Below are 57671 nucleotides of genomic sequence, written 5' to 3'. Positions count from 1 at the left end.
TACGGCTGCGTAAACAATCGAACGAATCCATCCCATGATCTCTTTCACTGTGCAATGCCACTCCTCTCTTGCTTCTTCGTTCCCCCTTCTCTACCCTTCATCATACCATAAAATTCGGCCAATCCAAAAAGCCGGTTCCGTCCCTTCCTGCCTCGTTCACTTTCTCCCAACTAGAACCGTAAATTCGACAGAAATCTCTCTGCCCATAAGCTCGTACGCCTTTGCCAACTGCTGCGGTTCAGCCCCCCACGTCAGCGGCGTCATCCGGATCAGCGCCGCCAGGTTCGGCTGATCCAGCCGGAACGAATACGCCACCTGCTCACAGTCAAGCAGCGAAAAGCTGGCGGCGAAGCGCTCGATTGTCGCTGCATTGGAATACGTCCGGTTGCCCGGCTGCACATAAAGGCGCTCGCGCAGTTCCTGCAAGTATCGCTCGCCGGGAACGACCTTGATGACAAGCCCGCCAGCTTTGAGCATTCGCGCAAACTCCCGCGTGTTGGATGGCGACAGCACGTTCAGGATGACCGCAAAGCTCCTGTCGGCAAACGGAGCATTCGCCAGGTCGCCGACGCACCAAAGCAAATCGGGATGCGCTTTGGCTGCGAGCGCAATGCCCGCTTTGGACAGATCGACACCCGCGCCGACGAACTCGACTGGCCGCCGCTTGCTTACCTCTTCGCGAATGCGCGCCAGGTGCGAGCCTTCGCCACACCCGGCATCCAGCACGCAAAACGGCTCGTCGCCGATCGCCGCATACTCCGCGAGCTTTTGGCTGACAGCGTCGTATAGCGGAGAGAAAAAGCCGTTTGCGGCCATTGTTCTTCTCGCGTCAAACATTTCTCGCTCGTACTTCGAGCGGTAGCCCGCATTCGCCAGGTGCACATAGCCGTGTCGCGACACGTCAAAGCAATGGCGGCTGGCGCATACAAGGCTGGCTGTACTGTTTGTATGGATGAGCGCAAGCGCCCCGTGGCAAACCGGGCATCTAAGCATTCCGCTATGCCGGGCCAACAGTTCGGCCTGTCGCTCTTTTCTGGTTGGAAACATAAAAAAAGCACCCCATTCATTCGGTATCGGTGAATGAAAAAAGGCACAGTCAAATAAACCCCGGCTCTCCTTTTGCAAAAACGAGCGGGATCAGGCCAGACTGTACCTTTTCTTACCGATAGCGAATGAATTGAGGGCTCATAGTCATAGTGGGCGACACTCCTGTCAACATGTTCACGGGGGCTTTTCCCCTCGCGTTCATTATACAACAGACCAGTCAAGACCGCCGCTCTTTTTTACATGCCCTCCCCCGTCAGCCGACTGCTGTTGATGAGCATGACCTGATCGTATTTCAGCATGATCGTTCCTGCTTCGTAATCTCCCACATTCGGCTTGCCAGGCTCTTTGCGCAAGTTGCGAAACAGCGCAGCGACAACGTTCACACCGCTTTCATGCGCGTGGGGATAGCCGCCGCCAAACCGCGGATTGATTTCGGAGATCACGTACTGGTCCCCGAGCAAAAAGCAGTCGATGTCAAACGGCCCGCGAAGCGGCAAGACGGAGACGAGCGACCTCACCAGCGACGTCAGCCGCTCGTCTAAAATCGCCAGCGAGCGGTCTGTCTCGCCCGCCCGCATGCGGATTTTTTTGCGCGTAAACAGAGCCGTCAGTTCTCCTGTAACGAGATCGACATAGCCATCCACGCCGTATTCCCCTCCCTGCAAAAACGGCTGGACAATCAGTTCCTCTGCCTTTTGCGCGAGCGCGGCAAGCTCCGTCTCTTTTTCCATACGGACAAGCCCCAGGCTGGCGCTGCCCTTGCGCGGCTTGGCCAACAACGGATAGGCAAGCTCTCCTGCGGTGAGCGCAGCTTGCGCCTCTTCCAGCGTGTAGGTAGGAACGCACGGAAGCTCGTGGGCGCGCAAAAAATCGTGGGTCGCCTTTTTGTCGAGACACAGATTGACCACGTCCAGACCTGAGACGACCGCCTGCACACCGAGCCGCGAAAACCGCTCGGCATGGGCGGCAAGCAGCCCAAGCTCGGGGTCGATCAGGGAGAGCACCGCCTTGATGTCATAGCGCAGGCAAATTTCCTCCAGCGCCCGCACATACGCCGGGTCGTCAATGCGTGGGACGATCTGCCTGTGATGGGCGGCGAACAGCGCAGGGGCGGTCGGTTCGCAATCGGCCGCGATAATTTTTCCGGCACCGCCCCACTCCCGGACGAAATACTCGATCAGTTTGACCCTGCGGCCTACACTCGTCAGCAGCACATTCATCTACGCGTACCCTCCTGCTTGCCAGCCTGGAATTGAAAATTCATAGAGCGACTCCGGTAAAAACTCCGCCAGCGTCTCTTTGCGCCTCGCGACGACGACATCGCGGCCCGCCTTGACCAGTACAGGCGGCCGTTCGCGAATAAACGGCGGGTTGAACACGAGCGTATACGCTCCCGTATGCCCGAACACGAGAAAATCTCCCGGCTCCGGCACGATTCCGTGAAAGCCCTGCAGCAAGTAGTCTTTTTCCATGCACGTATATCCCACAACATGATACGTTCCTTCCCACGCTTTGCGGTTACGGGTCACGACGCTGGCCGGAAGCTGGTGCGCGTGCATGGTTGGCTTGATATTGTGGACACTGCCGTCTACGAGCACAAAACGCTCGCCACGGTTTTCCTTGACATCCACGACCTGGCAGATGAACTCGACCGCATCGGCGACAAGCGAGATGCCCGGCTCCAGGATGAGCAGCGGCAGGCTGCTTTCTCCCAGTTCTTCCTTGAGTGTGGAAGTAATGGCAGAAGCGTAATCGTCAAAGCTCGGGACGCCGACCATCCCGAACGTGGCAGGCAACTCGCCGTAAAACCCGCCCCCGATGTCAAGGAATTCAAGCTGCTCTCCGAGATGCGCTTTCGCCAGACGGCACAGCTTGCGGGCAATTTGCCGGTACACTCCCACACTGCGATTCGTGGAAAAATGCCCGTGCAAGCCCGTAACCCGCACATTTGGCACGGCAGCCAGACACTCCAGCGCCTGCGCAAAGCTGCCGTTTTCCACACAAAAGCCGAAGCGGCTCACCTGATAGCCGTTTTGCAGCGGACTGACGCCGCCGCGCGTCAAATCGAAATTGACGCGCAGGCCGACGCGGACCGTCTGTTCGGGATGCTGTCTGGCGTAGGCGAGCACAGGGGCAATTTCTGAAAGCGAGTCGAGATTGACCAGGCTGCCCAGCTCCAAAGCGAGGCGGATGTCTTCGGCCGTCTTCAGCGGCCCGTTGAAAATGATCGCGGTCGGCTCGACGCCCAGTTTCAGCGCAAGATCGTATTCCAGCCTGGAGACGACCTCCGCCCGTGCTCCCATTCGATGCAGGCATTGGCACACATACGGCAAGTAGTTCGTCTTGTACGAGTAGCCGACACTCACCTTTTCATACCGACTGGAAAAAGCGCGGAAGAACCGCTCGTAATTGTCGCGAAGTCTGTCTGGATCGAGCAAAAAGAACGACGACTGGCAACGCTCTCTCCACGCGGCAAGCTGCTCATAACTGTACATGGCCCAGCTCCTTTGCACGTCTTCTGCCTGTCAGGCACTGTCTGATGGTGGAAATGACCCGCTCCTGCTGCTGCTCGCTGAGGCTGGAGCCGGAAGGAAGGCAGACTCCCCTCGCGAACAGCTCGTCAGAGACGCTCTGCTCCGGCAAATGCGGGTAATAGCGGTAGCGGGCAAACAGCGGCTGGCGATGCATCGGCTTCCAGACCGGGCGCGCCTCGATGTTTGCCTGCTCCAGCGCGTCAATCAGCTGCCCTGCCGTAACCCCGGCTTGCTCTGGATCAATCGTCAGCGCCGTCAGCCAGCGCGTCGCCCTCCCTGTCGGCGAATTTGGCATGAACGAGATGCCGGGAAGCTGCTGCAGCTCCGCTTCATAGCGCTGATAGACGCGCTGCCGTGCTGCGATGCGCTCCTCCAGCACCCGCAGCTGCCCTCTGCCGACCGCCGCCAGCAAATTGCTCAGGCGATAGTTGTAGCCCATCTGCTCATGCTCGTAGTGACGCACCCGCTCGCGGGCCTGCGTCGCCCAAAACCGCGCCCGCTCCAGTGCCTCCAAATCATCCGTGACGAGCATCCCCCCGCCGGAGGTCGTAATAATTTTATTGCCATTGAACGAAAACGCAGCAAACTGCCCGAGTGAGCCGCTCATTCGCCCTTTGTAATCGGCGCCGAGCGATTCCGCAGCATCCTCCACCACCGTCACCCCGTATTGCTCGCACAGCGAAAGCAGCGGGCCCATGTCGGCAGTTTGTCCGTACAAGTGGACGATGACGACCGCTTTGGGCAGCTTCTCCTGCCGTGCCGCATCCTGCAAGGCTCGTTCCAGCGCGACAGGCGACATGTTCCAGGTCGCTTCCTCCGAGTCGATAAAAACCGGGGTCGCCCCCAGGTACAAAATCGGGTTGGCACTCGCCACAAACGTCAGGCTGGAACAAAAAACGGTATCGCCCGGCCCAACTCCCGCAAGCCTCAGACCGAGATGAAGCGCCGCCGTACCGGAGGAGACGGCAAGCGCCCCCTTCACCCCTACATAGCGGGCCAGTTCCTGCTCAAACGCATCGACATGTTCTCCGAGCGGCGCAATCCAGTTGGACGCAAAAGCGCTCGCGAGCAGTTCCTGCTCTTCTGTCCCCATGTGCGGCGGCGACAAATAAATGCGCGATTTTTCTCCCATCGTTACCCTCCCTACGCCCGGTAGGCCGGAAAAAAAGACCCGTCCCCCGCACGATCTGCCTTTGTTTTTTCGCATAGCACCCGGTAAGCCTGTTCGTCGTGAATCTTTTTGCCCATCCAGTACGGAACATGATTGGTTTTGGAAAACGACGCCTTGAAGCGGAACAAGCCGTCCCCGTCGCGATTGCCGCCGCCGAGCAGCAAATACGCAAGCCCGTCCTCCTTGGCCCGCTGAATCATGGCGTCGAAAAGCAGATGGTTGATCCCGAGCGGCATGTCCGCCTTGTGCGAAGCCCCGAGCTGGTAGTGGGCATAGCGCCTTCCGCAGAGCATGATTGCGCCTGCCACAGCCATGCCCTCGTGCATGGCGAGCAGGAGACGCGGTTTGCACAACGCGGTTTCTTTCATGAGTCCGGCAAAAAATTCAAGGTCATAGTAATAGGCTGGTCCGGCAAAGTTTCGCTCCATCGTCTCCCGGTACAGTTGCATGAACGCCCGCAAGCCGTCTTCGCCGCTCTCTTCCACGATGCTCACCTCGTTGGCGATCGCTTTTTTCATGTTGCGCCTGACGTTTTCGCTGTATTTCGCACGGATTTGCGGAAGCGGCGGCCGGACATCGACAGCAACGGTCGTCCGCACCAGATCCAGCCGTATCAGCCCGCGAAACAGCTCGGCGTTTTTCTCCAGCGGATGAAAGCGCACCGTTTCCGTCACGTAGTTTTTGCTGCGGCAATAAGCGGAAAACTGTGCGGAAAACGCCTCTACGCCTGTCGTCGCAGGAGAGAGGCACGGACCGCCGTACCCGATGGAGACAATATCCGCATACCCCGGAAGGAGAGCGTCAAGGGAGCGGACCAGGTAGGGATAAAAAATCCGGCTGTCCCCTTGGGAAAAAAACACCGCCTCCGGCACGCCCCCCTCCCTTTCGGCGTAAAGGCTTACGTATTCTTTTGCATAGGAAATGTCTGCATGCGCGAAATGCCGCAAGCAAGCAGTCCAGTCATCCTGATTCGCAAGCACGATCAAACTCACGCATTTCCCTCCTGGCAAGCTCCGCCTGTTTTGCTCCCGGTGAATTTTTCCATCGTGACGCATCCTTCGTGACTGATTCCCGTTTTTTGCAAAACTCGTTTGATCGTCAGCAGCAAAATTTTCAGGTCGAGCCAAAAGTTGTGATTTTCCACGTACCAGATGTCCAGCTCGAATTTTTGCTCCCAGGTGAGCGCGTTTCTTCCGTTGACCTGCGCCCAGCCCGTAATGCCCGGCAGCACCTCGTGCCGCTTCATCTGCCGGGGCGTGTAGAGCGGCAAGTATTCCATGAGCAGCGGCCGGGGGCCAACCAGGCTCAAATCGCCTCGCAGCACATTCCACAGTTGCGGCAACTCATCCAGGCTGTACTTTCTCAGCATCATGCCAAACGGAGTCAGCCTTTGCTCATCCGGCAGCAGTTGTCCCGATGCGTCGCACTGATTGGTCATCGTCCGAAATTTATAAATGAAAAAAGGTTTTCCGTACCGTCCCGGCCGCTCCTGGACGAACAAGACAGGGGCGCCCAGCTTGCAGCGAATGAGAATCGACAGCAGGAGTAATAGAGGCGATAAGACGATTAACAGGATAAAAGCGACCAGGCGATCAAACAGACACTTCATGCCGTCCCTCCATTTGCTTGGTCCAATGCACAGCCGCTTCCTCCATGCTCAGACTCTGCATCCCGTACCGGCTGCGCAACTCTGCATAATATTGAAGCAACTGCTCCAGAACCCGAAGATTTTCCGCGAGGTGGCTGCCGAAGTTTTCCGGGTGCCACCACAGATGGTACAATCGGCGGTTTTTGGCTGCATAAAGCAGATCGCGCCGCAGCCTGCTAAGCCGGATGCTTTCCAGCCAGCGCAGCCGCGGCGAATACGGCCGCAAAAATCGGCTCGCCGGGACATCGACCAGCCCTTCCCGGCTTGTGGAAAGCGTCTCGTACGCGTGATGCCCGCTCAGATTGACGTAGGCGTCGACAAGGCGCAACGCCCGTTTGAGCAAGGTGTTTTGCGCGGATGAACCCGCCTTGTACATCCACGACCGCTCGTTCCCGCGATACGCGGTGAACCCGTGCTTTTTGCAGACAGCCAGATAGGAGGGGGTAAACTGATTGCGCGGAAAGACGATGCTGGTCGGAGCGTACCCTTTCTTGCGCGCCACTTTTTTGAAAGCGGCCAAATCTTCGGAAAACGTTCGGGCGGTTTGCCCCGGCTCCAGGCAGTAGTAGTGGGAGTGAGTGTGGCTGCCGATGTACTGGTGCGGGCAGGAGGAAATCAGCCGGATCAGAGAAAGGGCGTAGTGATACGGGTCCACCTGCTCGCGCGCGCCAAGCGCTCCCGACTGCACGTAGCGATACGGCGACAGGTTCGGATCGGCGTAGTCCGGCAGCTCGTTCGGCAGCGTGCCGATCAGCTCCTCGCGCGTCTCGCAGAACAAAAAGCCTACCGTCGCCCAGGTGGCGTGAATCTCGTACTTGTGAAACAGCTCCAGTATGGCCGGGATCACCTGACGAGCCCCCTGCAAGTTTTGTTCGCAGTCGGAGAGCGTCCTTTTGTCGCGAACGCCCCAATACAGCTCGAAATCAAGGGATATGACCAATGCTCCTGTTTTGCCCAAGCCGTTCGTCAACCTCCTTTTCCGTGCAGAGCGGCTCTGTCTTGGCAGCGAAAAGCGTCGCAAACAGCTCGGCCTGCCTTGCGAGTACGTGTTGCTCGTTAAAATGCTCTTCCGCCAAATAGCGGCTGTTTTGTCCGTACGCTTCCCTCAGCCGCGCGTCGCAGGCCAGCTTTTTCAGCGCCTTGTACAAATGTTCGGACTGCTTTGGCTCCACCAAAATCCCGTTTACCCCGTCCGTCACCTCTTCGCGGCAGCCGCGAATGTTCGTGGCGACAATCGGTTTGCCCATCGCCATCGCTTCGATAATCGAGCGGGGCAAGCCCTCGCGATGCGAAGGCAGGACGAAGATGTCGCTTGCGGCGAGCAGTTGCGGGATGTCGCGGCGAAAGCCTGTCAGGACGATCTGCGGATGTTCCCGGCATTGCTGCTGCAGCATCTGGCCGCGCTGATCCCGTTCACTGGCCGATACGTCCCCCACCAGCAAAAGCCGCACGCGGGCCGACTCTCGCGCCAGCCTGGAAAAAGCCTCTACCAGCTCGAAAATCCCTTTTTCGCCAACCATCCGCCCCACGTAGACAATGACGAGATCGTCTGCGCCGATGCCAAGCGCCGCACGTACCTCCATCGCTTCCTCCGGCGACACCGCCTGCGGATGAAACCGCTGCTCGACATCCACCCCGTTGCCAAGGTGCATGATGCGCTCCGGGGGCAAAAAGCCGTCCTGCACGCTCAGCTCGTAGTCCTCCCTGCTCTGCAAGAGCAAATAGTCCGTCAAATGCTTCGCAAACCACTTTTCCAGGGTGTAGTACAGCCGGTATTCGCCTGGGCTCATGCCATCGTGAAAATAATAGCCGTGCGCCGTGTAGACGACCGGGCTGACCCCTGCGAGTCTCGCTGCCACCCGGCCCAGCACAGCCGCAACCGGAGTGTGGACATGCACTGCGTCGTAGCGCTCGCGTTTCATCAGCCGATACAGAGCCCATATCGAGCACAGATTGGAGAACGGCTCGATTTTTCGCTTGATCGCAATCGGCCAGAGGATGAGCCCCTTGGCCCGCAGCGCCTGAAAACGCCCGGTGTCCGTGCACGCCGTATGCACTTCATGGCCTTCCTCCGCCAGCTTTTGGATGAGCGGCAAGAGCAGACTTTCCACCGTTTGGTCGATTGCGCAGATTTGCAAAATTTTTCCCATGCAAGTCACCGCCATTTTTGATTGAGTCAGCACTCATCCCGGCTGTCACACAATAGAGCGCCAGCAAGATCCAGAAAAACGTCTCGCGGATTCCGTTGTGCGTCAAACCGTACACGATTTGAAAAAAGAGCGGATACCAGGAGTAGAACCGATGCCCGCGCACCCCGGCGTACAAGAGCAGAAAAAACAACAGCGTACCCACAATGCCATACGAGAAAAACAGATTGGCGACCGTAGAGTGCAATTCGAGGGCGATGCTGCTGTCAAACCGTTCGTACTGCCCCTCGCCTGCCCCGAAAAACATGTACTCGGGGTGGTTGACGATCCGGTCGTAGCCCCTCGACGCCAGATTGTCGTCAGAGTCCTCTCCCAGCGTTTCCAGCCGTTCCTTGACTTGCGTGTAAATCGTCGCATTGTGCAGCACGTTTTCATTCGTGTACAAAGAGATGCAAAAGAGCAGAAAAAAGCAGGCCAGCACGCAGACGACGTTTTTCCAGAACAGCCCTGTCCGCTCCTTCCATGAAACGAACAGAAAGACCGCATACATCAAGAGCGCACTCACAATCGCTGCCTTGGACAGGGACGCGGCGATCACGCTTAGTGAGCAGCCGATTACCACGAACAAATAGATGGCTCGGACGGGAAAGAACCGCGCACCAAAAAGGCAAATCCCCAGGCAGAGCAGGCCGAAATACCCGAGCTGGTTCGGATTGTTGAAAAACAGCGACTGGCGGAAATCATGCTCCCCAGGCGCCAGCCCGAGCAGGAGCGCAAGCGTCTGCACCGCGAGCGAGCAGGCGACAGACCAGAACAGCCACTGCACATATTCGCGCGGCTCGCTCTGGCACAGGACGACGACAGTCAGCAGGACGGCTCCGTTGTACCAGTACCATTTCGTGGACTCAAACACTTCCATGACACCGCCGAGCGCAATCGCCCACAGGCCGTTGACCAGCAAAATATCGTACAAAAACGCCAGGGTCAGCAGGACGAAAAACAAATATTTGCGCTGCAACTGGTTGACGCGAAACAAAAAGGTGTAGGCAATCAAAAGCAGCATGATGAAATCCGCGATTTGCGGGTTTCCGCTCGGGAAGAGGTAGAAGGGCTTCAGGAGTACGTAGAGAAACAGCAGTACCTTGTCCAGCGAAAGCTTCACGTTGCCCATCCTCACATGTGGGCCAGATGATTCGTGAAATGAAGAATCCGCCTGTAATCCTCCCATGTATCTACCTCTGCCCAAAACAGCCCCGGCGGAATTTGCGCCACGTGCACGTCTCTTTCGCCCAAAAAGGAGTACAACACGTTTTCCCACCATAAATCGTGCTGCCGCTCATGGATCAGCCTTTGCAGACGCTCCTGGAAAATCGGCAGAAACCCCTCGTGCAGCCGGGCGATGCCGATGTATTCGCCTGTCGTTTCTTCCAGAGACAGTTCTTTTCCGTGCTTGTGCAGCAGGCCGTGTGCAAAGCCGAATTTGTAATCGCCCTCTGCCCTGCGCGAAGGGTCCGCGAACATGACCGGACTTCTCGTTTCCTGGAGTACGACGTCCAGCACTTTTTCCTCAAAATACACATCCGCGTTGAACAACAGGCAGTCGCTGCCCGTGAGAAATTCGCGGGCGAACCAGAGCGAGGCGATGCTGTTCGTGCGGTCGTAAAACGGATTGTGGAAAAAGCGAATGTTTTCCCTGCCAAGCAAACTGGTGATGACTTGAGCGCGATACCCGACCACAATCGCGATCTCGTCGATGCCTTTTCGCTTCAACTCCGCAATCGTATTCTCGATCAACGCCTTGTTCCCGATGTCAACCGTGCACTTGGGAATCCCGTCAATTTGCCCGCTAATCCGCGATCCGAGTCCCGCCGCCATAAGCAGAGCCTTCATGTGCTCCCCCTCCCTCTTGCCTTGATGCCAAGACGTATTTGACGTTCAGCTTCAACTTGTAAAGCGCTCTGAGGAGTCCCACCAGCAAGTGATAGGCCGTCCACACATCCAGAAACTGATGCTGGCCGCTGATCGCCCACATTACCGCCGCAATCAGCACCCCGCTCTGGAAGCCCGTCTGGGTGAGAAACAAAAACACTCCGGCATCGACCCACTTGCTGCGCTTGCGCATGGAGACGGTTTCTTGCGAGATTTTCCCCTTGCCAAAGGCGAGATCCGAGCCATTCGTCGCCAAAATTTCCGTAAAAATCGTAAACAAAATCAAATAGATCAAATAAGGCCCGAGCGTCGGCTGGCTTTTGGCGACCCCGTAGATCACCGCAAACGATACGAGATAAAGCGAGTAGTTCAGCCCAATATCAAGCCAGACGCCGCCCCTGCTGCTTTGATTTTTCATGCGGGCAACTTCCCCGTCCACACAGTCAGCGAGATAGCACATTTGATAGCAAAAACAGCCGATTAAAAAGGCAGCCGCCGATCCGTACATGAAGGCCGCAGCAGCGATCAGTCCGACAACGATTCCCGCAATCGTAATCGCATTCGGCGAGACTCGCTGCTTTTTCGCCAAATACAGGCTCAAGTAAATGGAAATGCGCCTGGAGAAATAGTACGACCAAAATTCCTCGCGAGCCCATGGCTTTTGCACCTGAGTCCGGTAACTCCGAATCTTCTCGCTGTCCCAAAACATGCTCGGATACAAGTCTTTTTTCACCGTATGCCACCTTCTTCATGACCTCGTCTTCGTTGCAAGACGGAATTTTTTTCAGGGAAGAACGGAATATACCACGTGCGAAACCCGAAATAGCGATAAGCCCAATACGAAGCGCAAATGTCCCGGCAGCTTAGACTGATCGCCGTGGCGATAGCTGCTCCCGTAATGCCGAGCCAGGGGATCAACAGGCCGTTTCCGCAAAGGTTCAGCAAGGCAGAAAAAACGAGAATATTGCGCGATGTCTTTTGATGGCCAGTCATCGTCAAGAGCGGGATCACGCTGCCCGAGGAAAAGTTGATGAACTGTCCCAGACAGAGGATGACCAGGACGAGACTGCTTGCGGCAAATGAATCGCCAAACAGCGCGAGCAGCGGTGCGGCGAAGATGGCGACGAGCAAGTTGAGCGGTGCAGACGCGAAGAAAATGAGCCGATTGGCAAACGCGATCATTTTCCGCAGCCCGTCCAGATCGCCGCGGGCGTACATCTCCGAAAACTTCGGTGACAGCATCGTGTTGATCGAAATAAGCGCGAAGTTCGTCACCATCGAAAGCCGCAGGACGACACTGTACACCCCGACCGTCTCGGCATTTGTAAAAATCCCCAGCATAATCGTGTCCGTCCAGCTCATCACCAGTTCCATCGAAGCGCTCAAATACATCGGAAGCGCCAGCGTACAAAGCGAGCGGAAGCTGATTGCCGCACCAGTCTCCTGCTCCAGCGGCTGGTCGCCCGCCCGCATGTCCCTGGACAGAAAATGCCACTTGCCCATGCCGTACAACGTGTTGAGGATGACGGCGGCTGCGAACAGGCCGATCAGAAGCTGCAAGGTCGGAGTGAACAAAGGCAGGGCGACAAGCAGAAACAGGAGGTGCAAAAAGCGCATGCCGACAGTGTCGACGATCACGGATGCGGTCACGCGGTGCAGCGCGCGAAAAGCCGAGGCGTACAGTCTGCCGAGCGAGACGAACGGCAGCATCCAGGCGATGACCCGCAGTGTCCCGGCGGGCAGCTCTCCGGCAAACACGAGGTGGGAGATGTGCTCCGCAAACAAATGGAACAGCAAGGACAGCAGCAGGGAAGGCCAAAATGTCCACAGCGCCACCTTGCCAAACAACTGCCGAACCTTTGCCAGTGCTCCCTGCGCGCGGTACTCGGCCAGCAGACGGAGCATCGCCGTGTCGGTGCCAAACAGCGCCAGCACCATTCCGATATTGAGCAGGGTGATCGCAAGCGAATAAACACCCAGATTGCCGGCCCCGTATTCCCTGGCAATAAACAGTTGCAGCGTGTAGAGCAAAACGAAGCCGAACAACCGCAGCAAAAACGTAATCAGAGAACCGTGCAGCACTTCGCGTACATCCCGGTTGCCGCACACTTTGGCCAGTTGCTTGTGCCACCCGAGCTTGAGGGCGTTCATCGGCGCTAGTCGCCCCCGTTTCCGACTGGACTATTCCACATAGCCATAACCGTAGTAGCCTTCCCGCTTCCCCAGTTTTTTGTTGTTCAGCACGACCCCAAGCAGGTTTGCGCCCGCCGTTTTCAACTGCTCGACCGCCCGAACCGCCGGGTCCCGCCTCGTCTTGCCGGCATCGACCACGAGCACGCACCCGTCCGCTTCCCTGGCCAGCACCATCGCGTCACTCACGATCAGCGGAGGACTGTCCATGACCACCACGTCAAAATGGTTGCGCAACTGCTCCAGCAATTCCGACAGACGCGGCGTTCCCAACAGCTCAGCCGGACTGTGCGGAATCGGTCCCGCTGTCACAATGAACAGGTCGGGCACCCCGGAGTCCTGGACAATGTCAGAAAACGGGCACATGCCGCTCATATAGGAGCTGACCCCGTACAGATTCGGCATTTCAAACGTGAAGTGGATACGGGGATTGCGCAGATCGAAATCGACCAATACGGTCTTGCGCCGATCTTTTGCCATCATCAGCGACAGATTGGCTGCTGTTACCGTCTTCCCTTCCGACGCCCCCGGGCTTGTCACCAAAATCGTCTGCAGCATCTGATCTTGCGTGGAAAACGCAATGTTCAGCTTCAAGGTCCGGTAGCCTTCCACCAGCGGGGAGAGCGGGTCCCAATGCGCAATCAGCTTTTGATAACGATCGTCATGCTTCTGCCTTCTCATACTCGCCTTTCACCCCCTCCAACTTTTTTTGCCGAAAAAGCTTTTTCGACCTTTTGTCAATGACAGCAATCGTGGCGAGCACAGGCAGTCCCAAATAGTCCTCCACTTCCTTTTCCGAGCGCAGACGGGTATCGAGATGCTCCATGAAAAACACAACGCCGATGGAAGAAGCAAGCCCGAGCACAAAGCCGATGATCGAGTTTAGGACAGGCTGCGGACTGACTGGTTTTGCCGCCGGGTTGTGCCGCGCCTCTGCAAGAATGTGCACGTTGTTCATGCTCAGCATGTTGACGATTTCTTCCTGAAAAGTCTTGGCAATCGTATTGGCGATCAGTACGGCTCGCGCCTGATCGGGGTCCTCCACCGTAATGGAAATCACCTGCGAATCTTTGACAGGCTCTACTTTCGTGTGCAGCAAGAGCGACTCCATGCTCGCCCCTTGTCCAATCGCTTCCACGACCTTCTCCATTACCCGCGGGCTCTCGATAATGACCCGATACGTCTCGATCAGCTTCAGGTTGGAATCAATCTCGGCTACGGACAATACCCCTTCCGGATTCGCGTTCAAGGAGCGATTCACCAAAATTTCTGTCTTGGCCTGATAGATCGGCGTCAACAGAAAGAAGCTGATGAGCGCCGTCCCGATTGTAAAAATGGAAGTAACCAGCAAGATCACGCCCCAGCGTTTGGACAAGACCAGCAACATTTCCCGCAGATTCACGGTTTCATTCATTTTTGCTCCCCCCTTCGCCCCTCCAGGCTGTCACTCGCTTGTTTCGGCAGTTGACTGTGGGCCGTTCGTCAGCTGGCGAAAGGCAGACAGCTGCTCGCTCAGCTTTTGTCGCTCTTCCGGGCTGACGATATAGTAGTAGATGCCGTTGATGAGCTGGCCCTTTCCTTCCATCCGGATCGTCTCCACGCTCGATACGGCTGTGCTGTAGTTTTGGACGAGCCTTTTCATGTCGGCAAACGTCATGTTCGTCTTTACGTATTTGGCCAACGTTTCCAGCACCTCGTTCAACGCGGCGGGAGACGCCAAAGCCGCCTTCTTTTGCATCAATGCTTTCAAAAGCAACTGCTGCCGCTCGTTTCTGCCGAGATCGCCGCGCGGGTCCTCGTAGCGCATGCGCGCATAGGCGAGCGCCTGCTGGCCGTCCAGATGGATGGGGCCGAGCGGGAAGTCGTAATCTGCGTAGGTAAAAGTGAACTGATTGTCTACCTCTACTCCGCCCAAAGCGTCAATCATCCCGGCAAAGCCTTCCATATTGGCTGCCACGACATAATCGACGGGAGTCGCGATGAATTGCTCCACCGTGTCCACGGCCTGCTGCAGCCCGCCAAAAGCGTAGGCGTGATTGATCTTATCCATCGTCTTCGTCCCGGCAAGCTGTGCGCGCGTATCCCGCGGGATGCTGAGCAAAAGCGCCGACTCTTTCTCTGGATTGACCGTCAGTACGAGAATCACATCCGAGCGTCCTTTGTCGTTTTCCCGCTCATCAATTCCGAGCACAAGCACCGTGAGAGGCTCCTGCGCTTTTTCTGGCACTGGCTCCTGCTGCGAAGGCGAGAACTGCGTCTGCTGCCCGGACGATGCCGCAAGCGCAGAGGACGAAAGCGACTTTTGCGTCCGGATCGGGACGTACATGCTCTTTGCCGTCTCTTGCAGCGACACGTACACATAGGCCACGTACCCTCCCACGGCGATGAGACAAGCGATCCCTGAAAACAACAAGAGACGTCTCCACTTCTTTTTCCTGGTCCTCGTCATCTCCATCATCCCGTCGCTACCGAATACGGTACTGGCTTCGCCTCTTCTTTCGGCTGGGAGGAAGATTGATAATTCGGAATGATTCCTTGCAGGATTTCAATAATCGCAGGATCGTCCTCGACCATCCCACCCTTTTTCGCAAGCTGCTCCAGGCGGGAAATGGCTGTCATCAGCTCACTCCAGGAAAAGTCGAGCGGCTTGCCGATGAAAATCCGGTCATGGCAAGTAGAAGTCAACTCTTCTTCCGCCGTCAGCAGCTCTTCATACAGCTTTTCTCCCGAGCGAATCCCCGTGTAGACGATCGGAATATCTTTTCCCGGCTCCAAACCAGCCAGGCGGATCAGGTCCATCGCCATATCGACGATCTTGACAGGCTTGCCCATGTCGAGCACGAAAATCTCTCCGCCCTGCGCCAGCGCTCCGGCCTGAATTACCAACTGGGCTGCTTCCGGGATCGTCATGAAAAACCGTTCCATGTCCGGATGTGTGATCGTCACCGGACCGCCAGCCCGTATCTGGTCAAGAAAAATCGGGACGACACTGCCTCTGCTCCCGAGCACGTTGCCGAAGCGAACGGCCGCAAAGCGGGTATGCCCGAAGCGGTTGTAGCCCTGAATCAAAAGCTCGGCGACGCGCTTGGTCGCGCCCATCACAGACGTCGGATTCACCGCCTTGTCGGTCGAAATCAGGATAAAATGCTTCGCTTCTGCTTCCAGTGCGCACTCCGCGACATTTTTCGTTCCCAAAATATTGTTCTTCAACGCCTCGCTCGGGTTTTGCTCCATCAGTGGCACATGCTTGTGGGCTGCCGCATGAAAAATGACGGCCGGGCGGTACTCGCCCATGATCGCAGCCATTCGCTGCCGATCGCGAATATCCGCGATCAGGCTGACCGTCGCAAGCTCCGGAAACAATCGCCCAAGTTCCAGGCTGATTTCAAAGATGCCGTTTTCCTCATTCCCGAGCAAAAGCAGCTTCGCCGGGCCAAATCTGGCAATCTGCCGGCACAGCTCCGAGCCGATCGAACCTCCGGCCCCTGTCACGAGCACGACCTGATGCTGCAAGTAATTGGAAATTTCGTCCAGATCAAGTTCCACTGGCTCGCGTCCCAGCAAGTCCTCGAGTCTGACGTTGCGAATCATGCTCATGCTGATTTTTCCGTTGAGAATATCCGAGACGTGCGGCAAAATTTTGACGCTCGCTCTCGTCGTTTTGCAGATGTCAAAAATGTCCCGGATCGTTTGCCGGGAAGCGGACGGCATGGCGATGACAATATCCGAGATGGCCTGCCGCTGCACGATGCGCGGGATGTCCTCCCGTTTTCCGACGACGGGCAAGCCGTACACCCGCAAGTTTTGCTTGCCGGGCTCGTCATCAATGAAAGCGATCGGCCGCTGCTCCGACAAGGGCGACTGTCTCATCTCCCTTGCGACCAGCACACCCGCGCTTCCAGCTCCGACGATCAGTGTCCGCCTGCGGTCCTGACTCCTTTTTTCCCGTTCCTCCTTCCACCATTTCCAGACGAAGCGCGAACCTGTCATCCCCATCAGCACAAACATCCACGTAAGCAAAAACAGGGAAAGCGGAATCCGTGCAGACACAAACAGCCATTGCCCCAGATTGTTCCAGCAAAAGCTGAGCACCAGAATGGACAAGCTTGTCGCCTTGACAATCGAGACGAGCTCGTTTGCGCTGACGTAGCGGTAAACGGGACGGTACAACTCAGCCGCATGCATGCCCGCCAAAACGAACAGTACATGTCCGACGATCAGGTAGACAGGCTGATAATCGCTTATTTCTGTAAAGGAAAAATCAAATCGAACCAGGCAGGCAAGCCAAACAGCTATACCGATGATTCCTGCGTCCGACAAGCTTAACCAGAATCTTCGCTTCCGGTAGCTCATATGCATCCGCTCCAGATTGTCTGCACTCGCAATCGTGGCTGCCTCTACAAGCGCCAGACCACGATGTCAGACGGGCATGTTTTTAGATTTAGCACGCTCTTCACATCCGCGATCACGCCGCAACCTCCATGCAGCAAGGACGACAGCTCCCCCCAGCCAAGATGCACGTACTTCGCGTGCGGAACCGCCAAAACCAACGCGTCGGCCGGCTGCAAATCGTCCCAATCCCGAAGTCTGATGCCATACTCCGCCCACGTCTTCGCCGGGTCTGCCAGATCGTCAGTCACCTGCACCTCAACGCCGAATTCCCGCAGTTCGTTGACGATGTCAATCACCCGGCTATTGCGAATGTCCGGAACATTCTCCTTGAAGGTCATGCCCAGAATCGTCACGCGCGAGCCTTGAATCGGGATGTTGCGCCAGATCATCTGCTTGACCAGGGAAGTAGCGACGAATTTTCCCATGCCATCATTGATGCGGCGTCCCGCCAGGATCACCTGCGGATGATACCCCACACTCTCAGCCTTGTAGGTCAAATAGTACGGATCGACCCCGATGCAGTGACCGCCTACCAGCCCCGGTGTAAAGCGGAGGAAGTTCCACTTGGTTCCGGCTGCTTCCAGCACCTCTGCTGTCGCGATTCCCAGTCGGTCAAAAATGATCGCCAACTCGTTAATCAGGGCGATATTCAGATCGCGTTGCGTGTTTTCAATGACCTTGGCGGCCTCTGCAACCTGGATCGAGGACGCTTTATAGATGCCCGCCTCTACTACCAAAGCGTACATCTCGGCAATCTCGTCGCAGGTCGCCTGGTCTTGGCCGGAGACGACCTTGACGATGTCCGCGAGCCTGCGCTCTCTGTCCCCTGGATTGATCCGCTCGGGCGAGTAACCGACAAAAAAGTCCTCGCCTGCGCGCTTCCCGGACGCGCGCTCCAACGCTGGCACGCACACTTCTTCGGTCGCGCCAGGGTACACCGTAGATTCATAGACGACAATCGTTCCCGGCTGCATATGCTTCCCGACCGTTTCCGAGGCGAGCAGCAACGCTCTCAAATCAGGACGTTTGGCCTCGTCGACTGGCGTTGGCACCGTGACGATAATGAAGTCGCACTCTGCAAGCTTCTCGGGATCGTCCGTGTAGGTGACGCTCGTGCGCGCCAGTTCCTCCGCCGTATGCTCTCCCGTCTCGTCCCATCCCTCCTGCAGCGCGGCGATTCGCCTTGCGTCCAGATCGTAGCCGATGACAGGCACTTTTTTCCCGAAAGCGACCGCAACAGGCAATCCGACATATCCGAGCCCGACGACTCCTGCTTTTTTACGCATGGGCATCACCGTAATAGTCGAGATACCAATCGACAAAGCGGGCGATGCCTACTTCGATTGGCGTATGGGGACGAAAGCCTGTTTTCGCATACAGGGCATCTACAGAGGCAAAAGTAGTCGGCACGTCTCCCGGCTGGATGGGCATGTAGTGGCGGTTTGCGGGTTTGTTCAGCTTTTGTTCCAAAATCGCCAGGAATTGAAGCAGCTCGACAGGCTGATGATTCCCGATATTCAGCACCTGGTGCGGCGCCTTGCCGTCCTGCGGCTCAGGCAGCCGTTCCATGAGTCTGTGGACTCCCTCGACCACATCGTCAATGTACGTGAAATCCCGAATCATTTTGCCGTGGTTGAAAATGCGGACAGGCTCTCCCGCCAAGATCGCCTTTGTGAATGTGTACAGCGCCATATCCGGGCGTCCCCACGGTCCGTACACGGTGAAAAAGCGCATTCCTGTCGCGGGAATCCCGTACAGGTGGCTGTACGTGTACGCCATCAGCTCATTGGCTTTTTTCGTCGCGGCATACAGGCTGTTCGGTTCATCGACCGGGTCCGTCTCGCAAAAAGGCAGCTTCCTGTTGCCGCCGTACACAGAGCTGGACGAAGCGTACAGCAAATGCTTGACGCCCGTCTGCCGGCAGCCTTCCAGAATGTGCAGAAAACCTGTGATATTGGAGGTTGTGTAGGCATGAGGATTTTCCAGGCTGTATCGGACACCAGCCTGTGCAGCCAGATGAATGACACGTTCCGGCTGAATTTTGCGAAACAACTCGTCCATTGTCACCTGATCGGCAATGTCCGCTTTATAAAAATGGAACCGTTCGAACGCATGGAGCATTTCCAATCTTTTTTCTTTCAAACGGGGATCGTAATAATCGTTGCAATTATCGACCCCCCATACGACTTCCCCTCCTTCCAAAAGTCTTTTCGCCACGTGAAATCCGATGAATCCTGCAGTGCCTGTCACTAGAATCGACATACTTTCCACCTCTTTGCTTATTCATACGGAGGTTCTAGGACAAATATGCCAGCAGGATGAAAGAGGCTCGCGCACGCTTCGGGCAAACGGTCGCCTGTTTTGCAAAATGGTTGTCAACATTTTTTCGTTTTTGAATGAAATGAAAGAAACACAATCTTGTGTTGCCGAATGGACGATATGGAGGGAATAAGTGGATGATCCTTGATGTGAAGACGTATGGCGCAAGGGGGGACGGGATCAGCGATGATACGCAAGCGCTTTCAAACGCTCTGGCAGCCGCAGTCCAGCAGCAACTCCCGTTGTATTTTCCGCCGGGAACGTACCTCATTGAACCTGCAAGACTGGCCGTGACACTGGGCAAAGGCCAAAGCCTGGTGATGCAAGGTGCCGGTCCCTTTTCCGTTTTGAAGCGCCAAGCCAATTCTACGGCGGCAGACTGGCGATGGCTGTTTTCGATCACTACTGCGGGCGGGGACGCTGACTCATTGGTCGTGTCCAATCTGAAAATCGACTCCAATGCACGCGCCAATCCTGTGCCGCAAGACCCGTACGCCTACGAGCACTCCGCCGACTTCTACATTCGCGGCGACGGCCCTGACAGCTATCTCAACTACGTGCTGTTGCAAAACATCTGGTGCACCGACGGGGTAGCCGACCATTTTTACTTCGCGGGAGAAACGAACTGCTACGTCCGCTCGGTATCGATCTGCGATTTTTACAGTGACGGTCGCAAACGTACCCGTTCGGACATTACAGTAACAGGCGGACTGGAACGGCTGAACGCGGTCAACGTCCTGTGCGACCGGTTTGAAGTAGAACTGAACGAAGCTTACGACGGCAGCCATCCGATGCTGGTGAACCTAAGCAATATTCACTGTCGGCAGCAGCTCGATCTGGAAGGACATCCGTCCGCACCGATTGTCGTGCAGGGCAGCCAACTCGTTTCCATGGACAGCTTCAGCCTGAGCTGTCTGACGGGCACGATCAGCGCCTCCACCTTCTACACCTCTGCCAGCAATAAAAACCGCGTCAATTTCATGCGAAACATGACTTTCGCACACTGCAAATGGGTCCTGCACACGACTGCACAAGGTGCGGACCGGACGGTTGGCAGCGGTCTTTCCGTCGACTACGACAACATCGGGCTGGTGTTTGACGGCTGCAGCTTCGAGGCCGCCGATTCGGCCCCCGCCATCGACGGCTACGCACTCAGTCTCGAACCGTGGGATGTCCCGTCGGAGAGGGTCGTTACCGTCCGCAACTGTTCGTTCGATCCGCGCCTCAGAAAAAACCTGTATTTGAACCGCTGCGGGCACGTTTATCTGGAAAACAACCGCTACTCCGGCTCCCAGCACGTCATCGCCCTGTACGGTACCGGGTCCTACCCGCTTTTTCTCACGATAGACGGTGGAGACTTCAGCCAGGTCAGCGGAAAAATGTTCTACCACAAAACTTCAGACAAAATCACGCTGTCCATGAAAAACGTACCCGTACCCGTCAGTTTGACGAGCGGCTACAGTTCTGACAACTCTTCCTATCTCCCCAACGTGGCGATTAACGAGCGAATCGTCTACGTCAGTACGCCTCCCAGCTCGTCGGTTAAATACGGAGGGATCAAAGGCGATACACTCAGGCTGATTACCCCTGTAAACGGGCAGCCGTGCGAGTGGGTCGCGACCACGACAAGCAAGACCGCCTGCACGTGGCTGGCTACCAAGATTGCAAAAAGTTAACACAACTTTCTCCCCGAAAAAAACATCCCTCCTCCCTGGTTTTGCACAGGGCAGAAGAGATGTTTTTTTACTAGGCGATCCGCTCCAAATCCGGATTGTACCGCTTTACATATTCATAAATTTCCTCGTTTTGCAGACGCACCTGGCTCGTCGCCCCCACCTGTTCTGCCAGATGCTGGGCCAACTGCTCCGCGCCTTTCTCGATGCGTCTTTTCGCTGCTTCCGGCAAGGTCAGCACATGCGGTACGAGCAGTTGCAGGTACCAAACTCCTTTGTCTTCCTCGGACACGTCGATTTCCAGTTCCATATCATTGCTGTCGAAATCGTAGAGGTGGTTGAACAGCACCTCTCTCGTTTCCTGTGTCAGGGAGGAGATGTCGAGTTTCTCCACGCTCAAGTAATACTCCTCGTTGAACAACACGAGCTGGTCATCGATTTGCTGATACTTTTTCGCAAGCGGATTCATTTTCCTGGTCCCCTTCCAGCTATCGCCACAATCTATCCTATAGCATATATGTTGACGAATATTTCGGCAACGTATTTTCCAGAAAATGTTGAATATTCTCCCTGTGGTCGGCACAATAGAAGTCATTCACAGCCGGGGATGGTAACAGGCATCCATATCTTGCCTCGTTCAAAAAAAAGCTTGCCGTGTTTGGCAAGCTTTTCTGCTTCTATATAACTTCTCTTTTTTACAGCAATGTCGAGCCTTCCGCCACTGCCTGCGCGTCCTCGCGCGTGATGAGCACCGCCCGCGCCTTGCCTCCGCTCTGCCCGGCGACGTAGCCGTCTGCTTCCATCATCTCGATCAGGCGCGCTGCGCGGTTGTAGCCGACCCGGAAGCGGCGCTGCAGTCCTGATGCCGAAGCCTGGCCTTGTTCCGCCACAAACAGGAGTGCCTCCATGTACAGCGGATCGTCGCCTGCATCGTAGGATTGCACCTGCTGCTCCAGGTCTTCCTTGCTGAACAGGTACGTCGGCTTGCGCTGCTTCTTGATTGTCTGCGTAATTCTTTCGATCTCGTCGTCGGACACAAAGTTGCCCTGCAAGCGTACAGGAGTCGTACCGCTCTCCAAAAACAGCATGTCCCCTCTGCCCAGCAACCGCTCTGCTCCGGACTGGTCGAGAATCGTGCGCGAGTCGACCTGGGAGAAGACGGCAAAGGCCAGACGCGTCGGCACGTTTGCCTTGATATTGCCCGTGATGACGTCCACCGACGGCCGCTGGGTTGCAAGCAGCAAATGAATGCCGCAGGCGCGTGCCTTTTGCGCGATCCGGATGATGCAATCTTCCACGTCTTGCGGAGAAACCATCATCAGGTCTGCCAGCTCGTCGATGACGATGACGATATACGGCAGCTGATCGTCTGTCGTCTGGTTGTAGCGGTCGATGTCCCGAACCCCCGCATCGACGAACAAGGCGTAGCGTTTTTCCATTTCCTCGACGGCCCATTTCAGCGCCGCCGTCGCCTGCTTGGCCTCTGTCACCACTGGCGTCACAAGATGCGGCAAATGATTGTACGGTGCCAACTCGACCATTTTCGGGTCGATCAAAAGCAGTCTGACCTGCTCCGGTGTCGCCTTGTAGAGCAGGCTGACAATGATCGAGTTGATGCAGACGCTTTTCCCCGATCCGGTCGCGCCAGCAATCAGGCCGTGCGGCATTTTTTTGATGTCGGCAATAATCGGTTCGCCGCCGATGTCCATGCCAAGTGCCACAGCCAATGGCGACGGATGCTGCTGGAATTTTTCCGAGCCGATTATTTTCTCGATCAGCACAGGACGGCTCGTCAAGTTCGGCACCTCGATCCCGATGGCATTGCGGCCCGGAATCGGCGCTTCGATGCGAATGTCCTTTGCAGCCAGATTCAGCTTGATGTCGTCGATCAGCCCGGTAATTTTGTTCACCTTCACCCCTGGCGCCGGCTGCAGCTCGAAGCGCGTGACAGACGGCCCTTTGACGATGCCGACGACGCTCGCGCTGACGTTGAAATTGGACAACGTCTCTTCCAGCAGCAGCTTTTGCAGTTGCGTATGTTCATTGTCATCCTCGCTGATCGGCGGGCTCGGATTGAGCAATGCAAGCGACGGCAGGGCGTATGGCTGCTCCTGGCTTTTCGCTGCGGCTGGTGGCTCAGGCAGTTCGGTCACGGGCGACAGCGGACTTGCGCTCTGCTCGTGCAAAATGTCTGTAGCGGCTGCCTCGGAAACCGCGCTCGCCGCCTGCGCCGCAGCAGAAGCTTCCGCCTGGGCATCCGGCATGGCCCGCGCCAGCAAGCGATTGACGTCTTGTGTGTAGGCTGGCACCTGCTTTTCTTCTTCTGCAGAAACGGGCACCGTAGTCTGATCCGGCAGTTCCGCTGGCTGTGCTTGCTGCTCAGGAACTGCCGCTTCTGCCCGTGCTTCCGACAAGGAATCGGCTGCTGGCCATTCGGCTTCATTTTCCGGCTTGTCCGCTATGACGCCATGCTCACGCTGTTCCCTCACGCTTTCAAGCTCGTCCACTGCCTGCGCTGCATCTGCTCCGTCTGTCAGGCTGTCGCCTTGGTGTGGTGGATTCTCGCCGCCCGCAGACAAAACTTCTTCTGTTTGCTCTGGCTTCACGGCTTCTACGGACACAGCGTCCTCTGTTTGCTCTGGCTCCACGGCTTCAACAGACAGGGCTTCCTCTGTTTGCTCTGGCCCCTCGCCTTCAACGGACACGGCTTCTTCTGTTTGCTCTGGCTCCACGGCTTCAACAGACACGGCTTCTTCTGCTCGCCCTGGCTCCACTCCTTCAACCGACACGGCTTCCTCTGCTCGCCCTGGCTCCACTCCTTCAACCGACACGTCTTCCTCTGCTCGCCCTGGCTCCACTCCTTCAACAGACACGGCTTCTTCTGCTCGCCCTGGCTCCACTCCTTCAACCGACACAACCTCCGCCAGCGCGTCGGTTTCCTGCGCGCCCGACCGAACGGTGCGATCGAGCTGCTCGCTGATTTCCTGCTCCCGCTGCTTGATCTGCTGCAGATGCTCTTCCTGCTCCAGCCGCGGATACACCACTCCCCCTGTCGTGTGGATGCGGTGTTCCGCCTCACGGGTGGACGGGGTGATTTTGCCGTAAACAGGCGAGACGATCTCCGACGGGCGGTACGCCTTCTTTTCCTCCGGCGCAAGCAACGTGCGAGAGACGCTTTCCGTCCGTCTCGCTGTCTGCCGCCGCTGAATGTCACGCTTGTACTCGACAGCCGACTGTTCTGCGATAGTCTCCGCCTGCTTTTCCGGCGCGTATTGCTCACGCGGGCGAAGCGTCTCCCGCTCACGCACAGGCGAGTGAGCGTGCAAGGAATCCTCTGCTGCCTGCTGATTCCTTTTTTCGTTTCGCTTGTTTTCCAAATAATCGTCTGGCACGACAGGAAAACGGAACTGACGCTCCCTGCGCGGACGTACGTCGTCTATATTTCGAGCATTTACCCGCTCTTTCGGGTAAATGCTTTTTGTCTTCGCCTGAGGCTTGCGGGGGACGGGAGGTGCGGAGCTTGCTTGCGGGCTCGCCACTGGGCGCGCTTCCACTGCCTCTTCCTGCTCCTCTTCGCCCTGAAAAAATTTCATCAGCTTTTGAAGCCACAACCACATGCTGCAACGTCCTTTCTTTGCTAACCATCTATTCCCTTTCATCTTACCACGAAACAGTCCATGATTTAGGCTGATTGTGTTTTTTTTCCGTATTTGCGAAACCTTTTCTTTCTTTGGACGTAATAGTTAGTGGAACAACAACCATTACATAGGGGAGGAACACAGCGTATGTGGAAAAAGGGAAGCGCCCTGCTTCTTGCAGGAATGCTCTTGCTTACCGGCTGTGCTGGTGAGGCTTCGCTGGTACGCGATTCGATCGTGGCATCCATCGATAAACCAAACTACGATTTTCAAGGAACCTTGAAGCTGACCGGAGACGTAGACAAATTGCCGGCAGCGCTCGGGGAAACCGCGCCGGACAAACAGGGGCAAGCCATCTTGTCTGCCATGAAAGCAGGCGTGACACTGAAAGGCTCCCAGCTCGATGTGAAAAACGCGAAGGTCCAGCTGGAAGTAAACGATGACAAGGTACTTCGCGACAACAACCTCTGGACTGGCGACAAAAAGGCGTCCGTCGAACTGGTCGTCAGTGATGACAAAGTATTCGTAAAATCTCCCCTCGACAGCAAATACTTGCTGATCGATACCAGCACTTCCGGGGCTCTCACCGGTCTGAACGAAAACGAACAGGTGAACCCGGCCAAGCTGAAAGAATTCCAGGACAAAATGAACCAGCTTACACTGGATTTCATCAAAAAATACGTAGGCAAATACGGCTACAAGCTGGCTGACGCGAAAAACCTGGGCATCGAAACCGTCACTCTGCCAAACGGCGAAAAAGTGGAAGCGACTCACGTAACCGTGAAAATCGACGCCAAAGAACTGGTGAAAATGTTCTTCTTCACAGCCAATGACGCAGTAGCAAGCCAGGACGTAAAAACATTCGCAATCGACATGATGGTTCTGACCAACTCCCTGACCGAAGAAATGTTCCCGGACTTGGGCAAAACGACCGAGGCAGAAAAACGCGCCAACGCCGAAGCAACCATCAACGAAATCCTGAAAGATGCAAAAGCATGGCTGGACGAAACAGGCAAAGTGTACACGCCTGAAAAAATCGTGGAAGAACTGAAAAAAGAAGGCTTCCAAAACCTCGCCTGGAACCTCGATTTCTATGTAGACAAAAACAAAATGCCTGTACACCAGAAGAGCGACCTGAACGTAACCTTCCAGTCGCCTGAAATGAAACAGCCTCTGACAGTCGGTCTGTATGCCGATCAATACGCGTACAACTTCGGAAAAGCAACCAAGTACGACGTTCCGGCAAAAGACGCTGGCCTGACAGCAGAAGATCTGTACAAAGATGAAAAAGCGATCAGCAACTTCAGCGACAAAGGCTTTATGCGCCACTTCGCGCAAAGCATGCTGGACGACGTCAAATGGCAAAAAGAACTGGAAGCCGAGTGGGCAGAAGAAACAAAAGCAACCACTCCTTAATTCCCACACAGCGAAAAAGCACGGCGCAACTACGCGTCGTGCTTTTTCTCATACGTGAGGATTCCCGCCTGCTCCAGATAGGCCAGCACGGCAGCAACCGACTCCTCAATCGTCTGCTCACTGCTCTCAATCACAATCTCCGGCTGCAGCGGCTCCTCATAGGGAGCGGATATTCCGGTAAACTGCCCGATTTCCCCGCGCCGCGCCTTTGCGTACAGCCCCTTCACATCCCGACGCTCGCACTCTTCCAGCGGGCATTTTACATACACTTCGATAAACTCTCCCGCCTCTACCAGACTGCGCGCCAGTTCGCGATCCGATCGATAAGGCGAGATGAATGCCGTCAAAACAATCACGCCTGCATCGACGAACAGTTTGGCCACCTCACCGATGCGGCGAATATTTTCTTTGCGGTCTTCTTCGCCGAAGCCCAGCCCTTTGTTCAGACCGTGGCGGATGTTGTCGCCATCCAGCACGTAGCTCGCCAAGCCTCGCTGATGCAGCTCCTGCTCAACCGCATTGGCCAACGTCGATTTTCCGGCTCCGGACAGTCCCGTAAACCACAGGACGCAGCTTTTGTGTCCTGCCCGCTTCTGCCGATCCTCCTTGGTCACCGTCGTCGGATGCCAAACGATGTTGGCAACTCCTTCCTTTGCCATGCGCGATCCTCCTTCTTCGTTTCCAAAAAACTCGCTGCTTCTTCCTCACACAGAGAGCGGACGAAGCCCTTCGATCAGCACGCGTGCCACTTCCGGCCGGCTGAACTCAGGAGGCGGCGCTTCCCCGCGCGCCAGCATTTCCCGCACCTTCGTGCCAGACAGCGCCACATGATGCTCCGAACCGTGCGGGCACGTTTTCGATGAGGCCATATTGCCGCAGGTTTTGCAGTAAAAGCTGTTCTCAAAAAACAGCGGCGTAATCCCAAGCTCCTCTGGCTGGAACTGGCGGAAAATGTGCTGGGCATCGTATGTCCCGTAGTAGTTGCCGACGCCCGCGTGATCTCGGCCGACAATAAAGTGGGTGCAGCCGTAGTTTTTGCGCACCAGCGCGTGGAAAATGGCTTCGCGCGGCCCCGCGTAGCGCATGGCGGCAGGAAAGACGGCGAGCTTGACCCGACCTGCCGGGTAATATTTTTCCAGAAGCACCTGATAGCTCTTCATCCGCACATCGGCAGGGATGTCATCTGCCTTCGTCTCGCCCACGAGCGGATTCAAAAACAGGCCATCGACGATTTCCAGTGCTGATTTTTGAATGTATTCATGGGCGCGATGCACCGGATTGCGCGTCTGGAAGCCGACGATTGTCTTCCAACCTTTTTCCGCAAACGCGGCTCTCGTCTCGGCTGGGTCGAAGTGATAATCGGCAAACGGCCCTTTGTCAGCGCGTTTCACCAGCGTAATCGGCCCGCCGAGATAAGTCTCGGGGCGATCCAGCAGCTTTTTCACCCCAGGGTGGTTTACGTCATCCGTGCCGTACACGTGCCGCGCCTCTTTCTGTTTGTCCGGGGAGTAAATATCGGCAATCTCCAGCAGGCCGTACACCTCTCCCTGATAGACCAGACGAACGGTGTCTCCTGTCTGAAGAGTATTCGCCACCGTCGCCGGAACCGGGAGCGTGATCGGAATGCTCCAGACCGTGCCGTCCGCGAGTCTCATCCGCTCGACTACCGACTCATAGTCGTGACGTTGCAAAAATCCGGTAATCGGACTGTACCCTCCAATGGCGATCAACTCCAGATCCGACAGCGCAAATGCATCAATCTCGACCTCGCCCGTCGCACGCGACAGGTCCGCCGTCGGGTCAAAACGGTTTACCAGTACGTTTCCATGCGGAATGCTACCACTCACATGAAGCCCTCCTCATCCATTTCGGTTGTGCTCTTTTTTCACGCCTACTTGGCGAGATGCAGTCCGCACTCTGTCTTGCCCAAATTCGCCCAGCGGCCCGCGCGCTCGTCTTCGCCCGGTTTGACCGGACGCGTGCACGGCGCACAGCCGATGCTCGGGTAGCTTTGGTCGTGCAAGACATTGTACGGCAGTCCAAACCCGCGGATATACTGCCACACCTCTTCGGTCTTCCAGTGAATCAGCGGACAAATTTTCAGCGACTGAAACTTCTCGTCGCGATTGACAAACTGAACGTCTGCCCTCGTCGCAGACTGTTCCCTGCGCAAGCCCGACATCCAGGCAACCGTTCCTTTCAGCACGCTTTCCATCGGCTGTACCTTGCGCAAGTGACAACACAGGTCGGGCTTAGTAGCCCACAGCTCGTCACCGTACTCTGCTGCCTGTTCGGCAAGTGACAGCTCTGGCTCCTTGATCGTCAATTGCAAGTCGGGGTAGCGCGCACGCACTTTTTCAATCAATTCATACGTTTCAGGAAAATGCAGGTGGGTATCGAGAAAAGTGACGCGAGCGTCTTTTTTCACCCCGCTTATCATATCGATAAGCACCATCGCTTCTGCCCCGAAGCTGCACGAATAGACCAGATCGTCGCCAAACGTCTCGTAGGCCCACTTGATGACATCGATGGTATCTCCCTTGGCGAGACTCTTGTTGATTTCAGCGAGCTGCTCGGCTGTTACCGTATCGTAATGCAGACGGCTCATATGCCCCCTCCTTGATCGTTGATTGAACTGTTTTCCCTGCGAATCAGGCGGATCAGCCCCACAAAGCCCAGCGTCGCCACGAAAACACTGACGAGCACGACCAGCGTGTACAAATCCGAGCGCAGGAACAAATGGACAAAAGCGAACGAAACGACAAGCGAAGAGACTGGCGAAACGATCCAGACCATGATGATCTGCTTGATAATTCCTTTTTGCCACAAAATGAAGCCCCGCTCAGACGTCCCTACGCCCAAAATCGCGCAAGTCGTGGCCTGTGTCAGCGGCACGGGAATCCCGAACAGCGAAGCGACGAGCACCAGCGTTCCACCTGTAGCTGATACCGCGCTTCCCTGCAAAAGCGACAGCGAAGTAATTTTCTTGCCGTTTGTTTCCAGTACCCTGCCTCCCAACACCAGACAGCCGCAGGCGACGGCCAGCCCACCCAGCCACACGCCGATTTCGGTCGACATCAGTCCGGCTCCCACGAGCGGACCGACCGCGTTCGCGACGTTGTTCATTCCGGCTGAAAAAGCTTCATACACACCGCAGGCGACGAGCAAAAAGGCCAGCCAGCGCTCTCCTTTGGAGCCAGGCTTTTGCAGGGACGGCCAGCTGCGCTCGATGCGGCCAATCAGCTTGCCGGCTCCGTAGGCCCCGATAAAGGCGGCCACTGGCACTACGACCCAAAAGAGCAGGATGACGAGGAGATGTCCGACAAACAAAGACTGATAGGCAAGTCCCACGCCCACAATCGCTCCTACCGTCACCTCGCTGGTCGAGAGCGGAATCCCAAGCAGATTCGCTCCGAACAGCGTCAGCGTGGCGGAAGCAAGGACGATCACCACCGCCTCGATGCTCATCAGATCCGCAGGGACGATCCCTCCGCTGATCGTCTTGACGACCTCGCCGCCTCCCAGCACAGCCCCCAGCAAGGCCGCTACGGCTACCAACAGCATGGCGATGAACTTGTTTTTGATTGCTCCGCTGCCGTATGCGGCGCCCATCGACGCTGCGGTCCCGCTGGCCCCGATATTCATCGCGAAAAACAAAGCGATGGCGATAGCGACATAACTCCAATCCACTAGCAGCACTCCCTCCTGTCATGCCAATCTGTTGTCACAAAGAAAAGAAGGGGTGCCGTACAGGGTACAAGCTGCACTGGCGATTTGCTCTTGCGGCCGGACTCCTTGGGCAAAGCTTGCCGGCTCTTCGGTGCTGACGACGCGCCACCCCATTTGTCTTGCGACTGCGCGCGTCTTTTCATCGGCGCAAAAAATCGGCTTACTCTCCCAGCCCGCTCCTGCAAAATCGGCCAGTGCAGGCAAAACTTCCTCGTCAGCGGCAGCAAACCAGTCAAACGTCAGCTTTTTCATCCAGGAAGCGGCCGGATGCGTCTCATCCCATTCCAGGACACCTCCTGCCGGCAGGTGCAAAAGCTCTGTTGCTCCCTGGGCAAAAACGTTGACACCGTTGGCGCGTACGTGCAAAATCCGCTCTCCATCCCGCGCCAGTTCCCGGCTCATGGCAGCAGAAGTGGCCGCGTGATCGAAAACACGCTCCGGGTACAGCCCTCTGCTCTCCAGGTACAAAGCAGCCTGCTTCCCGCGCACTGCGAGCCTGCACGTCAGCCGCCGCAGGTCAAACCGCCGTTTGCCCAGCTCTGCCAAAAATGCCTCCGCCTGCTGCACATCGTCGAGCAAAATCCAGCCATATGCCGCAAGTTCCTCGGGAAATACCGCATCCCCAGCTTGCAAAGGACGCTTCACGAGCGGAATCGCGATGACTTCTGCTCCGAGCTGCTCCAGCCTGCTCGCCAGTACATCGCCGCCGCCTCCAGGTCGGGCTGCGATGGCCACCCGCTGCCCAAACAGCGGTCGTGATTCGTACCAGTTCAACTGCTCGCGAAGCCGAACCACTTCACCCACGATGATGATGGCAGGGGCGGAAAAGCCGGCATTGGCGACATCGCGGTCAATCGTCGCAAGCGACCCGACCAGTGTCTGCTGCTCTCCTACCGTCCCCCATCTGACGAGCGCGACAGGAGTCTCCCCGCTTTTTCCGCTGGCCAAAAGCTGCGCCTGGATGTGCGGCAAATTTTTCACACCCATGTAAATCACGAGCGTTTCCATCCGCGCCAGCGCTGTCCAGTCAGGCCCCTTGCCGGCATTTTTGTCGCACAGATGCCCGGTGACAAACGCAACGGAGGAATTGTAGTCGCGGTGCGTAAGCGGAATCCCTGCATACAGCGGAGCCGCCATGCCGGAGGTGATGCCCGGCACGATCTCATACGGCACGCCATGCTCCACGCACATTTGCGCTTCCTCGCCGACCCGTCCGAACATGCTCGGGTCCCCGCCTTTCAGGCGAACGACCGTTTTTCCCTGTTTGGCTTCCCGTATCAACAGGAGGTTGATCTCTTCCTGCGGCAGTGTGTGGCGATCCCTTTCCTTGCCGCAGTATACGAGCCGGGCGTCCCTTTTGACATGGGAGAGAAGCAGTGGATTAGCCAGACGGTCGTACACGACGACATCGGCTTTTTGCAACGCCTCCTTCCCGCGAATGGTGAGCAGTTTCGGATCGCCAGGGCCAGCCCCGACAAACAAGACTCTGCCAGCGTTCATCATCGATCAATCCTCCTTGCTGCCTTCCTTTGGTGAAAAGCTGTCTGGGGTGTCACTGGCTGAAACGGGATGTTTCCACGACGTAGCCGACTCCCTGCCGTCCGAGCGGTTTCTTTTCCACCAGGCTCAGCTCCTTGATTTTTGGCGGGGCAATGGTGTGCCGCAGCAGATTGTTTTCAGCGGACGAAAAGGCGCGCTCGTCCGTCTTGGCAACCACGATGACGGTCATCAGCCGCCCGTCTTCGAGCACGGCCTCCAGTTTGTACAGGTAGCTTTCGGTTTGTTCCTCTGCCATGGTACTCCCTCATTTCCTTGGATCGGATGTTGTCCGGCGCGCTTACGCCGTCTGCAAAATGCTGTCAACCTGCTCCTGAATGCGTTCCAGTCCGACCCGCTCGACGTAGCGCCAGTATTCTTCTCCCTCCAGCCGCTCTTCCTTGTAGAACGTAATCAGTTGCACCAGGAAAGCTCCCAGCCTGTCGACGGTCACTCTCGCGTTCAGCTTGCGGTTGAATTGCGGTACTTCCAGCGTCCCGCCTACGTGGACGTCAAAGGCTTCGACCATTCCTTCCGGCGTTTTGACCTTTATCCCTTGCAGGCCGATGTCGGCAATCTGGCGCTGTCCGCACGAGTTCGGGCAGCCGATCATGTGAATGCGCAGCGGCGTATCAAGCTCAATGTGCTCATCCAGATACTGGGCGAGCAAACGCATCCGCTCTTTTGTCTCCACGAGCGCCAGGTTGCAATACTCAGTCCCCGTGCAGGAGACGGCATAGCCGACAAACGTATCCGGCTTCAGCTTGAAGCGGTTTACAATCAGCGGCTCTTCACGGAAGGCCGCCACCTTTTCCTTCGCGATATGGCGGATGAGGACATTTTGCGTGTTGCAGGTCCCGATTGTGCCATCCCCGTACTCATCGGCCAGGCGTGCCAACTCGATCAGCTCCGCAGCGTTCATCCGGCCGACGGGAACGGACAGGCCCGCATAGTAGTAGCCTGGCTGACGCTGCTCGTGCAAGCCGTAAAAATAGCCGCCATTCCAGCCCTTCGTCAAATCCTCTCCGCTCGTTTCCAGCTCGCCGACCAGCTTGATGAGCTCTTCCTTGAACTTTTCCGGTCCCCAGTCGGCCACCAAAAATTTCAGGCGGGCATGCGTCCGCTTCTGCCGATAGCCGAAGTCGCGGAACAAGGTTGTGACTCCGGCCGCCACCTTGACGACCTCTTCCGGCCGGACAAACACATCAAGCTGCTTCGCCAGGTACGGTTTCGCAGACAGACCGCCGCCCACCCAGACGTGGAACCCGATTACTTCCTCGCCTGCGATGTTCTTTTTGGCGGGCGTAAAAGCAAGGTCGTTGATTTGCGCGTGCGCAGCGTTGTAGATGTTCGCGGATACGGACATCTTGTATTTGCGCGGCAGGTTGGAAAAGTCGCGATTCAGCAGGAAAAACTTCTCCAGCTCGGCCACGATTGGACGTGTATCCAGCACTTCATGCGGATCGATTCCGGCGAGCGGATTCCCCATGATTTGCCGCGGACAGTCGCCGCATGCTTCGAACGAAGAAAGCCCGGCCGCAGCGAGCCGCTCAAAAATATCGGGGAACGTATCCACTGTCAGCCAGTGAAACTGGACGGCCTGTCGCGTCGTCACGTCGACGAGATCGCGGCCGTAGTCCTGGGCGATTTTTGCCAGCACTCTCGCCTGCTCGCTCGTCATGATTCCGCCGGGAATGCGCACCCGCATCATGAAGTGGCCGTCTTTTGGACGTTGCTGGTAGATTCCTGCCCATTTGAAGCGGTCCATATCAGAAGGTTCAATCGACGCAAAGCCCTCTTTGGAGTAGGTATTGATGATCGTCTCGATGACGTCCAGGCCGTCTTTTTCCAGCTTGGTCAGCTCCATCTTGTTCAGGGACGGATCATCTGCCCATTTCCACTGTTTTCTCTCTGCCATGCTCATACACGCTCCTTTTTGTGAAGAGGTCTGTTACAAGTGCCGTGCGAATGGATTGGGCAATCCAGTCTGCAATCAGCGGGTGAGGCAAATAAGCGCTGCCGCTGTAGCGATACGACAGTCCCGCCAGCCTTGCCGGAATCGATTTGCGGGTGAAGTACCCCTGGCTGACGAACAAGGGAAGCACGAGGACATCCCCTTTTTCCGCGAGCTGCAGGGCTTGTTCCCGCAACGTATCCGGCCGCAGTGTCGCATATCCCGCTGCGGAGAAGCCGTAGCGGTTTTGCAGGCGAAACGTCATGCGGCGCAACAGCTTTTCCCATCGCTCCTGGCCTTTTGGCAATTCGCTGCCGTGACCGACGAGCAGCAACGCTTCCTTGCCTGGGGCGCTCGACAGCTCCAAAATGCGCTGACCCACGATTTGCTCCACCAGCGGATGATCTTCCAGCGGCGGACACCAGAGCAGTCGAGCGCGAACCGGAATGCGCACCTGTTCCGTCTCCCAGGCGGGCCATGGCTCCAGTCCCAGCATGGCGCGTATTTCCGTTACGTGATTGCTCCCCGCCGAGGCAAACAAGGGAACCACGACAATCCGCTTCGCTCCGGACGCCTCCAGACGATTCCATTCGTCACTGATGCTTCGCCCCTCTACTTGGCCCAGATATGCCACCCGGATCGGCAGTTCGCTCTGGCACTGACTGACTGCCGACTCCACGAGACTCAGCCAGTCGGGATCGGGTGAACCGTGAGCGATTACCAAAGCCGCTGTTTTTGCCATCGGATAAACCCCTTATCCAAACCTGTTTTGTAAATCATATATGTTTAGTCGGAATTATAATGGAGATGTTATTGTCCGTCAACAATGAATTCCTAATTACTTGAAAATTACCTTGCTGAAAAAATATTTGCGCATTTTTTCTTTTTGCTGGATAAGAAAACCTCAATCGAATCCGTGTTGCAGCGGAAGACCATGCTTGCTGAATCGGGTTGTTTGTTCTTGAAAAAAAGCTGCCGGCAGCACCGACAGCTTCGCTTCGTGATTCCTGTTTTTCCTAGTAGCTGATGAGCGCAGCCATCAAGAGGCCGGCCGCAACGCTCAGCCTGGAGGCGAAAATGCCCACAGAGACGTTGCCATTCGGGATTTCAGACACGACCTTGAACGGCGTCACCCACTCGAACAAATAAAAAATGATGACTTGAAACACCATGCCGACCAGTCCCCATACGACCAAATCCCACAGGTTGACCGCATGGTAGACAGCGGATGCAAGCACGATCGCCAACCCGATAATTTTTCCGCCCAGATCGTGCGCTGCCGCCTTGGCCGCTGCCATTTTTTTCGGGTCGTCTGTTTGCGCCCCTTCTTTGATGAGAGCGAACTCCTTGTACGGAGTCGTAATGGTAAAGAAGAAAATACCCACTGCCAATATCGGAATTGTCACCGCCATATAGGCCAAAAAATTAAGTATGTAGCTCCATTGCGTAATCATGCCGCGCCCCTCTCCTTTTTGCTATCCTTTCATGCCGACTGGCAAATAGTACGACAGATTGTTCGTAATCGGACCTCCGACACGGGCAACAATCGCGGATGCTTCCCCGCCAATCCAGAACGAGCCCCACAACAGCCGTCCCGCGTACGGGCCCGTCACGGTCTGCACCGTGATCTCGGGCAGCTCCACCCGCTTTTGATAGATCATCGGCTGCTCCCAGTAAAATTCCTCCTGGTCTTTTTCCAGCAAAGTGCCATCTGCCGCATACAGCGCGACCCCGCCCCCTTCCCTGCCGAAAATGGGCTTGGTCACATAGGCATCTGTTCCTGCAAAGCGGTTTTCAAAATAGGTCGGAAGCATGTAGGTTTCAATCGTCGCATGCTCTTCTGCGGTAAAAAACTCCCCCGCCTCGTGCAAATTCCAGATGAGCGCCTGCAGCGCTTTTGTCTGGATCAAAAATGCGGACGGCGGATTGATAATCGCCAGTTTTCTGTCCGCAATCAGCGACAAGACGTGCTCGCCCGTAGGATAGCCGTCTTCGTCCCGCTCGTCTGCGAGCTTTTCCAGCGCATGCAGACGGTACAGCACATCGACGGGAAGCAGGCTGTCGCCTTCCTGCACGTACAGTCCGTCCTCCCAGACGCGCAGCTTTTCCAGCGGCGCAAACCGGGCAGCGAGTCCCGATTTTTCCATTAAATAAAGCGTAGTGCCCTTGTCTTCCTCGTGCCAGTCCAGCGAGCTGAACCAGACGTGCTCCACCGGATAGCCCATGTCCCTGTAAGCTTGCAGCAGCTTGGCAAACGCCTGGCGCAACTGGCCGTCCATGCCGGTATTCGGATTTGCCACTCCGAAAAAGCAGCAGGCGTGCTCGTTGACGTAAAAAGCTTCGACGATCCCGGTCGGCGTGTCGCTGTTGCACTCCAGCATCTTCAGCCCCGCTTCCGTCTTCGCAAAATCAAAGCGCCCGATTGCCGTAGGCAGCTTGCGCAGGACTGTCGTTCGAACCGCCTGCAGCGCTTGCTGCGGCACGCCCAGTTCGAGCAGAAGCGCGTCGTCTGCCTGCTGCAGCACAGGTGTCACTTTGGCAAAAACACGGCCGAGCGCAGTCGTCGCCGTCGCCAGTTCCTCCCGAAACGATGCCGGGATGAGGTGCAGATCGGCCAGCGCGTACTCTTCGCCGTACATCCAATCCCATGTAAAAATGCCTTCCTCACGCAAAGGGCCGTACAGCGCATCTCTTCTGTCTTGCACAACCACTGGCCTCACCCCGAGCTGGACCAGCCTGAGCTGCCGATTCCGCCCTTGGAGCTGCTCGTGCTAATGCCGCTTGATACGCCTTGCGCCTTGCTTTTCGATGAACCGCCTCCGTAGTAGACGGCCGACCCGCCGTGCGAGCTGCTGCTTCCTCCGTCGTCGCAATAGCCGTCATCGTCCCTGTCGTAGCAATCGTCATCATAGTCTGACGAGCAGCCGCCGATGACCATCGCTGCTGCCACAAACAGCCCGACGACCTTGGCCGATTTTGTCAGTGCCATCCTCTTTCCTCCTACTCTGTCGGCCGTGCGTAGTAAATGTACACCTGACGATCCTCATCCACTTCGGCCGATGTTTTTTCCCACTCGCGCCCATTCAGGTACAAATAGTCGCTTTGCAAATGCAAGAGAGCATCGTCGTCATCCTTGAACGAAAACGTGTGCACGAGCGGATAAAGCTGTGTGTTCTCGCGGTACTCCCGCATCTCGATCTGGATGCTCCCCCAGCGCACGGACGGCCTCTCCGGGTAGTCCACGGCCGTTTCCTCCGTCGAATGCCGGACGTAGATTACGTACGTCCCCTGCTCAATCGCGCAGGAAGTCTTCTCGTAGACAACATGCCCTTTTACCAGGTAGTCGCAGGCAAAGCGCAAGGATACCTCGTCCTTGTCGATCCGGTCGTAGTAAAACAAGACCGGGTAGCCGTTCGTCTCATCCAGCAGCCGATATTCCAGTCTGGCCATTTTTTCACCCCATTTGCACGAAAAATCCTGCTTCTATCGCGACTCGCAACTTTTTATACGCGCTGCGAAACAGTTGGTTGCCCAAAAATTATAAAAATCAGCTTAACAGGAAAAAGCTGGCGCGAGAGTTCCGCCCCGAGCGCCAGCCTCAATGATTCCTGTGAAAAAAGTCGCGCTGTCAGCCGTGCGGCAAAGCCTGGCGCGAGCAATCCGCCGCCATGCTCTGCTCCACAAGCAGGCCGCGAATCGACCCGTGCAAATGTCCGTTCGTCGCCACAAGCGAGCGCACCTGATCCTGGACAAACGGCTCGTGGCGGTACGGATTCCCCTGCCAGTCGGTGATGGTCGCTCCCGCCTCGCTCGCGATGACGATCCCCGCAGCGACGTCCATGATGCCCGAGCGCTGCATGACGATGTAGTCCAGCCAGCCGTTGGCGAGCAAACACCAGTCGAGCGCCGGAGCGACGTTGCGCAAAATCCGCTTCGTGTTCAGCACAAACGGCTCCGTAAAGGCCAGCTCCTCCTCCTTGGTCACGGTATTGCGCCCGCGGATGTACGTTCCGACGGCTCGCGTCAGGTCTGTCCGGTTGTTGATCGACATGCGCCTGCCGTTCAAAAACGCGCCCTTCCCTTTTTCCGCCCAAAACATTTGCCCTGCGACCGGATTGTAGACCACGCCGAGAACGAGCTCGCCCTTGTGCTGCAAGGCTATCGAAATACTGAAGTAAGGATGGCCGATAAAGTAGTTGTTCGTCCCGTCCAGCGGATCGACAATCCATACATACTCTTCGTCCCGGCTGACCATTCCCACCTCTTCGGAATAAATCGTATGGCTGGGAAAATGGCGGTGCAGCACCTCGATAATCCGCTGCTCGCTGCCTTTGTCCTCCGGCAGCTTCACGTCGTTATGCAACTCCTCGTCTGGCGTAAGCTGTTCGAGAAAGCGCTCCTTCAAAAACTCGCCTGCTGCACGAGCAGCTTCCTTGGCTACATCAAGCATTGATTTTTGCCCCTTCCTGCTATCTATCATTGTTTTCCCTTGCATTCTTCATCCTGACCTTACTATGATAGAATGACACCCATCTCGCGAAAGACAGAAACGCAGCGCGGGTCCTATCCGCTTGCCTGCCTTTGGCTATCAGCGCCCGACGCCTTTAGGAGGGGAAAACATGAACAGCGATTTCATTCGCTTGAAAAATATGGAGGGTGAGCTCAAATTCACCCAAATGAACAACAGCTACGGCTTCTCGGTCACGACGAAAGAACTTGTGTTTTTCAAGCCGCACCTGACCTACCACCTGTTTTTGCACGACATCGTCAGCATGGTGCCGCATACCCTCGACAAGACGCCCATTTCCTTTCATACGAAACGCGAGGCCGTCCACACGACATTTGGCTCCCATTACTACAAGATCAGCGTCAAATGGGCCAGGATCGTCTCCCGCTCCGGCATCGTGGAAAAGGAAGACATGGAGTTCATCGTCCCACTTTCCAGCAAAATGCTTGCTTACATTACCCAATATAGCGGGCTTTTCGTGATCCGGTAAAGTCTGGATAAAAACAGCCTATCGGGTGTGCGTCTTTCGCACGCCTTTTTGCTATTTTCTGTTCAGGACGATAAACGATCCCGTACCGTGGGCGACCCGCTTGTTGCGCTCGTCGTAGACAGTCCCCTCCATGACGACCAGCGTGTTCCCCCGGTGCAAGAACGTCGCTTCGGCGCGCAGCCGCTCCCCTACGCCCGGCCGCAGGTAGTTGATTTTCAACTCGGTCGTCACCGCGTACTGCTCCGGCGGCAGCGAGCGGTTGATGAGCGAACCCATGGCCGAGTCGATCAAGGTGGCGAGAATCCCCCCGTGAACGGCACCCCCGGAGTTGTGCATGAACACGGTGAGCGGCAGCTCGAAGCGATACGACTGCTTCGTCTCGTCGATAAACTCTCCCTTCAACCCAAGAAAGCCGGATAAATAGGCGCTTTTGCGCTCGCGCTTCTGGCGGATCGCCTGCAAGGCCAGCTCTAAAATTTTCCGTTCCTCGTCCGTTCCTTCCGTCCAGACATTTTTTAGCTCTTCTATCATTTTGTTCACTCCACCAAAAATAGACTCAGTCCTTTTATTGTAGCCCATAAAGCCGGTTTCCGCCATGTCTCCACCAGCCAGTCACAGCCGCTCACAGGCGGAGCACTGAACGAATGTTCAGACTTTTACGGTTGTTTCTATTAATGAAAATTGATAAGATAGTGCAAAACATAAGACAGGTAACTTTCACGTGTAGGAAGGGAGAGTTTCACATTGGCTAGACTGAGAAGTGACATGATTAAAAAAGGTTTTGACCGCGCTCCCCACCGCAGTTTGCTTCGTGCGGCAGGAGTGAAAGACGAAGATTTCGACAAACCGTTTATCGCGATTTGCAACTCTTACATTGACATTATCCCTGGCCACGTGCACTTGCAGGAATTTGGCAAGCTGGTCAAAGAAGCTGTTCGTGCAGCAGGCATGGTTCCTTTTGAATTCAACACCATCGGGGTTGACGACGGCATCGCCATGGGCCACATCGGGATGCGCTACTCGCTCCCGAGCCGCGAGATCATCGCAGACAGCCTGGAGACGGTCGTAGCCGCGCACTGGTTCGACGGGATGATCTGTATCCCGAACTGTGACAAGATTACACCAGGGATGATTATGGGCGCCCTGCGCGTCAACATCCCGACTGTATTCGTGACAGGCGGCCCGATGAAAGCAGGCAAAACGAGCGACGGCCGCTCCATCTCGCTCTCTTCTGTATTCGAAGGCGTCGGCGCTTACCAGGCTGGCCTGATCGACAACAAACAGCTGGAAGAACTGGAGCAATACGGATGCCCGACCTGCGGTTCCTGTTCCGGTATGTTTACCGCCAACTCGATGAACTGTCTGCTCGAAGCAATCGGGCTGGCGCTGCCAGGCAACGGTACGGTTCTCGCTGTCTCCCCTGAGCGCCGCGAGCTGGTACAAGCTTCTGCCGAAAAGCTCAAGTATTTGATCGAGCAGGACATCAAGCCGCGCGACATCGTTACGCTGGAAGCAATCGACGATGCCTTCGCGCTCGACATGGCGATGGGCGGTTCTACCAATACCGTTTTGCACACGCTGGCGATTGCCCAGGAAGCGGGGATCGAATACCCGATTGAGCGGATCAACGAAGTTGCGAAGCGCATCCCGCACATTTGCAAGCTCGCTCCTGCCTCTGACTACCACATCGAGGATTGCCACGAAGCAGGCGGCGTGTCTGCTGTGCTCAAGGAGATTTCGCGAAAAGAAGGCGCGATTCATCCAAACCGCATTACCGTGACAGGAAAAACGCTGGCTGAAAACATCGCCGACGCTGAAATCAAAAACGACCAGGTCATTCGTCGTCTGGAAAATCCGTACAGTGAGTCCGGCGGCCTGGCCGTCCTGTTTGGCAACCTGGCCGAGCAAGGCTCGATCATCAAAACCGGCGGTGTCGATCCTTCCATTAAAAGACACGAAGGTCCGGCGATCTGCTTCGACTCCCAGGAGGAAGCACTGGCGGGCATCGCTGCTGGCAAAATCAAGCCCGGACACGTCGTCATTATTCGCTACGAAGGACCAAAAGGCGGTCCTGGCATGCCGGAAATGCTCGCTCCTACCTCGCAAATCGTCGGGATGGGTCTGGGCAAGGAAGTGGCGCTGGTTACAGACGGACGCTTCTCTGGCGCTTCCCGCGGCATCAGTATCGGCCACGTCTCGCCGGAAGCGGCGGAAGGCGGCCCGATCGCTTTCGTCCAGGACGGTGACATCATCACCATCGACCTCGAAGCGCGCACGATCCACCTGCACGTGGACGAGGCTGAACTGGCCCGCCGCCGCGAAGGCTGGCAGGAATTCCAGCCAAAAGTCAAAACAGGCTACCTGGCCCGCTACTCCAAGCTGGTGACAAATGCAAGCAAGGGCGGCGTTATGAAAATCTAGTCTCCGAAAAAAGACACCCCCTGCCTTTGGACAAGCTGTCCGCAAAGGCAGGGGGTTTTCTTTTGCAAAAAGCTATACGTTACCGATCCATGAAGCGCACACTTTCCGGGCTCAAGCCGCCGAGACGCCACAGGGCCAGCTTGCGGTACCCTTCGTCCTCGATGACTTGCGCCCAGTTCGCAAGCGTCGTCCCGTCGGCGTACCAGACAGTGTGCTTTCGGTTGTGTTCATCCACGTACGAAAAATGGAGGCTGCCGCTCGCCTCATCCCGTTCGGGCGGCTCCGCGCCTGATTTCGCCAGCTCCAGCGCTTCCTTTTCTGTTACGGCAGTCACCTCGCCGGATTCCGCCCAGTCAAACCCGCCAGCCGCGATGGCAATGACCTTTTCCCCTGGCACTGCCTGCATGGCCGTTGCCAGCTCCTTGATAAACTGCCGATCCGCCTTTGGTCCCGGCCCGCTCGTCGTCCCGTACAGATTGTAGGCCATCATGACATAGACCGGGCCTTTTGGCAGGGCAAGCTTTTCAAGCGGCGTTCGCGGTTCGAGCACGATCCGCAGCGTTTTCTCCTTCTTCTGGAGCTTTTCATACAGCTCCTGGATGAAAAGCTGCATGTTGCTCCAGTCTTTTTCTTCGACTCGCTCGTAGTCGATCTCCACACCGTCGAACTGGTAGGTGTCGACCGCCTCCATGATTTGCGCGATATGCTTGGCTCTGCTTTGCGGGGTAGCCATCAGTCGCGTGACGATGGAAGGGTCCTTCTGCACGTCAGTGCCATCCGGGCGCTTCAGGTCGTTCACAATCGTCAAATCGACGCGGACAAGGCTGCTTTTTTGCGCGATTTCCTTGACCTTTGGCAGTCCCTTTTTAAACATGTCCGTAAACAGCAAGTTGTCTGCTTCATCAAAGTAAGCCGCAAACATTTGCACACGGGTCAAGCCATTCGTCATCCCTTGCAAGTCTTCGGAACCATCCTGCCATTGCCAATCGGCTACCCAGGCGGTCTTTTCCAGAGGTTGCTCGGCTGCCTCCACTCTCTTCCACATTTCTTGATCGCTTCCGTTTGTCGCGCAGCCAGTGCAGAGCGCCGCAAACACCATGAAGCAAGCAGCAAGGATTAACACTTGTTTTTTAAACGGCGTCTTCATCGTCACTTGATTTGGTTCCCCTTTTCTCGCTGATTAGAACGTTTCGATAACCCAGTCAATGACAGCAGAGACGGCTTTTTTGCTGGTATAAACCACTTTATCCCAGCCAGCATATTCGCTTCTGAAAAGGACCGTTTCCGTACTTGATGTGCCATCGGCCAGCGCGACCACGCTCATGTCCGTGAACACGGCATCGTAAATGTCATCTTTTTTGTTTTGCTCGCTATACCTGGATTCCAGGGCCAAACCGCCGCTGTCGAGCGTCGTCTCCTGGCTGTCGATCACGACTTTTTTGTCCACGGATACCGTCAAATGCTTTTTGCTGAGCGTAATCTCCAGTTGTCGCGTATGCTGAATATTGATGGGATAGCCAGGGTCTTCTTTTGGCGCTCCTTGCTCAGTCTGCGCTTTGTTGTACACCGTCGCCTTGTCGTAGGCCAGATCTTCCGGCTTCCATTGGATCTCACTCAAAGGGACCTTCGCCAGCTCAACCAGCTTCCCTCCAGCCTGCTTCTCTTCCAACTTTACCTCATTGTTTTCCAAAAGCAAGCGAATGAAGGAATCTTTTTTGCGATCGTAGCGCAAGTAGATGGCCTGTCTGCCGACGACATTGCCTTCCAGCTTGGTGATGACACGCAAATCCGGATACTTCTCGCTGTCGCGCAAATACAGCATGCCGCTTCCGCCGGGCGGGGATGTCAGCACGATGCTGTTCTCCCGGAATTCCTCCGCACCGCCCATGCGCTCCCATTTTGCCGCATGCTGCTCGTCGCCCAGCACGAATTTGACCTTTTGCTTGGTATCCTTCTGGATTTTCATCAGCAGATGGTTCGTATACCAGTAAGGAGCAGCCTGTACGCGGGTCAGGTTGTACAGATTGTCCTCGCTCGTATTGTAGGCATTCCCTTCCCTGTTGAAATGCATCGCAAAAAGTTGCCGGATATTGGCGTCATTCACATCGGAGACGAGCCGGTTCATCCCCTGATAGAGCGTGTTGGCGTGCATAATCATGTACACCTGGGGAACAAAGCCGAGCTGCTCCGTGTAAATGTCTTTCATCAGCCGGTAGTCTTGCGTGATCCGCGCTTCCATCTGCGTGCGGTCTTCTACCGGGATCATGTTGCTGTCGCGCAGAAAGTCCATCAAATAATGATTGTAATACTCGATATTGGTTTTGACGGAAAGCTCGTTTTCATCCTTGATCCCGATAAACTGACCATCCCGATCAAAAATGTTGATGTACGTCAAACGGTAGCCGTTCGACCCCAACTCCCAAAAGCCATTTTTCTGCATGCCCAGCAAGTCTTTCGGCTGCAAAAACTTGTTGTCGCTGTTGCCCATTTTGTTGGCGTACGTCAACGCGGTTGCTTTGTAATTGTACTTTTCCAGTAGCGGCTGGGCGAACAAATGCGAATCGTTTCGTCCATCCTCAAAGGCCAAAAACAACGCTTTTTCCGGCAACGGCCGCTTTTTTTGGTAAAAGTCGAGGATGTCCTGCTGCGAGATCGTGACGTATCCTTGCTTGCGCAGTGCTTGCAGATGCTCATCCAGAAGCTCCTTGTCAATCAGCTTGGGCGTGCCGCTGCGCCCTACCCCAAAGTAAGACAAGGCGATGAAGCCTTTTTCGTTGTGCCATTGTGAGCGGTCCGGTTGCTCGTATTGCTGTGTATCGAATGCGCCTTGATACACCAAGATTCCTACGAACAGCAAAATCACGAGCTGCCAGACGGTCCGAATCTTTTTTTTGCGATCCTTTTTGCGATAATCCAGGACGGGATTTTGTTTCGCTTTCATCCTCATTCACCACCCTTCCTCACGAAATTGGCCAGAGTTGGCAAATCTGTTCCGCCTGAACCGTCAAAAAGGCAACGTAAAGCCTTTTTTATTTTTCTTTTGCTTGCGCGCTTCTTTTTTCAGTCTTTCCTCCACGTCTTGCGGCGTCTCGCGCGTCCCCCAGGTCGATTTCCAAAACGTCACCCAGGCGACAGGCATCTGCCAGAGCAGGACAAATTCGTAGAACAGACAAAAAATAAATCCGAATACCCACAGCTTGCTCCTGCGATACAGCAGGTGCGCCAGACTCATCAGCATCGCCATCAGCAGCAGTCCCATCAAAAATGTCCCTGGAAACACATGGTGCACCAGCGGAACATAGCACAGGTTGTACAAGACAATGACGGGCGCCGCGATGGGCACGATCAATCCAATGTAAAAAAACAATGCCATAAACGGCTCTTTTTTCCAGATGAATGTACTCGCTCTCAGCGATTCCCGCAGCCACGAACGCTTCCAACGCATCTGCTGCTTCAAAAACACACTCATTTTCGACGGCACAATCGTCGAGCAAATGGCCGAGTCCTGATAGGAGGTCCGATGTGTTTGCAAAATGAAGTTGGTCATGCTCCGATCATCGCCAAACGTCGCCGGCTGCCCGAGAAATTTCTGATTGAGCCAGGCTTCGGCATGCTTCAACACCAAATCCTTGCGGTAGCAAGACAGCGGTCCCGACAGGCAGGTCACACTGTCAAACCACGCTTCTGCCGCTTTCATGATCCGAAAGGCAATATAGTAACGAACTGTTTGCAGCTTCGTAATCGAGTTTGTATACTTGTTTTCCACGTCGGTGCGCCCGGCGACGCCCCCCATTTTCGGGTCCTGAAATGGCTGCACCAGATGGCGGATCGCATCCGGTTCCAGGAAGCTGTCGGAGTCGACAAATACGACGAGGTCATGCTTGGCCATCTCCACGCCCTTCACCAGGGCGACACGCTTTCCGCCGTTTTCGGGAAGCACATGCATGCGTACCCGCTCTTTCGTCTTGAAGCGCTCGGCTTCGTTGTGGATCATCTGGATGACCTTCTCGATCTGCTCAGCCGATCTGTCTGTGGAGCGGTCATCCACGACGATGACTTCCAGCTTGTCAATCGGGTAGTTTTGATTCACGCAGCTCAGGATCGTCCGGTGAATCCATTTCTCCTCGTTGAAGCATGGAATAATAATCGACACGCCCGGCGTGTAGTCCGGGTTGATCGGTACATCCCGATAAAGCGCCCCGAACAAATAGCGGGTGAGCAAAAAGGCAGCCGCGATCAGGCTGTACAAGTACAACAGGATGTTGTACTTGAAGTAGATGATGCTCTCGGTCCGCATGAGCATGATGAACAGTGTCGAAACGAGCAGCATGGCGCTCGACGTGTAAACCGCGTACCCCCATCTTTTCTTTTGCAGGTACTGCGTAAGCGGCCTGGCAAACTCAAACGCCAGCATGAACTTCTCCTGTCCATCCTCTTCCCGCGTAAAGCTCCTGACTGCACGCGCCTCCAACCTTACCTTCGATTCAAACCCTTCCGGCATCGTCCCCGGCGGAATGTCGCAATGAATCACCACTTTTTTCCCTACAAACAGCCGCTGTGCCGCTGCAGGGCCGAACTCGACAAGCAAGCCGGTGGTGGAAATATCCACAGCCCGTCCCTTGACCGCAGTCTTTTTCTGGTTCTTGCGGGCATAGACGATGACTTCAAAATTGGCCATGTACCGCAAGCTCAACATCCGCATATTGTCCAAATAGGCACTGTCTGTATAAACGGCATCTGCGGCCTGGCCGCGGCGATCCACCTGTGTACGAACATGCTCCGGATCAGGTACGTGTTTCAAAAGCCGCCGATCTGATCGGGAAACCGTCAGTACTTCCTCCTGCTCCTGTTCCTGCTTCTTTTTTCTCTTTATAAAAAACACGGTTGCCCCCACCTTCTCTTACAAGCTCCAGTAGTGGTACCCTCTGTTCTCAAAATCGACCTTGTTGTAGATTCCTTTGATGTCAACCATCATTTTCGTCTGGCCGCTGCCAAACATGGCCGCAAAATCTTCGACGCCAAGCGCGGCAAAGGCTGCGTGCGGAACCGCGACGACCACCACGTCCAAATCTTTGAGTGCTTCCGGTTCGGAAAGCTCGATCCGATACTCCTTGTACGCCTGCTCCGGATCGACCAATGGATCGACGATGAGCGTGGTCATCCCGTACTCTTGCAACTCGCTGATGACGTCCATCACTTTTGTATTGCGAATGTCCGAGCAGTTTTCCTTGTACGCCAGGCCCATGATGCCGATGCGGACGCTGCTTGTGTCCAGCTTTAGCCTGACGACGGACTTGACGATCTGCTCCGCAATGTACTTGCCCATCCCGTCGTTGATATGGCGGCCAGCCAAAATAATTTTTGAGCGATACCCGCTGTCCTCCGCCTTGTACGTCAAATAATAAGGATCGATGCCGATGCAATGCCCACCGACGAGGCCAGGCGTGAACTTGAGGAAGTTCCACTTCGTGCCGGCTGCCTGCAGCACTGCCTTCGTGTCGATGCCCATTTTGTGAAACAGCATGGCCAGCTCGTTCATGAACGCGATGTTGATGTCGCGCTGCGCGTTTTCGATCACTTTTGCCGCTTCCGCCACCTTGATGCTTTCCGCCCGATAAACGCCCGCTTCTACCGCCAGCCCGTAGACGCGCGCGACCGTGTCCAACGTTTCCTCGTCGATGCCGGAGACGATTTTAACGATCGTTTCAAAGCGATGCACATCATCCCCCGGGTTGATGCGCTCAGGCGAATAGCCCACCTTGAAATCCGTGCCGCACTGCATCCCGGACTCGCTCTCCAGCAGCGGAATGCATATTTCTTCGGTCACGCCTGGGTAGACCGTCGATTCAAAGACGACCACAGAGCCTTTTGGCATCTGTCTTGCCACAGTCCGGGTAGCCGCCCGTACATATTGCAAATCCGGCACGTTGCCGCTTTTGATCGGCGTGGGAACCGCAACGATGAAAAACCGCGCTTCCCGCAGTCTCGTCTCATCCGCTGTAAAGTCGATCTCACTGGCTTCTTGACATGCTTCCCCGATAAACTCGTCGGGAAAAATCCCCTGCTGGTAGTTCTTCACCTTTTGCGCATTGACATCAAAACCGATCACGGAAGCTTTTTTCGCCAGGGCAGCCGCAACAGGCAAACCTACATACCCCAGTCCGACGACGGCGATTTTTTCCTCCCTGTTTACAATCGCTTCAAAAAGATTCATGGTGTCTCTTCCTCTCCATTTGTCGATTATGGACCGAACATTTCTGTCATTTTCACAAAGCTGTAGCCTTTGCTTCGCAGCTTTTCAATGATGATCGGCAATGCTTCCACCGTATGGGTATCATCCAGCATGTGCAGTAAAATGACGCTTCCGCTGCGGGCTTGCTCCAGTGTAGCATTGACAATTTCCTCGGCCGTCCGCGTGCGAATATAATCGGAAGGATCGACGTCAAAGTTCGCAATCGTGTGGTAGCCTGTCGCACTGATCGTTTTCAACGTGTTTTCATCAAAAACCCCGGTAGGCGGCCGGAAGTACATCACTGGCTTTTGCTGGATAGCCTCTGTAATGATCTGATGAGCTTTCACGATCTCTTCCTGCAATTGCGCCTTCGTAATCTTCGTTACCACAGGGTGGGAATACGTATGGTTCCCTACGTCGTGTCCAGCTTCGGCAATCGCCCTGGCAAGGTTCGGGTTTTTCTCCACGCCGTCTGCCCGCAAAAAGAAAGAGGCTTTCACCTTGTACTTGTCCAGGACGTCCAAAATTTTTGTTACCGTATAGTCCGTTCCCCAGTCGTCGAAGGACAAGGCAATCTGGTTTTTTCCTGTCTCGGCCCGCATGACGTATTTATAGGAAGCGTGGCGATCATCCGGGGCGATTTTCGCTGCGTCGAAGCCCGCAATTTGCGGCAGCGGCTTTCTCTCCTGCCCGCCTGCGATCAATTCCTGCAACGTGACGAATCGGTATCCGACGTCACTGGCTGCTCGGGCAAGCAGAGAAACATTCTCATTTAACTGCTTGTTTTCTTGCGTATCCAGCGCAATGATGCCGCCACGGTTGATGTATTTGCGGACGTACCGCATTTTTTGCGCTTCCGTCTCATTTTCCCAGTTGTGCAAAAACAGGCTGGACGATACGACCGCTTCCTGCCCCGACTGGGCTGCCGCGAAAAGGACGTCGTCCGAGTACGTGCCTGTTTTCGTTCTGACGTAGCGCACGCTTTTGCCTGTCGCTTTTTCAATGACATCCCGGCTCAGCTTGATTTCCGAGCTGATTTGCTCGTAGGAAAGTGTGGTCAAATCGAGCTGGTTCAACGTATTGTTCTCGATCTCATGGCCGCGTGCGGCGATTTCCTTTGCCAGATCCGGCTCTTCCGCGACACGCATGCCGGGCAAAAAGAAAGTAGCCTTTAGATGATGCTTGTCCAGTTCATCCAAAAGCTTCTTCATCGTCTCGCTATCTGCCATTCCATTGAAGGTGAGGGACAGTTCCCGTCTGGTTGTGTACACGAACGGAATGGCTTTGCTCTTGTCTGTCGTGGAGCGAATGATGTCTGAGGCAACGTTGGATTTTTGCGAAAAGTACCCGACTTTTTGTTGTTTGCTGGAATCAGGAACACAACCAGTCAACAAAACAACCCCGATCATCATCGATACCACGGCAAACCAGAAATGGATTCCTTTATCGACTGCACTCGCCTGCATTTGCATACTCCTTTTCTCCCAGTCTCTCATAGGAACTTATACCTAGTCTGTCATCATTCATTCTAATCGTTTTAGCAGCGGGTGACTATTGGCAAATGGAGAAAAAGTATTTGTTCAGTCGGGAATCAAATCTGCCATTTTGACAAAGGTGTAGCCTTTTGCCTTCAAGCGTTCAATCACCGTCGGCAAAGCCTCGACCGTATGTATGTCATCCAGAATATGCAGCAGGATGATGCTTCCATTCCTCGTCTGCTCCATGACGCCGTTCACAATATCTTCAGCGCTATTCCTACTGTCCCAGTCCAGCGTCGTCACATCGTACATGGCGATGTCCCTGTATCCGGCTGCTGCGATGACTTTTGCCGCCTCCTCGTTTATCACGCCAGTCGGGGGACGAAACAGCATGACAGGCTGTTGCTGAATCGCTTCGGTAATCACGCGGTGCGCTTTGACCAGGTCTTGTTGCAGCTCTTCGGGGGTCAGCTTCGTGATAACCTGGTGGCTATAGCTGTGGTTCGCCACGTCATGTCCACCTTCCACCATGGCTCGCGCCAGATTGGGATTGGCCTCCACCCCTTTTGCCCGCAGGAAAAAGGTCGCGACTACATCGTGCTGTTCCAAAATATCGAGCACTTTCGTAACGGTCTTGTCCGTTCCCCAATCGTCGAACGTAAGGGCAATTTTCGGTTCGTTTGTCTCCAGCCGATTGATGAAGCGATAGGCGGCATTTTTGGTATCGGGATTGATTTTGGCCGCATCATAGCCCGGTATTTGTTCCAGCGGCTTTCTCTCTCCGCCATTTGCCACAAGCTGCCCAAGGGGAACGAGCTTGTACCCGATATCCTTTGCGGCTTGGGCAATGTAAGCGATGGAGTTGACGACTTCGGGATTGATGTCGGTATTCATGGAGATAATGCCGCCTCTGGTCATGAACCTTGCCACATACTCTCCAATCGTCTTCGCATCTTTCATGTCGCGATCTTTCGGATTAATGTTATAGCTGACAACCCCCTTCATTCCGAGCGCAGCGGCAGCCAAACGCACTTCATCCGTAACATCGCCCGATTTTGTGCGAACATAGCGTGGTGTGACACCTGTCTGCTTTTGGATCACCTCGTTGCCAAGCTGAATTTCCTTGTAGATTTGCTCGTAGCCAAGCTTGGTCACATCCAGTTGACTCAACGTGTTGTTTTCAATTTCGTGCCCTCTGTTGAGAATCTCCAAAGCAATGTCTGGCTCTTCCGCCACTCTCATCCCTGGGAGAAAAAAGGTCGCCTTGATCTGGTACTTGTCCAGTTCATCGAGAAGACGCTTCATCGTGACGACATCTCCCATCCCGTTAAAGGTCAGGGACAGCTCTTTTCGCCCCGTGTAAACGAACGGAATCACTTTGCTTTTTTCCCCTGTATAGTGGGGGATGGTTTGAGCGGCATCCTGATTCGAAGTTTTCCCGACCGTCTCCTGACTGCCTCCCCAAATCTGACATCCGACAAGCAATGAGCTTGCGACCAGAAGTGCGCCCCATGGAATCCACCGTTGCTTGTGTCCAATTCGTGTAGTTGTCATCAGGTTTTCTTTCTCCTTGTCTGCAAAAGCATTTGGCATATAGCTTTGTATAGGTAAAAATACCCATTCGATCCATTCGCAAACCTCTGTTAATATGTGTCCTTTTTCCCATGCATTGCCTTTTAACATTTTACATGACCCGATTTTAATAGAGAAGTCCTATTTTGCCATAAGAGCCTCATCATTAATTAAAACCGACTCCGGCCGCGCATTCCAAAAGTCACCTGCAAAAAGGACGATCCGACTGGACCGCCCTTCCTTTCGCCTGCTTTGCCTTTTGACAAGATTTGCTTGCCTGCGTCCCGCAACGAACTTCGCTGTGAGACGTATGAATAAGTAGAGAAAGAAAACACCGCTACAGGACACGACGCGCTGACACAAAACGCTTCTCCCAGGACGTGCCTTTAAATCCCGTAAAGGTCACACCCGGCTTTCCGTAGGTATGTAGTAGTTTGTTGTTGCCAGCGTAAATGGCCACATGGGTAATCCGTTTGGATGTGGTCGTGGTGCTCGCCTTGAAAAAGACCAGATCGCCTTTTTTCAGGTTGGCTTTGGACACAACCGTTCCTTTTTTCGCCTGATCGCGCGACGTTCGCGGCAGGTTTTTGCCTACGGCCACACGAAAAACGCGCTGGGTGAAAGAAGAGCAGTCAAAAACAGCTGTCGTATTTTTGCTTGCACCGAATTTATAGGGGGTACCCAAATATTTTTTCCCGGTGGCAATGACCTTGTCCGCTTTTGCTTGCGACCAGGCCGCATGCGCCACATGTTGCTCGCCTGGCATAGGCAGGGCGATTGCCGTTACGCCCAATGTCAAGCCCATTACAATTCCGATGAGGGTTTTTCGCAGTTTCATGTTGTTCATCCTCCCTTTTGACAGAAACTGCTTCTACGAAATCATTTCGGTAGAAGCTTACTTTATGCAAAGTTTGGCTGACCTCTCACTTGTTCTCTACTTTACCAAAGCTTCTGTCCAGAGAAATTACCAAAAACTTGCCAAAAACCTCAACCGCAAATGGATAGGATTACCGCTTGACGCGCTCAAGCCTGATATAATGGGCATTCCGCAAATTTTCAGTTTATTTTCCTTCCAAGAAGTTCCTCTCGTCGCGACCAATTATATCCAGTGCGATATGCCCTTTCCCCGCATCACATGCGACTTATGACCTACTCTCTTTTGCAAAAAGTTCCTTTTCCCGTGCATTTTCCGGGGGAAGATACTGGATTCTCTCTTCTCTCGCTTCTCTATGCTTGCAACATGAAGGGAGTCAGCGTAAAGTAGAAAAGAGTTCGTTTTGAAGGAGGCACATATGCGACTGCGTAACATTCCAGGTGCCGAAGCGGCCCTGCGAGAATATCCGACGTTTGTAGACAATCCCCTTTCCTATAAAGGAAGCTGGAAGGAACGCTTCGGAAATGACAATCCGATCCACGTGGAGATCGGCTGTGGAAAGGGACGTTTCATTAATACACTGGCACAGCGCCACCCTGAAATTAATTTCATTGCTGTCGAACTGAAAGCAGAGGTTGTGCTGCGCGCCCTGCAGCGGACAGAGTACAAGCCGATTCCCAATCTGGCCTTTGTCCAGTTTGACGCTTCCAAGCTGACGGAGCTGTTTGCCGATCACGAGATTGCCCGCATCTATCTGAACTTCAGCGATCCGTGGCCAAAGACTCGCCACGCCAAGCGCCGCCTCACCCATCCCAGCTTCCTGAAAAGCTATCGTCAGGTGCTTGCCGAGGACGGGGAAATTCATATGAAGACAGACAACGAAAAGCTCTTTGAGTTTTCCCTCAACCAGTTTGCGGCCGAGCGCTTCCAAATGCGCAACATCACGTTTGACCTGCATCAGTCCAAGCTCGCAGAGGAAAACGTCATGACGGAGTACGAAGAGCGCTTCTCTTCCCGCGGCCAACGAATCTATCGGGTAGAGGCAAGCTGCATCATCAAATAGAAGAACAAGGCCTTTTGGACAAGGCACATGCCTCCACGTGAACACGCTTGCGGATTCGTTCGTGCTTACGTGGAGTTTTTTCGACCCTTTCGCAAAGGATTGAGATCAACAGATGAATAGCTACGATGAAGCCTTTCATGAATGGAACACCAACCTGTTATTCACCCGGTTGCGCATGACCTCGCTGTTTCTGCTCATGTGCTATCCTTTTTTTCTGTACGTCGATCTGGTCTTGCTCAAAGACGTCGGCGATCCGCTCTTTTGCTATACGTTGACCGGTATCCACACTGCCGGCTTTCTTCTCTCCATCGTCTTCCTGTTGATTTACAAAAGAGTTCGCCAGCAGGACACGTTCATGCGCTCCATTTGGCCGACATTTCTCGTCCTTGTGTACATCGCTTGTTATATCGGCGGGGGTGCCCTGTCTTCCCTGAACAGCCATCGGCTCACGGGCAATATCGACTCCTACGTCATTATTCTCATCGGAGTCGCGGCCATTTTCCCGCTTCGCCCCCAACACTTCGCGTCCATCATCATTCCTTGTCACGCGTTGTTTCTTTATTTCCTGACGCTTGTCACCGAAAATGATTTCACGCTGCATTCCAAGCAGGTCAATACGACCCTGACCGTGTGCATCTCGTTTTTTATCCTGCTCACGTTTTACTCCTATAAAAAGAAAGACTTCCTTCATCAATGCAAGCAGAAGGAAGCAAACGAAAATTTGCGCAAGCTGTTCGACATCAACCCGTATCCGCTCATCTTGTCGCGGCTGGACGACGGGCGGATTTTGCTTGCGAACGAACGCGCCCAAAAAGAATGGCCGCTTGCGGCAGAAGGCGGCCCGCAGTATGACACCCGCTACGTCTTTCGCGACGCTGAGGATCGCGCCGCCGTGACCGAGCAACTGCAAAAGACAGGCTGCCTGAAAAACCACGTGCTGCAGCAAATGACCGCGCCCGGCTTCACCCGCTGGGCCATGGTCAACTACGAAACGGTAGAAATCAACCACGTCCGCTGCATCCTGTCCGGCGTCACGGATATTACGGAGTTGAAAAAAGTCGAAGGAGAGCTGGCCAAGCACGCCTCCATCGACCTTTTGACGGGACAGCGAAACAGAAGAAGCGGAATGGAGGCGCTCGCGCAAATGTTCGCCGAGTCCCGAAACAACTGGGTGGAGTGTACGCTCTGTTTTATTGATATTAACAATCTCAAGCAGGTCAACGATCAGTACGGCCATCGGGAAGGAGACGCCTTAATCACGACTGTCTGTAACGTCGTCGCGGCAAAGATCGGGCCAAAAGACATCTTGTTCCGCTATGGCGGGGATGAATTTATCGTGCTGTTTTTCCACAAGTCCACCGAAGCGGCGGAGGCCGTCTGGACTGCCATCTGGCAAGAGCTTTCCGCAATCAACGCCAAAAAGGAAAAGCCGTACCCGATCACGGCAAGCCACGGGATGTTTTATTTTTGCTCCGGCATGGATGTGACGATCGAGGATATGATTGAAGCGGCGGACGCTGCCATGTACAAAGAAAAAACCAGCAGGAAAAAGCAGCTCTCCGACAACAGCGACAGCGCCGGAAGCTCCCTGCCTCTGGTTCACTAAAGACAGCCAGTGTGTGTCTGGCTATTCTTTTGGCTGACTCACCCGTCTGTACACACGTTCCGGCCGCCCGACCACGCCATATGAAAGGTCTGCAACCGCCTCGCCTATGGCGACCAGATACTCCAGATACCGTCGGGCCGTCGAACGGCTGATGCCGGTTTCTTTGCTGACCAGCTCCGTAGTCGCCTCCTGCGTCTGCAAAAGAAAGCCCGCGATTTTGTCCAGCGTAATCTGGTCGATGCCTTTGACGACTCTCGCCTCGGTCGGCTTCTTCGTGCCCGTTCTCGCAATCAGCTCGTCAATCTGCGCCTGGCTGATCTGCTCCCGATCCTGTTTCCACTCCCGCACCTTTTGCCGGAACTCCTGGTAGTTTTGCAGCGTCTGCTGCAAGCGGGCGAAAATCAGCGGCTTGGTGATGAAATCAAACACCCCGTAGCGGATCGCTTCCACGACGGTATCGACCTCCTTGGCCGCTGTCAGCATGATGCAGTCGCACGCGGGAAACTCTTCCTTTATCACCGACAAAAAATCAAGCCCGTCCATATCCGGAAAATAAATGTCCAAAAGCACCAGGTCCGGCTGTAATAGCTCCAACTGGTCCCGCGCCTCCTGCCCATTGGTAGCAATGCCTACAACCTCGTAGCCCTCCACTTTTTCCACAAATCGTCGGTTCACCTCGGCGATTCTGAGGTCGTCCTCGACAATCAGTACCCGTATGTTGTTCCCCGCCATGCTTTTCAACGCTGCTCTCCCTCCTTCATATCTGCGACGTGCGGGCTTCTTTTCGGAAGCGTCACGGTAAAAATCGTTCCGCCCGACGGATTGCCTGTATGCGTAATATTGCCGTGCAGCTTCGCGACTGCCTGTTGCACCAGATGCAGACCGTAGCCGTGATTCGGCTTTGCCTTGGTCGAAAATCCCCGCTCGAATATCCGTTCGGCGTTTTCGCGCGAGATGCCTGGCCCGCGGTCTTCCACCTCGATCAGCAGCACTTCTTCCATATTCAGCAAAAAAATCGTAACCTCCTGCGCAAACGCCCCCGGCGACAAAACGGCGTCCATCGCATTATCGAGCAAATTGCCCAAAATGACAATCAGTTGCGCCCGGTCAATCGCCGCGGGAATGTCGCGGAAGTTGCTGTCCGGGTCGATTTTCAGCTCGATTTTGCGTTCGTTGGCCTGGTTCAGCTTGCCGAGCAAAAGTCCGGCGAGCAGCGGATCAGGCACCTCCTGCAAAATGAACTTCGTATGACTGACATGGGCGTCCAGCTCGGAGGAGATGAACTGGATCGCTTCCTGGTACGACTCCAGTTGAATCAGCCCGGAGATCAGGTGCAGCTTGTTGGAATACTCGTGCGTCTGGGAGCGGAGCGCCTCCGCATATTCTTTTACGCGGGACAGCTCCTGCGTCACGGCAAACAGCTCCGAGCGATGACGAAAGCTGGCGACGGCTCCTGTCACCTGGCTTTTTGCGTCCTTGATCGGCACGCGGTTGACGATCAGCACCTGGTCGTTCACCACTGTCTCGCGGTCAAACTCCGCCTGACCCGTTTCGATCACTTCATCCAGCCCAAGCGAGCGCACCAGCTCGTTCTGCCGTACGAGCAAGCTGCCGCTTCCGCCCTCCTGCCCGAGCATGCGCTGCGCCGTCTGGTTGGCAAGCGTAATCACGCCTGTCTCATTGACCGCGACAATTCCTTCGCGAATCGACTCCAGCACCGCCTGGTTTTCCTGGTACAGCCGACCGATTCGGGCAGGCTCCAGGCCGAAAATCGCTTTTTTGACATTGCGTGCAAGCAGCATCGTGCAGGCGACGCCCAACAGCAGCGTAACGATCCCCACCACGACAATCCGGTCGCGGTACGCTTCGATCCTCTCGTCAATATCTTCCAGAAGGAAGCCGACAGACACGACTCCCATCACTTGCCCTGCGTCATTATAAATCGGCGTCTTTCCCCTCAGCCCCGGTCCGAGCGAGCCGACTGTCTCGGAGATGATCGAGTTTCCCGCGAACACCGCCTCGTTATCGCCGCCCACCATCGGCTTCCCGATTTCGTCCGGATCGGGATGGGAATAGCGAATGCCCTGCAAATTGCCTACGGTAATAAAAGCGGCGTTTGTACTCACGCGAATTTTTTCCGCAATCGGATTGATGATCTTCGCCGGGTCGTCCGTGTAAAACGCCTGCTTGATTTCCTTCATCTCCGCCACCGTTTTTGCCGTGTGCAGCGCCCGCGTGCCGATTTCTTTTTCCAAAGCCTCGCCCAGCATGTGCTCGAACGTCGTGCCGAGAATCACGATGACGCCAAACAAGAGCGAACAGATGATAAGCATCAGCTTGCTGTGAAAGCGCACGTCCCTCCCCCCTCGTCTTCATTTTATCCTAATCATTGTCTAACAGAAAAAAGAGGCCATGCAAACGGCCCCTTTTTATCAAGAACAGACACCTGCGGTTTCTCTTTCCGCTCGCCGACACGCCGAAGCCATCCTGGCAACTTGAGCTTGCCTAGAGCGTCAGCACCCCTGTCAGCAACGCTGCGACGATCATGACAATCGTGGTGCCAAAAGCCCACTTTATCACGGCGCGCTGCGTCTCTGCGTAGTCTACGCCGACCATCCCGATCAGCAAATACTGGGCGGCAAACAGCGGGCTTAGCACATGCACCGGCTGGCCAAGGATGGAGGCGCGGCCGATTTCCACCGGATCGACGCCGTATGCCGCTGCCGCGTTCGCCAAAATCGGCACGACGCCGAAATAATACGCATCATTGGACATGAAGTACGTAAACGGCATGCTGGTCAAAGCAACCAGGACCGGCATGTGCCCCCCGAGTGAATCGGGAATCCAGGAGACAACCGTGTTGGACATCGCATCAATCATTTTCGTCTCGGTCAGGATACCTGTGAAAATTCCTGCGGCGAAAACCATCGAAACGGTAGCAAGAGCATTTCCGGCGTGTGCCGCGAGCCGCTCTTTCTGGTCTCCCATCTTCGGATAGTTCACCAGGAGCGCGATGGCAAAGGCGATCATGAACAAAATCGGGAGCGGCAAAAAGCTTGTAATCAAGCCGAGCATGAGGGCAACCGTCAGCAACAGGTTGAACCAGATCAGGCGCGGACGCTTGATGGAAATAGCGTCGCTGGTCGCCGCCAGCTCGGCGTACGCCTGCGACTGCTGATGATCGTCGCCCAGCTCGATAATCCCCAGCCGCTTCCGCTCCCTTTTCCCCAAAATACAGGCTGCGAAAATCACCCAGGCCAGCCCGGCGGCCATCGCCGGAAGGAGCGGGGTAAACAACTCGGAAGCATCAAGCCCCAACACGCTCATGACTCGTGCCGTCGGTCCGCCCCAAGGCGTCATGTTCATGACACCCAGCGCCAGCATCGGCACTACAGCCAAAACCATCGGCTTGATGCCCAGTCTCCGGTACAACGGCAGCATCGCCGTCACCGTAATCATATACGTCGTCGTGCCGTCTCCGTCCAGCGCCACCAGACTGGCGAGAATCGCCGTCCCGACGACAATTTTCAGCGGATCGCCCTTGACGATTTTCAATATTTTGGAAATTAGTGGATCAAACAGGCCTGCGTCCATCATAATCCCGAAGTACAAAATCGCAAACAAAAGCATGATTCCCGTCGGGGCGATCTGCTTGATTCCGGCAAGCATCATATCGCCAAGCTGGTCCGTGAACCCGCCAAACAAGGCGAAGACAACAGGAATGACAATGAGCGCGACCAGCGCGGACAGTCGCTTCGACATAATCGCATACATGAAGACAGCAATCATTAAAAAGCCAAGCCATGACAGCATACCGATTTCCTCCTTGGAAGAATGCGCTTACAACGTTGTGAACGAATGCGCTTTCATTTTGTGCTGTCATTATAGCAATGTTCGTAAAAGTCCGAATAGAATTTGCGCATAAACAGTTTTACCCGCATTTTTTTCATTAACGTCATAAAATTCACGAGCATCCATGACCGCTTGTTTGCAAACGAAATGAAGGGGCTGTCTCAAACTACCATGGCCTGACAGCCACCACATTGAATGAAAATGTACTTGGCCTGTGAACCTGCTGATTTCATAATAAAATTAGCAGGTCACA

At 55.3% G+C, this 57671-nt stretch carries 51 protein-coding genes (1 of these 51 running past the window's edge); 6 read left to right on the top strand and 45 right to left on the bottom strand.

Annotation, left to right across the window (positions count from 1 at the left end; all coding sequences use genetic code 11):
• From lepB to EDM57_RS13690, 19 genes are all read right to left on the bottom strand, one after another.
• Positions 1–48: the start of a signal peptidase I gene (gene lepB, locus EDM57_RS13780; protein WP_122905312.1), read on the bottom strand. Its footprint begins 516 nt before the window's first position; only the first 48 of its 564 coding nucleotides appear in the window; the start codon lies at positions 46–48; the stop codon falls past the left edge of the window.
• Between the two features lie 108 nt (positions 49–156).
• Positions 157–1047, bottom strand: a complete 891-nt coding sequence (locus EDM57_RS13775) for a methyltransferase domain-containing protein (RefSeq protein ID WP_122905311.1) — start codon at positions 1045–1047, stop codon at positions 157–159.
• A 236-nt stretch (positions 1048–1283) separates the two neighbouring features.
• On the bottom strand, positions 1284–2267 hold the full coding sequence (locus EDM57_RS13770; RefSeq protein ID WP_122905310.1) for an ATP-grasp domain-containing protein: 984 nt from the start codon (positions 2265–2267) through the stop codon (positions 1284–1286).
• Positions 2268–3542 (bottom strand): type III PLP-dependent enzyme domain-containing protein, encoded by a 1275-nt coding sequence (locus tag EDM57_RS13765; protein ID WP_122905309.1) that lies wholly within the window; start codon positions 3540–3542, stop codon positions 2268–2270. It lies immediately after the preceding gene.
• A complete protein-coding gene (locus EDM57_RS13760) occupies positions 3529–4713 on the bottom strand; it encodes a DegT/DnrJ/EryC1/StrS family aminotransferase (protein ID WP_122905308.1) in 1185 nt (394 codons plus the stop codon). The genes EDM57_RS13765 and EDM57_RS13760 overlap by 14 nt, the downstream gene beginning before the upstream one ends.
• 11 nt (positions 4714–4724) lie before the next feature.
• The gene (locus EDM57_RS13755; RefSeq protein WP_122905307.1) at positions 4725–5744 is read right to left on the bottom strand and encodes a GNAT family N-acetyltransferase; all 1020 of its coding nucleotides are present in this window, start codon (positions 5742–5744) and stop codon (positions 4725–4727) included.
• Complete coding sequence (locus EDM57_RS13750) at positions 5741–6361, bottom strand: sugar transferase (protein WP_122905306.1); 621 nt, start codon at positions 6359–6361, stop codon at positions 5741–5743. Before EDM57_RS13750 ends, EDM57_RS13755 begins: the two co-directional genes overlap by 4 nt.
• Entirely contained in the window at positions 6345–7358 is a 1014-nt protein-coding gene (locus EDM57_RS13745; RefSeq protein ID WP_122905305.1) for a polysaccharide deacetylase family protein, read from the bottom strand. Before EDM57_RS13745 ends, EDM57_RS13750 begins: the two co-directional genes overlap by 17 nt.
• Positions 7324–8550, bottom strand: coding sequence for a glycosyltransferase family 4 protein (locus EDM57_RS13740; protein ID WP_122905304.1), 1227 nt, complete (start codon positions 8548–8550; stop codon positions 7324–7326). Before EDM57_RS13740 ends, EDM57_RS13745 begins: the two co-directional genes overlap by 35 nt.
• Positions 8459–9718 (bottom strand): O-antigen ligase family protein, encoded by a 1260-nt coding sequence (locus EDM57_RS13735; RefSeq protein WP_246005813.1) that lies wholly within the window; start codon positions 9716–9718, stop codon positions 8459–8461. Before EDM57_RS13735 ends, EDM57_RS13740 begins: the two co-directional genes overlap by 92 nt.
• Before the next feature lie 2 nt (positions 9719–9720).
• Positions 9721–10437 carry a phosphocholine cytidylyltransferase family protein gene (locus EDM57_RS13730; RefSeq protein WP_122905303.1) on the bottom strand — a complete coding sequence of 239 codons (717 nt, stop codon included), beginning with the start codon at positions 10435–10437 and terminating at the stop codon, positions 9721–9723.
• Positions 10394–11209: a CDP-alcohol phosphatidyltransferase family protein gene (locus EDM57_RS13725; RefSeq protein ID WP_122905302.1), complete on the bottom strand. Its 816-nt coding sequence runs from the start codon at positions 11207–11209 to the stop codon at positions 10394–10396. The genes EDM57_RS13730 and EDM57_RS13725 overlap by 44 nt, the downstream gene beginning before the upstream one ends.
• Complete coding sequence (locus EDM57_RS13720; RefSeq protein ID WP_122905301.1) at positions 11206–12627, bottom strand: flippase; 1422 nt, start codon at positions 12625–12627, stop codon at positions 11206–11208. The genes EDM57_RS13725 and EDM57_RS13720 overlap by 4 nt, the downstream gene beginning before the upstream one ends.
• A 30-nt stretch (positions 12628–12657) precedes the next feature.
• Positions 12658–13347 (bottom strand): CpsD/CapB family tyrosine-protein kinase, encoded by a 690-nt coding sequence (locus EDM57_RS13715; protein WP_122905300.1) that lies wholly within the window; start codon positions 13345–13347, stop codon positions 12658–12660.
• A complete protein-coding gene (locus EDM57_RS13710; RefSeq protein ID WP_122905299.1) occupies positions 13328–14080 on the bottom strand; it encodes a YveK family protein in 753 nt (250 codons plus the stop codon). The genes EDM57_RS13715 and EDM57_RS13710 overlap by 20 nt, the downstream gene beginning before the upstream one ends.
• A 30-nt stretch (positions 14081–14110) precedes the next feature.
• Positions 14111–15115 (bottom strand): LCP family glycopolymer transferase, encoded by a 1005-nt coding sequence (locus tag EDM57_RS13705; protein ID WP_246005808.1) that lies wholly within the window; start codon positions 15113–15115, stop codon positions 14111–14113.
• Positions 15116–15120: 5 nt separating this feature from the next.
• Positions 15121–17019: a polysaccharide biosynthesis protein gene (locus EDM57_RS13700; RefSeq protein ID WP_122905298.1), complete on the bottom strand. Its 1899-nt coding sequence runs from the start codon at positions 17017–17019 to the stop codon at positions 15121–15123.
• 44 nt (positions 17020–17063) lie between these two features.
• Positions 17064–18344 (bottom strand): nucleotide sugar dehydrogenase, encoded by a 1281-nt coding sequence (locus tag EDM57_RS13695; RefSeq protein ID WP_122905297.1) that lies wholly within the window; start codon positions 18342–18344, stop codon positions 17064–17066.
• Entirely contained in the window at positions 18337–19320 is a 984-nt protein-coding gene (locus EDM57_RS13690) for an NAD-dependent epimerase (protein WP_122905296.1), read from the bottom strand. The genes EDM57_RS13695 and EDM57_RS13690 overlap by 8 nt, the downstream gene beginning before the upstream one ends.
• Before the next feature lie 194 nt (positions 19321–19514).
• Here EDM57_RS13690 and EDM57_RS13685 point away from each other — a divergent pair, with 194 nt between their 5' ends.
• The gene (locus EDM57_RS13685; protein ID WP_122905295.1) at positions 19515–21053 is read left to right on the top strand and encodes a glycosyl hydrolase family 28-related protein; all 1539 of its coding nucleotides are present in this window, start codon (positions 19515–19517) and stop codon (positions 21051–21053) included.
• A gap of 70 nt (positions 21054–21123) precedes the next feature.
• Here the strand turns inward: EDM57_RS13685 and EDM57_RS13680 are convergent, their stop codons facing one another.
• Together EDM57_RS13680 and EDM57_RS13675 are read right to left on the bottom strand one after the other, a co-directional pair.
• Positions 21124–21519 (bottom strand): hypothetical protein, encoded by a 396-nt coding sequence (locus EDM57_RS13680; RefSeq protein ID WP_122905294.1) that lies wholly within the window; start codon positions 21517–21519, stop codon positions 21124–21126.
• A gap of 226 nt (positions 21520–21745) precedes the next feature.
• Complete coding sequence (locus EDM57_RS13675) at positions 21746–24667, bottom strand: DNA translocase FtsK (protein WP_122905293.1); 2922 nt, start codon at positions 24665–24667, stop codon at positions 21746–21748.
• A 168-nt stretch (positions 24668–24835) separates the two neighbouring features.
• Here EDM57_RS13675 and EDM57_RS13670 point away from each other — a divergent pair, with 168 nt between their 5' ends.
• Complete coding sequence (locus EDM57_RS13670; RefSeq protein ID WP_122905292.1) at positions 24836–26104, top strand: hypothetical protein; 1269 nt, start codon at positions 24836–24838, stop codon at positions 26102–26104.
• A 29-nt stretch (positions 26105–26133) separates the two neighbouring features.
• On the opposite strand, the gene cysC is transcribed toward EDM57_RS13670, so the two are convergent.
• The 13 genes from cysC to EDM57_RS13605 all read right to left on the bottom strand — a co-directional run bounded on the left by cysC (position 26134) and on the right by EDM57_RS13605 (position 37773).
• On the bottom strand, positions 26134–26763 hold the full coding sequence (gene cysC, locus EDM57_RS13665; RefSeq protein ID WP_122905291.1) for an adenylyl-sulfate kinase: 630 nt from the start codon (positions 26761–26763) through the stop codon (positions 26134–26136).
• A 45-nt stretch (positions 26764–26808) separates the two neighbouring features.
• Complete coding sequence (sat, locus tag EDM57_RS13660; RefSeq protein WP_122905290.1) at positions 26809–27951, bottom strand: sulfate adenylyltransferase; 1143 nt, start codon at positions 27949–27951, stop codon at positions 26809–26811.
• Positions 27952–27995: 44 nt separating this feature from the next.
• The gene (locus EDM57_RS13655; protein ID WP_122905289.1) at positions 27996–28712 is read right to left on the bottom strand and encodes a phosphoadenylyl-sulfate reductase; all 717 of its coding nucleotides are present in this window, start codon (positions 28710–28712) and stop codon (positions 27996–27998) included.
• The gene (locus tag EDM57_RS13650; protein ID WP_122905288.1) at positions 28709–29794 is read right to left on the bottom strand and encodes a sulfate permease; all 1086 of its coding nucleotides are present in this window, start codon (positions 29792–29794) and stop codon (positions 28709–28711) included. Before EDM57_RS13650 ends, EDM57_RS13655 begins: the two co-directional genes overlap by 4 nt.
• A gap of 18 nt (positions 29795–29812) precedes the next feature.
• Positions 29813–31336, bottom strand: coding sequence for a uroporphyrinogen-III C-methyltransferase (cobA, locus tag EDM57_RS13645; RefSeq protein ID WP_246005807.1), 1524 nt, complete (start codon positions 31334–31336; stop codon positions 29813–29815).
• 49 nt (positions 31337–31385) lie between these two features.
• Positions 31386–31628 carry a DUF3906 family protein gene (locus tag EDM57_RS13640; protein WP_122905287.1) on the bottom strand — a complete coding sequence of 81 codons (243 nt, stop codon included), beginning with the start codon at positions 31626–31628 and terminating at the stop codon, positions 31386–31388.
• 42 nt (positions 31629–31670) lie between these two features.
• Positions 31671–33287 (bottom strand): nitrite/sulfite reductase, encoded by a 1617-nt coding sequence (locus EDM57_RS13635; RefSeq protein ID WP_122905286.1) that lies wholly within the window; start codon positions 33285–33287, stop codon positions 31671–31673.
• A complete protein-coding gene (locus tag EDM57_RS13630; RefSeq protein ID WP_122905285.1) occupies positions 33253–34065 on the bottom strand; it encodes a sirohydrochlorin chelatase in 813 nt (270 codons plus the stop codon). Before EDM57_RS13630 ends, EDM57_RS13635 begins: the two co-directional genes overlap by 35 nt.
• A gap of 274 nt (positions 34066–34339) precedes the next feature.
• Positions 34340–34777: a DUF350 domain-containing protein gene (locus EDM57_RS13625; protein ID WP_122905284.1), complete on the bottom strand. Its 438-nt coding sequence runs from the start codon at positions 34775–34777 to the stop codon at positions 34340–34342.
• Between the two features lie 21 nt (positions 34778–34798).
• A complete protein-coding gene (locus EDM57_RS13620; protein ID WP_122905283.1) occupies positions 34799–36028 on the bottom strand; it encodes a glutathionylspermidine synthase family protein in 1230 nt (409 codons plus the stop codon).
• A gap of 11 nt (positions 36029–36039) precedes the next feature.
• On the bottom strand, positions 36040–36312 hold the full coding sequence (locus tag EDM57_RS13615) for a hypothetical protein (protein ID WP_122905282.1): 273 nt from the start codon (positions 36310–36312) through the stop codon (positions 36040–36042).
• Positions 36313–36323: 11 nt separating this feature from the next.
• A complete protein-coding gene (locus tag EDM57_RS13610; RefSeq protein ID WP_122905281.1) occupies positions 36324–36773 on the bottom strand; it encodes a hypothetical protein in 450 nt (149 codons plus the stop codon).
• A 178-nt stretch (positions 36774–36951) separates the two neighbouring features.
• Complete coding sequence (locus tag EDM57_RS13605; RefSeq protein WP_122905280.1) at positions 36952–37773, bottom strand: inositol monophosphatase family protein; 822 nt, start codon at positions 37771–37773, stop codon at positions 36952–36954.
• Positions 37774–37942: 169 nt separating this feature from the next.
• Between EDM57_RS13605 and EDM57_RS13600 the strand changes: the two genes are divergently transcribed.
• Positions 37943–38320, top strand: coding sequence for a hypothetical protein (locus EDM57_RS13600; protein WP_122905279.1), 378 nt, complete (start codon positions 37943–37945; stop codon positions 38318–38320).
• A 51-nt stretch (positions 38321–38371) separates the two neighbouring features.
• Here the strand turns inward: EDM57_RS13600 and EDM57_RS13595 are convergent, their stop codons facing one another.
• Positions 38372–38851, bottom strand: a complete 480-nt coding sequence (locus EDM57_RS13595) for a PaaI family thioesterase (RefSeq protein ID WP_122905397.1) — start codon at positions 38849–38851, stop codon at positions 38372–38374.
• A 213-nt stretch (positions 38852–39064) separates the two neighbouring features.
• Between EDM57_RS13595 and ilvD the strand changes: the two genes are divergently transcribed.
• Entirely contained in the window at positions 39065–40741 is a 1677-nt protein-coding gene (gene ilvD, locus EDM57_RS13590) for a dihydroxy-acid dehydratase (protein ID WP_122905278.1), read from the top strand.
• Positions 40742–40820: 79 nt separating this feature from the next.
• On the opposite strand, the gene EDM57_RS13585 is transcribed toward ilvD, so the two are convergent.
• From EDM57_RS13585 to EDM57_RS13555, 7 genes are all read right to left on the bottom strand, one after another.
• Positions 40821–41888 carry a glycosyl hydrolase family 18 protein gene (locus EDM57_RS13585; protein WP_197186943.1) on the bottom strand — a complete coding sequence of 356 codons (1068 nt, stop codon included), beginning with the start codon at positions 41886–41888 and terminating at the stop codon, positions 40821–40823.
• 33 nt (positions 41889–41921) lie between these two features.
• Entirely contained in the window at positions 41922–43682 is a 1761-nt protein-coding gene (locus tag EDM57_RS13580; protein WP_122905396.1) for a polysaccharide deacetylase family protein, read from the bottom strand.
• Between the two features lie 63 nt (positions 43683–43745).
• The gene (locus EDM57_RS13575; protein ID WP_425455806.1) at positions 43746–45614 is read right to left on the bottom strand and encodes a glycosyltransferase family 2 protein; all 1869 of its coding nucleotides are present in this window, start codon (positions 45612–45614) and stop codon (positions 43746–43748) included.
• Positions 45615–45641: 27 nt separating this feature from the next.
• Positions 45642–46955, bottom strand: a complete 1314-nt coding sequence (locus EDM57_RS13570; RefSeq protein ID WP_122905275.1) for a nucleotide sugar dehydrogenase — start codon at positions 46953–46955, stop codon at positions 45642–45644.
• A gap of 26 nt (positions 46956–46981) precedes the next feature.
• Complete coding sequence (locus tag EDM57_RS13565) at positions 46982–48439, bottom strand: polysaccharide deacetylase family protein (RefSeq protein WP_122905395.1); 1458 nt, start codon at positions 48437–48439, stop codon at positions 46982–46984.
• Between the two features lie 114 nt (positions 48440–48553).
• Positions 48554–50005 (bottom strand): polysaccharide deacetylase family protein, encoded by a 1452-nt coding sequence (locus EDM57_RS13560; protein WP_122905274.1) that lies wholly within the window; start codon positions 50003–50005, stop codon positions 48554–48556.
• Between the two features lie 355 nt (positions 50006–50360).
• Entirely contained in the window at positions 50361–50861 is a 501-nt protein-coding gene (locus tag EDM57_RS13555; protein ID WP_122905273.1) for a C40 family peptidase, read from the bottom strand.
• 454 nt (positions 50862–51315) lie between these two features.
• On the opposite strand from EDM57_RS13555, the gene trmB reads away from it, so the two are divergent.
• Entirely contained in the window at positions 51316–51960 is a 645-nt protein-coding gene (gene trmB, locus EDM57_RS13550; RefSeq protein ID WP_122905272.1) for a tRNA (guanosine(46)-N7)-methyltransferase TrmB, read from the top strand.
• Positions 51961–52072: 112 nt separating this feature from the next.
• A complete protein-coding gene (locus tag EDM57_RS23565) occupies positions 52073–53566 on the top strand; it encodes a sensor domain-containing diguanylate cyclase (protein ID WP_211338247.1) in 1494 nt (497 codons plus the stop codon).
• A 21-nt stretch (positions 53567–53587) separates the two neighbouring features.
• Here the strand turns inward: EDM57_RS23565 and EDM57_RS13535 are convergent, their stop codons facing one another.
• From EDM57_RS13535 to EDM57_RS13525, 3 genes are all read right to left on the bottom strand, one after another.
• Positions 53588–54298 (bottom strand): response regulator, encoded by a 711-nt coding sequence (locus tag EDM57_RS13535; protein WP_122905394.1) that lies wholly within the window; start codon positions 54296–54298, stop codon positions 53588–53590.
• A gap of 5 nt (positions 54299–54303) precedes the next feature.
• Entirely contained in the window at positions 54304–55920 is a 1617-nt protein-coding gene (locus tag EDM57_RS13530; RefSeq protein ID WP_246005805.1) for an ATP-binding protein, read from the bottom strand.
• Between the two features lie 151 nt (positions 55921–56071).
• The gene (locus EDM57_RS13525; RefSeq protein ID WP_122905270.1) at positions 56072–57379 is read right to left on the bottom strand and encodes a CitMHS family transporter; all 1308 of its coding nucleotides are present in this window, start codon (positions 57377–57379) and stop codon (positions 56072–56074) included.
• Positions 57380–57671: the final 292 nt, after the last annotated feature.

It is taken from the genome of Brevibacillus gelatini (assembly GCF_003710935.1).
GTDB classification, from domain to species: domain Bacteria; phylum Bacillota; class Bacilli; order Brevibacillales; family Brevibacillaceae; genus Brevibacillus; species Brevibacillus gelatini.
This window is presented reverse-complemented; position numbering and strand designations above follow the sequence as displayed.

Bases quoted from the DNA above. Each gene is read 5' to 3' on its own strand.
- EDM57_RS13685 (WP_122905295.1), top strand. From the start codon at position 19,515: ATGATCCTTGATGTGAAGACGTATGGCGCAAGGGGGGACGGGATCAGC.
- EDM57_RS13580 (WP_122905396.1), bottom strand. From the start codon at position 43,682: ATGAAAGCGAAACAAAATCCCGTCCTGGATTATCGCAAAAAGGATCGC.
- trmB (WP_122905272.1), top strand. From the start codon at position 51,316: ATGCGACTGCGTAACATTCCAGGTGCCGAAGCGGCCCTGCGAGAATAT.
- EDM57_RS13740 (WP_122905304.1), bottom strand. From the start codon at position 8,550: ATGGGAAAAATTTTGCAAATCTGCGCAATCGACCAAACGGTGGAAAGT.
- EDM57_RS13775 (WP_122905311.1), bottom strand. From the start codon at position 1,047: ATGTTTCCAACCAGAAAAGAGCGACAGGCCGAACTGTTGGCCCGGCAT.
- EDM57_RS13720 (WP_122905301.1), bottom strand. From the start codon at position 12,627: ATGAACGCCCTCAAGCTCGGGTGGCACAAGCAACTGGCCAAAGTGTGC.
- EDM57_RS13680 (WP_122905294.1), bottom strand. From the start codon at position 21,519: ATGAATCCGCTTGCGAAAAAGTATCAGCAAATCGATGACCAGCTCGTG.
- EDM57_RS13560 (WP_122905274.1), bottom strand. From the start codon at position 50,005: ATGACAACTACACGAATTGGACACAAGCAACGGTGGATTCCATGGGGC.
- EDM57_RS13600 (WP_122905279.1), top strand. From the start codon at position 37,943: ATGAACAGCGATTTCATTCGCTTGAAAAATATGGAGGGTGAGCTCAAA.
- EDM57_RS13670 (WP_122905292.1), top strand. From the start codon at position 24,836: ATGTGGAAAAAGGGAAGCGCCCTGCTTCTTGCAGGAATGCTCTTGCTT.
- EDM57_RS13555 (WP_122905273.1), bottom strand. From the start codon at position 50,861: ATGAAACTGCGAAAAACCCTCATCGGAATTGTAATGGGCTTGACATTG.
- cysC (WP_122905291.1), bottom strand. From the start codon at position 26,763: ATGGCAAAGGAAGGAGTTGCCAACATCGTTTGGCATCCGACGACGGTG.
- EDM57_RS13705 (WP_246005808.1), bottom strand. From the start codon at position 15,115: ATGACGAGGACCAGGAAAAAGAAGTGGAGACGTCTCTTGTTGTTTTCA.
- EDM57_RS13750 (WP_122905306.1), bottom strand. From the start codon at position 6,361: ATGAAGTGTCTGTTTGATCGCCTGGTCGCTTTTATCCTGTTAATCGTC.
- EDM57_RS13690 (WP_122905296.1), bottom strand. From the start codon at position 19,320: ATGTCGATTCTAGTGACAGGCACTGCAGGATTCATCGGATTTCACGTG.
- EDM57_RS13570 (WP_122905275.1), bottom strand. From the start codon at position 46,955: ATGAATCTTTTTGAAGCGATTGTAAACAGGGAGGAAAAAATCGCCGTC.
- EDM57_RS13730 (WP_122905303.1), bottom strand. From the start codon at position 10,437: ATGAAGGCTCTGCTTATGGCGGCGGGACTCGGATCGCGGATTAGCGGG.
- EDM57_RS13635 (WP_122905286.1), bottom strand. From the start codon at position 33,287: ATGGCAGAGAGAAAACAGTGGAAATGGGCAGATGATCCGTCCCTGAAC.
- EDM57_RS13765 (WP_122905309.1), bottom strand. From the start codon at position 3,542: ATGTACAGTTATGAGCAGCTTGCCGCGTGGAGAGAGCGTTGCCAGTCG.
- EDM57_RS13630 (WP_122905285.1), bottom strand. From the start codon at position 34,065: ATGGCAAAAACAGCGGCTTTGGTAATCGCTCACGGTTCACCCGATCCC.
- EDM57_RS13715 (WP_122905300.1), bottom strand. From the start codon at position 13,347: ATGAGAAGGCAGAAGCATGACGATCGTTATCAAAAGCTGATTGCGCAT.
- EDM57_RS23565 (WP_211338247.1), top strand. From the start codon at position 52,073: ATGAATAGCTACGATGAAGCCTTTCATGAATGGAACACCAACCTGTTA.
- EDM57_RS13625 (WP_122905284.1), bottom strand. From the start codon at position 34,777: ATGATTACGCAATGGAGCTACATACTTAATTTTTTGGCCTATATGGCG.
- EDM57_RS13640 (WP_122905287.1), bottom strand. From the start codon at position 31,628: ATGGCAGAGGAACAAACCGAAAGCTACCTGTACAAACTGGAGGCCGTG.
- EDM57_RS13700 (WP_122905298.1), bottom strand. From the start codon at position 17,019: ATGAGCTACCGGAAGCGAAGATTCTGGTTAAGCTTGTCGGACGCAGGA.
- EDM57_RS13735 (WP_246005813.1), bottom strand. From the start codon at position 9,718: ATGGGCAACGTGAAGCTTTCGCTGGACAAGGTACTGCTGTTTCTCTAC.
- EDM57_RS13610 (WP_122905281.1), bottom strand. From the start codon at position 36,773: ATGGCCAGACTGGAATATCGGCTGCTGGATGAGACGAACGGCTACCCG.
- EDM57_RS13565 (WP_122905395.1), bottom strand. From the start codon at position 48,439: ATGCAGGCGAGTGCAGTCGATAAAGGAATCCATTTCTGGTTTGCCGTG.
- EDM57_RS13535 (WP_122905394.1), bottom strand. From the start codon at position 54,298: ATGGCGGGGAACAACATACGGGTACTGATTGTCGAGGACGACCTCAGA.
- EDM57_RS13695 (WP_122905297.1), bottom strand. From the start codon at position 18,344: ATGCGTAAAAAAGCAGGAGTCGTCGGGCTCGGATATGTCGGATTGCCT.
- EDM57_RS13710 (WP_122905299.1), bottom strand. From the start codon at position 14,080: ATGAATGAAACCGTGAATCTGCGGGAAATGTTGCTGGTCTTGTCCAAA.
- EDM57_RS13655 (WP_122905289.1), bottom strand. From the start codon at position 28,712: ATGAGCCGTCTGCATTACGATACGGTAACAGCCGAGCAGCTCGCTGAA.
- EDM57_RS13585 (WP_197186943.1), bottom strand. From the start codon at position 41,888: ATGAAGACGCCGTTTAAAAAACAAGTGTTAATCCTTGCTGCTTGCTTC.
- EDM57_RS13525 (WP_122905270.1), bottom strand. From the start codon at position 57,379: ATGCTGTCATGGCTTGGCTTTTTAATGATTGCTGTCTTCATGTATGCG.
- EDM57_RS13615 (WP_122905282.1), bottom strand. From the start codon at position 36,312: ATGGCACTGACAAAATCGGCCAAGGTCGTCGGGCTGTTTGTGGCAGCA.
- EDM57_RS13760 (WP_122905308.1), bottom strand. From the start codon at position 4,713: ATGGGAGAAAAATCGCGCATTTATTTGTCGCCGCCGCACATGGGGACA.
- EDM57_RS13675 (WP_122905293.1), bottom strand. From the start codon at position 24,667: ATGTGGTTGTGGCTTCAAAAGCTGATGAAATTTTTTCAGGGCGAAGAG.
- cobA (WP_246005807.1), bottom strand. From the start codon at position 31,336: ATGATGAACGCTGGCAGAGTCTTGTTTGTCGGGGCTGGCCCTGGCGAT.
- EDM57_RS13595 (WP_122905397.1), bottom strand. From the start codon at position 38,851: ATGATAGAAGAGCTAAAAAATGTCTGGACGGAAGGAACGGACGAGGAA.
- EDM57_RS13605 (WP_122905280.1), bottom strand. From the start codon at position 37,773: ATGCTTGATGTAGCCAAGGAAGCTGCTCGTGCAGCAGGCGAGTTTTTG.
- EDM57_RS13770 (WP_122905310.1), bottom strand. From the start codon at position 2,267: ATGAATGTGCTGCTGACGAGTGTAGGCCGCAGGGTCAAACTGATCGAG.